Source organism: Micromonospora sp. M71_S20 (genome assembly GCF_003664255.1).
In the GTDB taxonomy this organism is placed as follows: domain Bacteria; phylum Actinomycetota; class Actinomycetes; order Mycobacteriales; family Micromonosporaceae; genus Micromonospora.
Genome location: NZ_RCCV01000002.1, coordinates 851,563 through 906,676 on the forward strand (window position 1 = coordinate 851,563; position 55,114 = coordinate 906,676).

Below are 55,114 nucleotides of genomic sequence, written 5' to 3' on the forward strand. Positions count from 1 at the left end.
GAAGGCGAAAAGCGGCGCGGCGTAGGCCATGCCGGCAAGCTTATGCCGGTGACCCCGGATACGTCCGACAGGACGCATCCGGGGTCACCGGCGAAACGGACTACTCGGCGGCCGGGCGGGTCCGCTTGGTGGCCCGGGGCAGCTTCGCCGACGGGGTGGCCGCCGGCTTGGCGGCGGCCTTGGTGGCCCGGGTCGTCGCCTTCTTCGCGGCGGCCGGCTTGGCCTCCAGCACCTCGGCCACGTCGGCCGGGGTCGGCACCTCTTCGGTGACGGCCTGGGTCGGCACGTCGGCGGTGACGGACCGCGCGGTGGCCGGCTCGGTCTCGGCCTCGGTCGCCTCGATGTCGGCGTTCACGGTCTCGGCGGCCTCCAGCACGCCGGCCCCGACGACCCGCTCACCCCGGGCGACCAGCGCGACGTACGCGGCCTGCGCCCGCTCCTGCGCGGCCTGGGCGCCGGCGACCACCACGGCGGCGTTGCGGATCGCCACCGCACGCAGCTTGTCCAGGTCCGCGACCTCGCGCAGCCGCTCCAGGTCGGCGGCCTCGCGCAGTTTGTTCAGGTCGGCGGCCTCGCGGAGGCGCTTCAGGTCCAGCTCGGTCGGGACTGCCTTCTCGCGCAGGCTGCCGGCGGTCAGGTTCGCCGTGCGCAGCGTGTCGTTGGCCTTCTGGCGCAGCTCGACGCCGGTGACGACGGCCTTGCCGCCCAGGTCGGCGACGACCTTGGTGCCGAGGTCGGTCACCACGGCGGGGAGCTTGCGCAGCTGCTGGAGGGCGAGCTCGCCCGCGCCCGCGGCGGCGTAGATCGGGGCCGGGATGCGGCTGGTCTTCGGCTGGGTCATCACTTCTCCTCTTCGGCCGCGTCGCGGGCGGCCTTCTTCTCGGGGGTGTCGGTCGGAGCGGGGGCGGGGCCGGCCTCGGTGACGGCGACCGACTCCAGAACGGCCTCGGTCGGGGTGCCCTCCGGTGTGGTGGGGCCCGTTGCGGCGAGGTTGGCCAGGTCGGGTGCCGCCTCGACGGGATCCGGCGTGCCCGCGCCGGGGGTGGCGTCGGACCCGGCGGTGGGCGTCGCGCCGGTGGCCGCCGCGGTCGCCTCGGCGAGCCGCGCGTTCTCCCGGCGGAACGTCTCGTAGATCTGGGTGAGCGACTGCTTCTGCGCCATCGTCAGGTCGGGATCGACGGAGATGGCCGCCAGCACGCCCTGGCCCTCCTTGTCGTCGAGCAGCCCGGCCCGCAGGTACATCGCCGGGGTGGAGACGCGCAGCGCGCTGGCGAGCTGCTGGAGCACCTCGGCGCTCGGCTTGCGCAGGCCGCGCTCGATCTGACTGAGGTACGGGTTGCTGACCCCCGCCTGCTCGGCGAGCTGTCGGAGCGAGATCTTCGCGTTGCGGCGCAGGTCGCGAATGAACCCGCCGACGTCGGGAAGGTCCTTACCAGTGGCCATGGCCCGACGCTAACGCGCCCTGCTAGCTCCTGCAAGCAAAGTGCTAACCAGAGTTAGCGAAGTCTCATCCGCACCCGCCTCCAGGGGTCAGGAGTCCCGTTCGTCCGGGCCCGCCACCGTGGCGTGCGTGCCCTCGTCGCCGGTGGTCGCGCCGCCCCCGCTCCGGGCCCCCGCAGCGGGATCGGGCGCGACCTCGCGTTCGAGCTCCTCGGCGTCGGCCTTGCTCAGGCCGGTCGCGCGGAGGGTGTTCACGGCAATGATCTTGATTTGGGCGGCGACGTTCGTACCGTTCAGACGCAGTCCGCTGGTCAGGGCGCCGTGGGCGAGCCGGATGGCGCTGAGCGCGGCGCGCCGGGAACCGGTGGGCTGGCGGCGGCTGGGAGCGAAACTGTGCTGCACATGGCCGACGGCTGTGGACAGGTCGCGGAGCGCACGCTGGAGGGTGTCGGGTAGTGGCTCGTCGTGGCGGATCGCCGTCTCCAGGGCCACCATGAGCGGACGACTCTGCACGAGCGACCGCATCATCAGGCCGGCACCACGCTGCCAGCCCTGCAACGCGGAGCGGTTGTGCCACCGTATCGGCGAGATCCGCACGACCTCGTCGGCCGCGCCGAGGATCATCTCGACGTCGGTCAGATCCGCGTCGCGCAGCCGGTCGAGCGACACCTTCGCCAGCCGGGCGTCCCTGGCGGCCAGCGCGTCGGCGGCGTTGGCGATCTCCCGTGCGAGCAGCGCCAACAGTGGCTCCGCGGCCTTCTTCAGCCGATGGATCGGGTGCAACGGCAAGACGATCAGCGACACGAGGACCGACCCCGCCTCCGACGATCCCGTCGATGAAGCGCGGCAGGGCCAGGTCGGTGGAGGCGGGAGCCAGCACGGCGACGACCATCGCGCTACCGCCGGCCTGAGCGATGAAGCCGCCCTCGCCGCCGCTGAGGACCACGGCCAGCAGGATGGAGACGGCGACGATCACCCCGATCTGCACGTGGCCACTGCCGACGGCGGCGACGAGCAGGTCGCCCACGGTGATCCCCACCGCCACCCCGGCCACCAGGAACAGCGTGCGACGGAGGCGGTGGCCGACGGCACTGGCCACCGTGCCCACCGCGACGGCCGGCGCGAAGACCGGCTGGGGATTGTCGAGCAGATCGTTGGCGATCCACCAGGCGAGCGCGGCGGCGGCACCGGTCTGGACGGCGAGCAGGAGACTCAGCCGCAGCTTCACCAGCCGATCGCCGCAAGCCTTCTTCTCCGCGTGGTTGCGTCCCGGGTCGCCCGGTGCGTACCTTTCCGCAGTGACCAAGATCGAGGTGAACGGCGCCCTGCTCGCGTACGACGACACCGGCAGCGGCACACCCGTCGTCCTGCTGCACGCCGGCATCGCCGACCGCCGGATGTGGCGGGAGCAGATCGGCCCGCTGGCCGCGCGGCACCGCGTGATCGCCCTCGACCTGCGCGGCTACGGGGACTCCGAGCTGCCGCCGACCCCGTTCGCCCACCACGACGACGTGGCCGGGCTGCTCGACGCGCTCGGCATCCCCCGGGCCGCCCTGGTCGGCTGCTCGTTCGGCGGCGCCGTGGCGATCGACACCGCGCTGGCCCACCCGGAGCGGGTAACCGCGCTCGCCCTCCTCGGCACCGCCGCCTCGGGCCACGAATGGTCGGAGGAGGCGAATGACCTCTGGGACAGCCTGGTCGGGGAGGTCGACCCGGAGGACTTCGCCGCCAGCGCCGCCGGCGAGGTGCGCTTCTGGGTGGTCGGCCCGGGCCGCGAGCCCGCCGACGTCGACCCGGAACTGCTGGCCTTCGCCCGCGAGATGGACCAGCGGGCGCTCGCCGCCGAGCTGGCACTCAGCGCGGTCGACGTCGCCGAACTCGACCCGCCCGCGATCGGCCGCCTCCACGAGCTGCGGATGCCCGTCCTGGTCGGTGCCGGCGGCGCGGACCTGCCCGACATCAGCCGGCTCGCCGACCGGATCGCCGCCGAGGCGCCCGACGCGACCCGCCTGCCCGACGTGCCCGACGCCGGCCACCTGCTGCCGCTGGAACGCCCCGCCCCGGTCAACGCCGCCCTGCTCGATTTCCTCCCCTGACCCGGGCCGCCCGGCGCCCCGGCCGAACGGGCACTCACCGGTGCCGCCGGGCGCCGGGCGAGGGTGGCTACCAGAGGGGCCGGACAGCGCCGACCGGCAGGCCGCCGCCGAAGAGCGGCAGCTCGGCGTACTCGGTCAGCACCGGCGCGTCCAGCCCCAGGCGGCGCAGGGCGGAGACCAGCACCGGCATCCGGGCGCGGCCCGCGCCGTCGTCGATCTTGAGGGCGACCGCGCCGACTTCGGGCACTGCCACGGCGATGACCCCCTCGGCACCCACCTTGGCGAGCAGCCCGGGCACCCCGCGCATGAGCCGGCTGTCTTCGGCCCGCGTGCCGCCGACCAGGTCCGGGTGGGCGCGCATGGCGTCGGCCACCGTCCGCGGCACGGAACCGGGCTCCGCCGAGACGAGCCGGAGGTACGCCCCGGCGAGCCCGGTCAGCGACACGGCGAGCACCGGGGCACCGCAGCCGTCCACCCCGACGGCCGCAGCCGACTCGCCGGTGAACTCCTCCACCGCGTCCCGCAGCCGCTGCTGCAACGGGTGCTCCGGACGCCAGTACCCGTCGAGCGGCCAGCCGGCGGCCAGGCAGGTCAGCAGCATCCCGCTGTGCTTGCCGGAGCAGTTCATCTGCGTACGGGTGGGTCCGCCGCCGGCCCGCAGCACGGCCGCCCGGGCCTCGTCGCCCACGGGCAGGTCCGGCGGGCAGTGCAGGGCCGACTCGTCCAGCCCGGCGCGGGCCAGCAGCGCCCCGATCCGGGCCAGGTGGAAGTCCTCACCGGCGTGGCTGGCCGAGACCAGCGCCACGTCGGCGGGGTCGGCCAGCGCCAGCCCGGCGCGGAGCATCCCGACCGCCTGCATCGGCTTGTTCGACGAGCGCGGGAAGACCGGGGAGGTCACGTCCCCGGCGCCGGCCACCGTCGCACCGGCGGCGTCGAGCACCACCACCGAACCCCGGTGCACGCCCTCGACGAACCCTGACCGGACCACCTCGGCGAGCGGCGCGCCGCCCTCGTACGTCTTTCCCACAGGGTGGACGGTACCGGCACCGCCGACCGGGCCCGGCGGGCGGGTGAGCAGGCCGTCGACGACCCGGTGTACAGCAGCGCGGCCCGGGCCGCCGCTTACCGGCCGGCGGCGGGCACGCCGAGCAGACCGCGCGCCTCGGCGGTGGTCAGCGGCGGCCGCTGGGCGAGCTGGGCGAAGCCGACCGCCCGGGCGACGAGCTGCATGTTGGACTCCACCGGGCGGCCCTTGGCGTAGGTCACCGTGTCCTCCATGCCGACCCGCAGGTGCCCGCCGGCCGAGAGCGAGGCCAGCATGACCGGGATGGTGCTGCGGCCGATGCCGGTGGCCGAGAAGGTGGTGCCCTCGGGCAGGTCGCGCAGCGCCTGGTGGGCGGCGACCAGCGTGGCCGTGGTGCCCGGCATGCCGCCCGGCACGCCCATCACGAAGTCGACGTGCACGTGCCCGCCGGCCGGCAGGCCGTACTTGCCGAGCAGCCGTTGCAGCGCCGTCAGGTGGCCGAGGTCGAAGATCTCGTACTCGGGCACGATGCCGCGCTCCTGCATCCGGGTGTGCAGGTCGACGATGAACTCCCAGCGGTTGAGGAAGACGTCGTCGCCGAAGTTGAGCGTGCCCATCGTGCAGGAGGCCATGTCCGGCCCGGCGTCGAGCACGGCGAGCCGGTCGGACTCCGGGTCGGTCACCGCGCCGCCCGAGGAGAGCTGCACGATCAGGTCCGTGCCCTCCCGCAGCGCCGCCACGGTCTCCCGCAGCCGCCCCTGGTCCAGGGTGGGCTTCGCCTCGTCGTCGCGGATGTGGACGTGGATCACGGCGGCGCCGAGCGCCTCGCACTCCTTGGCGGTCAGCAGCAGCTCGTCGAGCGTCACCGGCAGGGCCGGCACCTCGGCCTTGGCCGACTCCGCGCCGGTGGGGGCAACCGTGATCAACGTCCCTGTCGTCATGCCCGGATCCTAGACCGAGGCCGGCGAGCCAGTCGACCGGAACTTTTCCGGCCTCAGCGCCACGGAGCAGAGATTCTTTCGCCCACGGGCTGTCAGGCCGGATCGATCGCGGCGGCGGTCTCGCCGATGAGGAGGCGGGCGTCGTCGGCGACGTTGCGCTTGACCACGGCCAGGGCGACCTGGCCCAGCTCGTGGTGGTGCACGGCCGTGCCGACGAAGCCGACCGCCCGGCCGTCGAGGGTCACCGGCGTGCCGGCGACCGGCGGCTGGTCGGTGGTCACCCCGTCCAGGTGCAGCAGTACGAGCCGACGCGGCGGCCGGCCCATGTTGTGCACCCGGGCCACGGTCTCCTGGCCCCGGTAGCAGCCCTTGTCCAGATGCACGGCCGGGGCGACCAGGCCCACCTCGGCCGGGATCGTCCGGTGGTCGGTGTCCACCCCGACCCGGGCCCGCCGGGCGGCCACCCGCACCGCCTCGTACGCCCACAGCCCGGCGACCGGCACCCCGTTGCCCCGCAGCTCGGTGACCACCTGCTCCATCGCGGCCCGGGGCACCAGCAGGTCGACGCCGAGCGGGCCCCGGCGGGCCCAGCCGCCCACGGGCAGCGGGCGCACGTCGTACAGCGCGGTCGGCCGTGGCGGCAGCTCGCCGGAGCGGAACTTCGGGCCCGGCACCGCGACCACGTCGGGCACGGCCAGCCCGGTCACGCCGAGCGTCTCCACCGCGGCGGGCGCCTCCGGCCCGACCAGGGAGAGCAGCGCGTGCTCGGGCGTCACGTCGCGCGGCTCGACCTTGCTGAAGAACCGCATCCGCTCCAGGTACGCCAGCAGGCCCGCGGTGGCGCCCGGCTCGGTGTCGAGCCAGGTGGTGACGCCGTCCTCGGCGACCATGGCGTGCTGCTCGACGTGCCCGTGCGGGGAGAGCACCAGCAGCTCGGTGCCCTGGCCGGCGCCGAGCTGCGCCAGGTGCTGGCTGGTGAGGGTGTGCAGCCACCCGATCCGCTCCTCGCCCGGCACCGCGACGACGCCCCGGTGCGACCGGTCGACCAGGCCGACCGCCGTGTCGAGGGTGCGCTGCTCGCGCATCGGGTCGCCGTAGTGCGCCGCCACGCCCCGCACGCCGGCCGCCGCGTGCGCCGGCTCGGGCTGGTCCCGGCTGGCCTCGTCGATGCTCTCGACGCTCACCGCACCCGCTATGTCGATCATTTCCGGTCCCCGTTCTCGCAGCGGACGCAGACGCCGAAGAACGAGACGTGGCCGATGTCCACCCGGAACCCGCGCTGGCTCGCCAACTGCTCGGCCAGCGGGCGCAGCAGCTCCGGATCGATCTCGTCGATCGCGCCGCAGTCCCGGCAGACAAGGTGGACGTGCTGGTCCTCGCCGGCCGCGTGGTAGGTCGGCGAGCCGTGCGAGAGATGGGTGTGGGTGACCAGGCCGAGCCGTTCCAGCAGCTCCAGCGTGCGGTAGATGGTGGTGATGTTGACCCCCGCGGCCACCTCCCGGACGGCTGTGTGCACCTGCTCCGGGGTGGCGTGCCCCAACTCCAGCACGGCCTGGAGGATCAACTGCCGTTGCGCCGTCAGCCGGAGCCCACGGGCGCGGAGCATTTCCGCGAGGGAGGATTCGGACACCGTCCGATCATAGTTCGCCCGCCACGCGCGCCGCCGCTGTCGACCGGTCCGCCGCTAGGCTCGGCTGCCATGGTGGCGTCGAGGATCGCCGTGCCGGGGCGCGGGCTGGTGCCGCCCGGGGAGCCGGTGCTGCGCGGCGACGACCGGGGCGTGCTGCACGGCGACGGGCTCTTCGAGACGATGCACCTGCGCGACGGGCGGCCGTGGCTGCGCGACGCGCACCTGGCCCGGCTCGCCCGGGCGGCGGCGGCCGTCGAGCTGGCGCTGCCCGCCGCCGACGTGCTGGACGAGCTGCTGGACGCCGTGCGCGCCGGCTGGCCCGCCGAGGTGGAGGGGGCACTGCGGCTGGTCTGCACCCGGGGCCCGGAGGGCGGCGGCCCACCCACCGGCTACGCCACGCTGGGCGAGGTGCCGGCGGCGGCCCGGGCGGCGCGCCGGGACGGGATCACCGTGGCGACCCTGCCGCTCGGCGTCGCGGCGCGGGCCCGCGCCGAACTCGACTGGCTGCCCGTCGGCGTCAAGTCCACCTCGTACGCGGTGAGCACCGCCGCCCGCCGCTGGATCGCCCGTGCCGGCGTGGACGACGCGCTCTGGGTCTCCTCCGACGGGTACGCGCTGGAGGGGCCCACGGCCAGCCTGGTCTGGCTGACCGGCGACACCCTCTGCACCGTGCCCGCCGCCGAGACCGGCATCCTGCCGGGCGTGACCGCCGGCTGGCTCCTCGCGCACGCCCACGAGCTGGGCCTGCGCGCCGAGGAGCGCCTGGTCACCCCGGCCGAGCTGCGTACCGCCGACGGCGTCTGGCTCAGCTCGTCCGTCCGTGGCCTCGCGGAGATCCGCACCCTGGACGCCGTCCCGCTGCGCCGCTGCGCGCGTACCCCCGCCCTCCAGGCGCTCCTGGGCTTTCCCCGCCCGTGACCCCGGGGAGGGTCAGCCGGCCACCCGGGTGAGGCGGGCGGAGAGGTGGGGGGAGAGGGGATGGCCCACGGCCGCCATCTCCTGGGCGTAGAGCAGGGCGCCCTCGACGATGCCGAAGAGGCGGTGACCGGCGGTGACCTCCTTGGCGGTCGCCGTGCGAACCACCGCGTCGGTGACGAACTCGATCTGCGTGCCCTTGCGCTTGCCGATGTGCAGCTCCATCACCCCGGTGGGCACCGTCATCAGCGCTTCCAGCTCGTCGGTGGCCCGGTCGCCGTCCATCACCGGCCGCCACCAGCCGACCTCGCGACCCGCCGGGCGGACCGGGCGGCTTTGCTCGTCGAGGATCCAGGCGCGGGACTCGTAGAACAGGAACGGCCGGCCGTCGTGGCTGATCCGGATCTCCTGCGCGAAGTCGAAGTCCTCGATGGTGGGGAAGCCGCCCCGCCCCCGGCCACGCCACACCCCGACGTACGGCAGCAGGCCGTCCAGCGTGGGGTGCAGCTTCGGACCGACACGCAGGTCGTGGCTCTCCTCGTAGGGGTACGGGTCGACCGGCGGCGCGTTCAGCCACGGCGGTGGCTGCAGGGGGTTCTCGTCGCTCACCGGTTCACTCCGCCTCTCCGTCGGTGGCCACGACGGCTCGCCGGGCCACCTTCGTTCGCGACTGCGGGGCTCGCAGACCCGGCTCACTCCTCGCGCTCACCAGCGTCCTCTCGATATGCGTACGGCCAGGTAGACCAGGCCACCGGCGAGCGCGCCCAGGCCGGCGACCAGCAGGCTGACGAACCCGATCTCGGTAACCATCGTGACCATCCTATGCTGGGCCCCATGGCCCGCACTCTCGTCGTCAAGGCCACCGCCGGCGCGGACGCCCCGGAGCGGTGCGCCCAGGCATTCACCGTCGCCGCCACCGCAGCCGCCGCCGGCCTGCACGTGTCGCTCTGGCTGACCGGTGAGTCGACCTGGTTCGCGCTGCCCGGCCGCGCGCAGGAGTTCGAGCTGCCGCACTCGGCCCCGCTCGCCGAGCTGCTGCACGTGATCCTGACCACCGGCACGGTGACCGCCTGCACGCAGTGCGCCGCCCGGCGGGACATCGGGCCGGACGACGTGCTGCCGGGCGTCCGCATCGCCGGCGCCGCGGTCTTCGTCGAGGAGGCGACGGCCGAGGGGGCCCAGGCCCTGGTCTACTGACCGCCGCCCACCGATACCGGCCCGACAGGTCGGGCAAATGCCTACGATTCGGGTGTGACCGAGGCGACGGAGCGGTTCTTCGAATCACTGCCGGCGCGCGCCCCCGAGGTGCTGGTGAGCCCGGTCAGCGGGACGATGCAGATCGACCTCGCGGAGGACGGCCAGACGGTGCACTGGCTGGTCCACCTCCGTCCGGGCGAGGTCGAGGTGAGCCGCAACCGGGGCCCCGCCGACGCGATCTGGTACACCAGCGCGGACCTGTTCGACCGGCTCGTCACCGGCCGGGCCCAGGCGATCTCGTCGGTGCTGCGCAACGAGAGCAGCTTCAGCGGCGACGTCGTGCTCTTCCTGCTGTTCCACCGGTTCTTCCCCGACCCGCCCGGCACCCGGGACCCCCGCACCGTCGCCCGTGAACAGGCCGGGCGACTGCGGTGAAGCAGCTGGTCAGCATCCTGGACGGCAACACCTTCCTGGTCAGCGACAACCGCGGCGACATCGAGCCGTCCCTCGACTTCCCGACCGGGCTCTTCTCGTTCGACACCCGGCACCTCTCGACGTGGCTGCTGACCCTCGACGGCGAACGGCTGCACGCCCTCTCCGTCGACACCGCGGAGTCCTTCCGCACCCGGTTCTTCCTCGTCCCCGGCGAGCCGACGCACTACCTGGACGCGAAGGTCTCGATGATCCGGAGCCGGGCCATCGGCGGCAGCTTCGAGGAGGAACTGACGCTGCTGAACCACTCCGGGGAGGAGATGGAGTTCGTCGTCCACCTCGACATGGCCGCCGACTTCGCGGACCTGTTCGAGATCAAGCACGTCCGGCACAAGCAGGGCCACACCACCGCCACCGTCGGCGACAACGAGCTGCGCCTGGCCTACCGCCGGGAGCGGTTCCACCGCGAGACGGTCATCAGCACCAGCGCGCCCGCGCACATCGAGGTCTCCGGCATGACCTACCGGGTCCGGGTCGGCCCGCGCGGCGAGTGGACGACCCGGCTGCACGTGTCGACCGTCGTCTACGGCGCGCGGGGCGAGGACATCCGGGCCAACCTGCCGCAGTACGGAGGCAGTCGCGGCCCGGACGCGATCCGGGCCGAGCAGGACGAACTCGTCGCCCGGGCGCCGAAGCTCGGCTGCGACTGCCAGCCGCTGGCCGGGGCGTACCGGCAGAGCCTCAACGACCTGGCGGCGCTGCGCTACGAGTCGATCACCCTCGGCGTACGTCTGGTGGCCGCCGGCCTGCCGTGGTTCATGACCCTGTTCGGCCGGGACAGCATCATCACCTCGCTCCAGTTGGTGCCCTTCCTGCCGGAGCTGATCCCGCCGACCCTCATGATGCTGGCCGGCCTCCAGGGGCACCGGATCGACGACTTCCGGGACGAGGAGCCGGGCAAGATCCTGCACGAGCTGCGCTACGGCGAGACGGCGGGCTTCGAGGAACAGCCCCACTCGCCGTACTACGGCTCGGCCGACTCGACGCCGCTGTTCGTCATCCTGCTCGACGAGTACGAGCGGTGGACCGGCAACGACAAGCTGGTACGGGGCCTGGAGGCCCAGGCCCGGGCCGCCCTCGCCTGGATCGACACGTACGGGGACCTGCTCGGCACCGGCCACCTCTGGTACCAGACCCGCAACCCGGACAGCGGGTTGGCGAACCAGTGCTGGAAGGACTCCTGGGACGCGATCTCGTACCGCGACGGCCGGTTCCCCGGCTTCCCCCGCGCCACCTGCGAACTCCAGGGCTACGCGTACGACGCGAAGATCCGCGGGGCCCGACTGGCCCGCGAGTTCTGGGGCGACCCCGCGTACGCCGACCGGCTGGAGCGGGAGGCGGCCGAGCTGAAGATGCGGTTCAACCGGGACTTCTGGATCCCGGAGCGGGAGTACTACGCGCTCGCCCTGGACGCCGACGGCCGGCAGGTGGACGCCCTCACCTCCAACATCGGGCACCTGCTGTGGAGCGGCATCGTCGACGAGTCGCGGGCCGGTCGGATCGCCGAGCACCTGCTGGGGCCGCGGCTCTACTCCGGTTGGGGCGTCCGGACCCTCGCCGACGACCAGGGGCGGTACAACCCCGTCGGCTACCACGTCGGGACGGTCTGGCCGTTCGACAACTCGATCATCGCCTGGGGGCTGTGGCGGTACGGTTTCCGCAAGGAGGCCGGGCAGATCTGCGACGCGATGCTGGCCGCGTCCCGGTACTTCGACGGGCGGCTGCCGGAGGCCTTCGCCGGCTACGACCGGGCCGTCACCGACTACCCGGTGGAGTACCCCACCGCGTGCAGCCCACAGGCATGGTCGGCCGGCACGCCGCTGCTGCTGCTCCGGGTGATGCTGGGGCTGGAACCGCAGGGCGACCACCTGATCATCGACCCCGCCGTGCCCGAGGGGATGGGGCGGATCGAGCTGCTCGACATCCCCGGCCGCTGGGGCCGGGTCGACGCCCTGGGCCGCAGCCGCACCCCGCACGACCACCCGCGCAGCCGCTGACGCACTCCTCAGGCGGGGCAGCCGGTGTTGACCGAGACGACGACATGGTCGCCCGAGAGGTCGGCGACGACGGTGACCGGGCCACGGCGGTAGGCGTACGCCTGCGGGTCGTCCAGCACCGGGAGGCGGGTGACGGGGGCCAGTGCGGCGGTCGGGGATGCGGGGGCCGGCACGCCGACGGAGCGCACGGAGCGGGCGGTGCCACCGCCGGGGCAGGGCGCGGTGACCACCCGTTCGGTAGCTTGACCGGCCGGAGCCCCGAGGGCCCGGAGCGCCTCCCCGAGGGCGTCCGCCTCCGCACCGGCGGCATCGGCCGCGGGTACGTCGTAGCCGCCGCCCACCGGCCGACAGCCGGTGTCGACGGTCAGCCGGACCCGGCCGTCACCCGCGACCCCGCCGGAGACGGTGACGAACTCGCCCGCGTCGCCGCGCAACCGGGGGCCGTCCGAGGTGACCCGGACCCCGGCCCGCCAGTCCGCCGGCAGCCGGTCGGCGACCCGCTCCAGCAGCGTCGCCTCCCCGCCGGCCGCGACGAAGACGTCCATCCCACGCGACAGCTCCGCGCCGTCGGCGAACGGGGTGACGCGGCAGCCCCGGTCGACCTCGGGCGGAGTCAGCACGGCGGTGTCGCCGGCCGCCGCGACCAGCGCGCCGATCGCGCGGTCGACGACGGAACCGGCCTCGGTCAGGGTGCGCTGCTCCCGGACCGTCGGCGGGTCGTTGCGCACCGAGGTCCAGGTCAGCGCCGCCAGCAGCACCGCCCACGCCACCGTGGCGGCGAGCAGCCAGCGCCACCGCCGCCCGGGGGACGCCGGTCGACCGGGACCGGTAGGCGGGGCCTGCCCCGCCGCTTCCACGCCGTTCACGGGGGCCATCGTGTCACGCCGGTCGGCCGCGCCCGGAGACGGTCGTGGCCCGCCACCTGTGAAGGGGACGGGCCACGGGCCGATCAGAGCGTGGGGGGGTCAGGAGGCGACCGTGACGGTGACCTCGTTGATGCCGCGCGCGGCGGTCACGGCGGTGTCGCCGTTGCCGTGCCGGGAGAGCGCCCGCAGGGTCCAGGCACCCGGCGCGGCGAAGAACCGGAACTGGCCGGCCGGCGAGGTCACCACCTCGGCGGTGAACTCCCCGGTCGAGTCGAGCAGCCGGACGTACGCGCCCGGGACGGCCTCGCCCGCGTCGGACCGGACGACGCCGGTGATCACGGTTTCCTTCTCCAGGTCCAGGCTCGCGGGCAGCGGGGCGGCCTGGTCGGGGGCTGCGCAGCCGGCAGCGGTGGGTGCGGTCATGACTCAGGCCTCCCCGGGCTCGTCACCGAGCGCGACCGGCACGCCGACCAGCGAGCCGTACTCGGTCCAGGATCCGTCGTAGTTCTTCACGTTGCGGTGGCCGAGCAGCTCCTGGAGCACGAACCACGAGTGCGAGGAACGCTCGCCGATCCGGCAGTACGCGATGGTCTCGCGGCCGTCGTCCAGCCCGGCGTCGGCGTAGATCTTGCGCAGCTCGTCGTCGGACTTGAAGGTGCCGTCCTCGTTGGCCGCCTTGGACCACGGCACGCTGATCGCCGTGGGGATGTGCCCGGCCCGCTGCGCCTGCTCCTGCGGCAGGTGGGCGGGGGCGAGCAGCCGGCCGGCGAACTCGTCGGGGCTGCGCACGTCGACCAGGTTCTTGGTGCCGATGGCGGCCACGACCTCGTCGCGGAAGGCCCGGATCGAGGTGTCCGGCTCCTGCGCCACGTACTGCGTCGCCGGGCGGCTCACCGCGTCGGTGACCAGCGGACGGGCGTCGAGCTCCCACTTCTTGCGACCGCCGTCGAGCAGCTTCACGTCGCGGTGGCCGTAGAGCTTGAAGTACCAGTACGCGTACGCGGCGAACCAGTTGTTGTTGCCGCCGTAGAGGATGACGGTGTCGTCGTTGCTGATGCCCCGCTCGGAGAGCAGCGCCTCGAACTGGCTCTTGTTGACGAAGTCCCGGCGCACCTGGTCCTGGAGGTCGGTCTTCCAGTCCAGCTTGATCGCGCCGGCGATGTGGCCGGTGTCGTAGGCCGAGGTGTCCTCGTCGACCTCGACGAAGACGACGCCCGGGGCGTCGAGGTTCTTCTCGGCCCATTCGGCCGAGACGAGTGCGGTGTCGCGACTCATCAGATCACTCCCTGGTGAGGATGAATGGTGAACCAGCACGAGGGGCATCGAAAGTCATGACGATCGCACCACGCGCGGGATCCACCGTATGGACGGATCACGGGTTCGTGCGACGGCGCCGCTGCCGGGCGTGGAAAGAGAGCACGGAGACGAAAAAAAGCCCCTGCGTGCCGATGGCCGCTTAGGCGGCCGAGGACAGCCCCGCCGTCAGATGACGGGGCGACACAGGCAGGTGGCCACGCGGCACAGGTCGACCGCGCGCCGTTTGGTGAGGAGCGTCCCCATGAGCAGGGAGCCTACCAGCCGGGGGCGGGGGCACCAGCGGGCCGACCAGCATCCGGGACGCCGGGGCGGGCACCCGCCCCGCGCCCGTCGGATCAGCCGGCGGCCGAGTTGATCGGCACGTTCCTGGCGTCCGCGGTGACGGCCAGCCCCTCGGGCAGCGGCCGGACCTCCCGGACGGCGAGCTGGAACGGCAACTCGGGCAGGGGCACGTCGATGGAGATGCTGCGGGCGTAGTTGTTCAGCAGCGTCCGGGCCAGCGGCAGGTTCGGCAGGCCGTCGGCGTTCAGGTCGTTGAAGCGCAGCGCCACCTGCCCCTCCTTGCCGACCGTGATCTCGGCGGTGCCGGTCACGGTGAGCCGCTGGCCGAGGATGTCGACCGGGGCGGTGACGGCCAGCCGGCCGTTCTGCTCGCCGAGGGTCAGCCCCGGCCGGTCGAGCAGCTTGGCGAGGCTGTCGTAGCTGATGGTGCCCGTCCCGTCGACCGTCTCGGCGACCACGTCACCCTGCCCCGAACGAATGGTGTCGAGCGAGGCGCGCACGTTGCGGGCGTCCACGTCGAGCTTCGGCAGCGCGACCGCGTCGCCCCGCACCGAGCCCTGCACGTCGCGCAGCGCGATGGAGATGCGCTCGTAGCGGCCGTCGAGCACCTGGGTGAGGAACGGGACCCCGCCGACCTCCACCTCCGGCGGCGAGGACTGTGCGCCCTGCTTGGCGATCTCCTGCCGGACCTGGTCGGCGATGGCCCGCTCGGCCACCCCGACGGCGATCCGGTCGGCCACCACGATCAGGCCGCCCAGGACCAGCAGCAGCACGACGAGGGTGATGAGCACCTTGCGTCCGCGTCGCCGGGGCCGCTCCTCGTACGTGTCGTCGTGCGCCACGCCGCCTCCTGTCGTCAGTGCCGAGGGTGCCGCGGAGCGGCCCACCGGTGGTACCCGATCGGGGAAAAGCTCAATCGCCGCGTCAGAGAACGAGCTTGCACATGGCGTACGCGGCCGGCGCGGCCAGGGCGAAGCCACCGAGGGGCCCCTGCATGTGCCGGGCCACCCACATGGTCGGCGGCTCCCCCGCCATCTGCCGGCCCGCCTCGGCGTACCCGACGGCGAGGTCGGCCAGCACGGCGGTGACCGCCGCGACCAGCCCGATGATCGCGGCGCGGGTCGGGGTGAAGGGCGTCACCAGGTAGCTGCCGAGGAGGGCGCTGACCAGCGTGCCGACCATCGCGCCGGCGACCACGCCGGCCGCGCCCCGGGGCACCTGGGGGGCCAGCCGCGGCCACGGCGCGAACGCGTCGGTCAGCCGGGCGACGGTGAGCGCGACCGCGCTGGCGGTGAGGCACACCGTGATGGCCTGGGTGCCCGCCGGGATCCGGCTGAGCACGATCAGGGTGGCGAAGGCGACGACGCCGACCACGATCAGCAGGGTGCTGCCGAGGGAGTCGGTCACCCGCACCCGGTCGACCCGCCGGACGAGCTGGCCGAGCACCCCCAGGGCGAAGCCACCCGCCGCGACGTAGCCCAGCGGCGCCAGGCCGGCGACGTCCGTCTGCACGGCCGCGGTGTCGGCCGCCACCGCCGCGCCGACGCTGACCGCGGCCACCAGCAGCAGCGCGGGCGGCCGCATGGCCATCGTCCAGGCCAGCACGAAGAGCAACTGCACGCCGAAGATGACGAACGCGAAGGGCAGCCGGTGCCCCGGGCCGGAGGTCTGCGCCCCGAGCACCAGACCCACCCCGAGCAGCGCGGCGAACCCGGCGACGGTCAGCGCGAGCGGGCGGCGCACCTCGACCGGCTCGACCGGTTCCTCGTCCGGCTCGTCGTCCGGCTCGTCGTCGGGCCGGCGGGCGGGCTCACCGGCCCGCCGGGCGCGACGCGGGCCGCTGCGCTCCCGGCGCTCGCCGTCGTCGGGGGCCGGCCCGGTGCGCGGCGCCGGCGGCTGGCCACGGGACGGGCCGGACGGCCCGGGGCGGGGCCCGTCGGGCCACTGGTCGCGGCCGGTCTCGGGCGAGCTGGAGGGAAACACGCCCCGATCGTGCCAGACCCGCCGGCCGGCGCGGGGGTCACGGTTTCGGCAACGTTAAAACCTGGGGCACGATCAGGGGCAAGCCGGGCAAACGGGAAAGGACGCGGAGGCGCGACCGGGGCGATCGGTTACGCTCAAGCCGTTACCCGCCCCGTCAGCGACGCCGGGACCACGCAAGTTCATCAGCGTCACACCCCGCCACGGAGTGCGCTGGTCGCGCGCGGCCGACGGCCGCCGGGACGGAGGTGATCGTGGAGATCCTGCTGCTGGTGACCGCGCGCGCAGGCGAACCATCCGCAGTGCTGCCGGCGCTCGACCTGCTGCCGCACTCGGTCCGCACCGCGCCACGCGACGTCCGCACCCTGGTCGCCGGCCCCAGTCCGGACGCGGTGCTGGTCGACGCCCGCTCCGAGCTGAGCGAGGCACGGGCGACCTGCCGGATGCTGCACGCCACCGGGCTCGGGGTGCCGCTGGTCGCGGTGGTCACCGAGGCCGGCCTGATCGCGCTCAACGCCGACTGGGGCGTCGACGACGTCATCCTCGCCGCAGCCGGGCCGGCCGAGGTGGAGGCCCGGCTGCGGCTCGCCGTCGGGCGGCTGAGCAACGCCACCTCCGGGGCCGGCGGCTCGATCCGCGCCGGCGAGCTGACGATCGACCCCGACACCTACGCCGCGAAGCTCAAGGGCCGGCCGCTCGACCTCACCTACAAGGAGTTCGAGCTGCTGAAGTTCCTGGCCCAGCACCCGGGCCGGGTGTTCACCCGGGACCAGCTCCTGCGCGAGGTGTGGGGCTACGACTACTTCGGCGGCACCCGCACCGTCGACGTGCACGTCCGGCGGCTGCGCGCCAAGCTCGGCTCCGAGTACGAGTCGATGATCGGCACGGTGCGGCAGGTGGGTTACAAGTTCGTCGTACCACCCTCACGGTCCCTGCCGGAGAGCGAGCACGTGCCCCTGCCGGTCTGACTTTCCCGTTCCTTCGCGGGCGGTTTCGCATATGCCCCTTTTGTGCAGCTCGTCGGTTCTATTCTGACTGCCGGGTTTGCGACAAAAAGGGGGCGGCAGAGTGCGCATCGACCACGGGGGCGGCGGCGGATCGACACGAACGGGCCCACTGATCCGGGATCCCTCGGCCGCGCGCACCATCGGTCTCGTCACGCTGGTGGTCGCCGCGCTGCTCGGTTCCGCGTACGCCCTCGGGCGCAGCCTGGTCCCCGACCCGCCGACGTCCCGGTCCAGCGTGACCACCAGCGCCACCGGCCCGCACTACGCCGACCAGCCCCCCACGGAGGAGGCTCCGCGCCACACCCCGCAGGGTGAGCCGAGCACCAGCCCCGCGGAGGCCGGGCAGGACGGCGGCCCCAGCCCCGACGGCACGCCGTCGCCGGGACCGGCCGACGGGCCGTTCGGCACGCAGACCACCAGCGGCACCTCGCTGGTCGCGCTGACCTTCGACGACGGGCCGGACCCGCTGTACACGCCGCAGGTGCTCGCCCTGCTCCGCGCGCACCAGGTGCGGGCCACCTTCTGCGTGGTCGGCGAGAACGCGCAGCGCCACCCGGACCTGATCCGGGCCATCGTGGCCGACGGGCACACCCTGTGCAACCACAGCTGGAACCACGACGTCAACCTCGGCCGGCGGTCGCCGGCCGCCATCCGGGCGGACCTGCTGCGCACCAGCGAGGCGATCCGGGCGGCGGTGCCCGACGTGCCGATCGCGTACTACCGGCAGCCCGGCGGCGCGTGGACTGGCCAGGTGGTGTCGGTGTCCCACGAGCTCGGCATGACGCCGCTGCACTGGACCGTGGACCCGGAGGACTGGGAGGTGCCGGGAGCCGGGCGGATCGCGGCGACGGTCGTGGCGGGCGTCGTACCCGGCTCGGTCGTGCTGCTGCACGACGCCGGCGGCGACCGGCAGGGCACCGTGGACGCCCTGCACCGCATCCTGCCCGAGCTGACCAGCCGGTTCGAGGTGGAGGCGCTGCCCGACGGGGCGACGTGAGCCGGCCGGCGGACGGCCCGACCACGGGCGGCCCGGCGCGGGCGACCCCCGCACCGCCCCGGCGGCCGACGAGCGCGGCGGTGCCGGGGATCGACCGGACTACGGTGACGTCATGAGCAACCCCGAAGCGAGCAGCGCCCGGGTGACCCGGGCCGACCGCCTCAGCCCCACGGAGATCGCCGACGTGACGACCCTCGCACGGGTCGCCGGCGACGCGGACGGGGCCGACCCGTTCGACGAGCACGTCCTGCTCCGGCTGCGCGACCCGGACGCGCCCGCGGTGCACCTGACCACCCGGGCGGACGACGGCACACTGACCGGGTACGCGCACCTGGACACCACCGACCCCGGCGCGGGGATCGGGGTGGAACTGGTGGTGCACCCGGCGTACCGGCGGCGCGGGACGGGCCGGGCGCTGGCCCGGGGCGTCCTGGCGGCGGCCGACGGCCCGCTGCGGGTCTGGGCGCACGGCGACCACCCCTCGGCCGCCGCGCTCGGCGTCGACCTGGGCCTGCGCCGGGCCCGGGTGCTCTGGCAGCTGCGCCGGCCGCTGACCGCCCCGATCCCCGACCATCCGTTGCCGGACGGGGTGACGCTGCGCGCGTTCCGGCCCGGCGCCGACGACGAGGAGTGGCTGGCGCTCAACGCGCGGGCCTTCGCCGAGCACCCGGAACAGGGTCGCTGGTCTCCCGCCGACCTGCGGGTACGCCTCGCCGAGCCGTGGTTCGACCCGGAGGGCTTCCTGCTCGCCGTCGACGACTCCACCGGTCGGCTGCTCGGCTTCCACTGGACGAAGGTCCACGAGCGACCCGGCTCGGCCCGGATCGGCGAGGTCTACGTCCTCGGCGTGGACCCGTCGGCCCACCGCGGCGGGCTGGGCCGGGCGTTGACCGCGGCCGGCCTGGCGTACCTGCGGGACCGGCGGGACCTGGATCGGGTCATGCTCTACGTCGACGAGTCGAACGCCGCCGCGGTGGCGCTCTACGAGCGGCTCGGCTTCGCCCGCTGGTCGGCGCACGTCAACTACCAGTCGGCCTGACGTCGGCGCGGGCCCGGGTCGCGACGACGACCCGGGCCCGCGCTGCCCGACCGCTGCCTGACCCGGGAAAATCCCCATACTTCCGACAGCGGCACCCGGGTTCACTTAACGGACAACTCACCCTCAGCGAGCGGTCACCTGCCCTGCCGCACCTGTTCACTCCACGTTCACTTCCGACCGGCGAACCGGCTACCTGGCGCTCCTAACTTTTGGGTCAGCCGGTGAGCGCCGGTACCCCGGGCCCAAATCCGGGGGCGAAGTCAGACGTGAAGGGAAACCTCTCAGGTGAAGCTCCAGCGGCACGGCACCCTCGCCTGCCTCGCTCTTACCGCGACGCTCGCTCTCAGCGCATGCGGCTCGGACAACAACGAGCCCGCGAGCAGCGCCTCCGCCTCCGGGTCGGCCGCCGCCGACTGCGCCACCGGCACGCTGAACGCCCAGGGCTCGTCGGCGCAGAAGAACGCGATGGACGAGTGGATCAAGGCGTACCAGCAGAAGTGCTCCGGAGCTAAGATCAACTACGAGCCCTCCGGCTCGGGCGCCGGCATCCAGGCCTTCATCGCCGGCACCGCCGACTTCGCCGGCTCGGACTCCGCCCTCAAGGAGGAGGAGCAGCCGCAGGCCAACGCCAAGTGCGTCGGCGGCGCCGCGATCAACCTGCCGATGGTGATCGGCCCGGTCGCCATCGCCTACAACGTCAGCGGCGTGGACAACCTCCAGCTCAAGCCGGCCACCCTGGCGAAGATCTTCGCCGGCAAGGTGACCAAGTGGGACGACCCGGCGATCAAGGCCGACAACCCGGACGCCAAGCTGCCGTCGACCACCATCAACGCGGTGCACCGCTCGGACTCCTCCGGCACCACCGACAACTTCACGGACTTCCTCACCAAGACCGCCGCGGCCGACTGGACCTTCGGCAAGGCCAAGGAGTGGAAGGCCCCGGGCGGCACCGGCGCGGCGAAGTCCGACGGCGTGGCCAGCGCGATCAAGGGCCAGGACGGCACCATCGGCTACGTCGAGTGGTCGTACGCCGAGAACGGCGGCCTGAAGACCGCGAAGGTCGGCAACGGCGCGGGCGAGTTCGCCGAGCTGACCGCCGAGTCGGCCGGTAAGACCATCGCCGGCGCCGAGGTGGTCGGCCAGGGCGACGACCTCAAGATGAAGATCGACTACAACACCAAGGAGGCCGGGGCCTACCCGATCGTCCTGGTGACCTACGAGATCGTCTGCACCAAGGGCCTCGCCGCCGACAAGCTCCCGCTGGTCAAGGGCTTCCTCGGCCACGCCGCGAGCACCGCGGGCCAGGCCGACCTGACCGAGCTGGGCTACGCCCCGCTGCCCGAGACGGTCCGCGCCAAGGTCGAGGCCGCGGTCAAGAACCTCGCCTGAGCCGCCGCACCGACACCCACACCACCACCTCAACCCGAAGCGAGCGAGCAGATGGGTGAAACCCCTCACCGCTCGGCCCACGCCGGCACCGGCGGGACGCGCGTGACCGAAGGTCACGACCGGCCCGCCGGTGCCTCGGCGCGTCCGGCCGAGGCACCAGTCAGCACCCGTACGCCGGGCGGAGCCGGCCTGGGCGGCGGCGGCGCGCTGCCCCGGGCCCGGGCGTTCGGCGCCGAACGGGCCTTCCGCGCCCTCACCCTCGCCGCCGGCACCGCCGTCCTGGTCGTCATCGCGGCGATCGCGGTCTTCCTCGTCGCCAAGGCGGTGCCGGCGCTACGGGCCAACACCGAGAGCTTCTGGAGCTTCGAGGGCTGGTTCCCGAACGACGCGGAGCCGAAGTTCGGCATCGGGGCGCTCGCCTTCGGCACCGTGCTCAGCTCCGCGCTGGCCCTGCTCATCGCGGTGCCGGTGGCCCTGGGCATCGCGCTCTACCTGTCCCACTACGCGCCGCGCCGGCTCGGCACCACGCTGGGCTTCCTGATCGACCTGCTGGCCGCGGTGCCCAGCGTGGTCTTCGGCCTCTGGGGCCGCGACGTCTTCATCAACCCGGTGCGGGACTTCTCCGCCTGGCTGAACACGTACTTCGGTTGGATCCCGATCTTCGGCGGCGACGGCCCGTTCGGGAAGTCCATCATGCTGGGCGCGCTGGTCCTGGCGATCATGGTGCTGCCGATCATCACCTCGCTCTCCCGCGAGGTGTTCACGCAGACCCCGACCGCCAACGAGGAGGCGGCCCTCGCCCTCGGCGCCACCCGCTGGGAGATGATCCGCACCGCGGTGCTGCCGTACGGCCGCCCCGGCATCGTCGCCGCGGTGATGCTCGGCCTGGGCCGGGCGCTCGGCGAGACCATCGCCCTGGCGATGACCCTCGGCATCACCTTCAACATCTCGTTCAACCTCATCGAGAGCGGCGGCAACACCATCGCCGCCAACATCGCCAACACGTTCGGCGAGGCGAACGACACGGGACGGGGCGCGCTGATCGCCTCGGGCCTCGTGCTCTTCGCCATCACGCTGATCGTCAACATCACGGCGCGGGCGATCATCCACCGCCGCCGGGAGTTCACGGAGTCGGCCGCATGAGCGAGCGTCAGCGAGCGAATCATCGTCACAGTGCGTCGCATGGCGCCACGAAGCGGAGCGGAGTGGCGGCATGACAACCACCGTCACGTCGCACCGCACCCGTCCGCCGGCCCAGCCGCCCACGCTGCGGGCCCGGCGCCTGCCGAGGTACGCCGCGCCGGCCATCGGGGCAGCCGCCCTGCTGGTCGCCGCCGCGTTCGTGTACGGCACCGGCACCGGCGGCCCGGTGCTGGTCGTGGTGGTCGCCGCGCTGCTCTACCTGGCCGGCCTGTTCGCCGCCGCCAACAGGGTGGAGGGGCGGCGGTCGGCCCGCAACCGCACCTGGAGCGCGCTGATCCACTCCGCGTTCGTGCTGGCCGTCCTGCCGCTGGCCTCGGTGGTCTGGACGCTGGTCAGCAAGGGCGCCGAGCGGCTGGACGCCGACTTCTTCCTCACCTCGATGAACAACATCGGCGCGCGGGACCCGAACGGCGGCGCGTACCACGCGATCGTCGGCACGCTCCAGCAGGTCGGCATCGCCGCCCTGATCACCGTCCCGCTCGGCATCCTCTGCGCGATCTACATCGTCGAGTACGGCCGGGGCCGGTTCGCCGCCGCGATCCGCTTCTTCGTCGACGTGATGACGGGCATCCCGTCGATCGTCGCCGGCCTGTTCGTGCTGGCGTTCTGGGTGCTGATCGTCTCGCCGTGGTTCAACGACGGGCGGCCCAGCTTCTCCGGCTTCGCCGCCGCGCTCGCGCTGAGCGTGCTGATGCTGCCCACCGTGGTCCGCTCCACCGAGGAGATGCTGCGTCTCGTCCCGGCGCCGCTGCGCGAGGGGGCGTACGCCCTCGGCGTGCCGAAGTGGAAGACCATCCTGCGGGTCGTACTGCCGACCGCCCTGCCGGGCATCGTCACCGGCGTCATGCTCGCCATCGCCCGCGCGGCCGGCGAGACCGCCCCGGTGCTGCTCGTCGCCGGCGGCGGCGCGGCGATCAACTTCAACCCGTTCGAGAACAACCAGTCGTCGCTGGCCCTCTTCGTCTACCAGCAGGCCGGCGACGCGTCCCGGTACGCGCCGGCGCGGGCGTGGACGGCGGCACTCACCCTGGTCGCCCTCGTGCTGATCCTGACCGTCGCGGCGAAGCTGCTGGCCCGTCGCAACCGGCTCGGCCGATGAACCCCGGAGGTACCACCACCATGGCCAAGCGCATCGAAGCCTCGAACGTCACCGCCTACTACGGCGCCTTCAAGGCGATCGAGAACATCAACCTGACGGTCGAGCCGAAGACGGTGACCGCCCTGATCGGCCCGTCCGGCTGCGGCAAGTCCACCTTCCTGCGGTCGATCAACCGGATGCACGAGGTGCTCCCCGGCGCCCGGGTCGAGGGCAGCCTCACCATCGACGACCAGGACATCTACGACCGGGACGTGGACGTCACCGCCGTTCGGCGCATGATCGGCATGGTCTTCCAGCGGCCGAACCCGTTCCCCACCATGAGCATCTTCGAGAACGTGGTGGCCGGGCTGCGGCTCAACGGCGTACGCAGGAAGTCGATCCTGGAGGAGGCGGCCGAGCGGGCGCTCCGCTCGGCCAACCTCTGGGACGAGGTGAAGGACCGGCTGGGCAAGCCCGGCGCCGGTCTCTCCGGCGGTCAGCAGCAGCGGCTCTGCATCGCCCGGACCATCGCCGTCGAGCCGCAGGTGGTGCTGATGGACGAGCCCTGCTCGGCGCTCGACCCGATCTCCACGCTGGCCATCGAGGACCTGATGTTCCAGCTCAAGGACAAGTTCACCATCATCATCGTCACGCACAACATGCAGCAGGCCGCCCGCGTCTCGGACCGGACCGCATTCTTCTCGATCGAGAAGACCGGCGACCCGGGCCGCCTCATCGAGTACGACAACACGCAGAAGATCTTCAGCAACCCCGGCGTGAAGAAGACCGAGGACTACATCACCGGCCGCTTCGGCTGAGCCGCGAGGCGGTGGCCCCTTCTCCCGCTCTCCCTGCGGGGAAGGGGCCTTCCCTTCCCCGCCCCCGGGCCGTGGCAACCCGGCAGCGCCCCAGGATCTGCTCTAGAGTCGGGAAACGCCTACGGTCGATGCGGAGGACGGGCATGTCCGAATACCCCCGGTTGCTGCACACCGTGCTCGACAGCACGAACCCGCGAGAGCTTGCCGAGTTCTACCGGCAGCTGCTCGGGCTGCGGTACCGGCCCGGTGACGAACCACCGACGGACGGGACTGCCGACGACCGGGACTGGCTCGTGCTCACGGACTCCGACGGAGCGGCCAAGCTCGCCTTCCAACTTGTCGACCGCCTGCCCCGGACCACCTGGCCCCGGCACGACGTGCCGATGCAGTTGCACCTCGACTTCACGGTCTCGAACGCGTCCGAGCTGGAGAGGCAGCGTGCGCGGGCGGAGGCCCTGGGCGCGGAGCTTCTGTTCGACCGGACCGACGACCCCGACGAGCCGTTGTACGTGTTCGCGGACCGGTCCGGTCACCCGTTCTGCATCTTCGTGGCCTGAGCCGGGCCGGCCTCCGCGCACGAGGCGACCACAGTCAGCCCAGCACGAACCGGGGCTCGCCGGTCTCGGGCACGTCGAGGCGGGGCGTGACCGGGGTTGCCGCGTCCCGGGTCGCCGCCGCGCGCGCGACGCCGGGCAGGTCGCCGCCGGCCGCCACCTGGGCCAGGCTCACCAGGGTGGGCGGGAGCATGGTCAGCTCGCCGGCCTCCGCCCGGGCCAGGGCGTCCGCCGGGCGGACCCACAGGGTGTGGTCGGCCTCCCCGGAGACGTCACGGGTCCGCTGCCCCTCCGGCAGCAGGGCCACGAAGAAGTACGTGTCGAAGCGGCGCGGTTCGAACTCCGGCGTGATCCACCGGCTCCACGGCAGCAGCAGGTCCGACCGGAGGGTGAGCCCGCGCCGGGCGAGCAGGTCCGCGAAGCCGCCCCGGCGCTGCTCCAGCGCCACCCGGTCGGCCTCCCAGTCGTCACCGCTCACGTCGCCGACCACGGTCTGTGCGTCGGGGCCGGCGAGCAGGACCCCGGCCTCCTCGAAGACCTCCCGGGCGGCGGCGCAGACGACCGCCTGCGCGGCCTCGGGGGTCAGCCCCAGCCGCTCACCCCACCCGGCCGGCGTCGGGCCGGCCCAGTCCAGGTGCGCCTGCGAGTCCGAGGGGTCGACCCCGCCGCCGGGGAAGGCGTACATCCCGCCGAAGGCCATCGCGGCGACCCGCCGGATCAGGTACACCTCGAAGTCGTCGCCGGCGGGGCGGAGCAGCAGCACGGTGGCCGCGACCCGGGGCGCCGCCGGGGTGCCGCCCTCGGCGCGGAAGCGGCGGGCGTGCGCCACGAGCGCCGGGGGTGCGGGGAAGCCGTCGGCGTCGATCGTCATGCGCCGAGCCTAGTTCCCGACGGGTGGATCGCCCCCGCCGCCGTCGGGTGATCTTCGCTAGCGTGGCCGGCATGACTCGATGGGGCATCCTGGCCACCGGCAACATCGCCGCCCGTTTCGCCGAGGACCTGCGCCTGGTCCCGGGCGCCGAACTCGCGGCGGTCGGCTCGCGGACCGCCGAGAGCGCGGAGCGGTTCGCGGCCCGGCACGGCGTGCCGCGGGCGTACGCCTCCTGGGCGGAACTCGCCGCGGACGACGAGCTGGACGTCGTCTACGTCGCCACCCCGCACGCCGCGCACTACGAGGCGGCCACGACCTGCCTCGCGGCCGGCCGGGCGGTGCTGCTGGAGAAGCCGTTCACCCTCGACCTGGCGACCAGCGTCGAGCTGGTGGACACCGCCCGTGCGGCCGGGGTCTTCCTGATGGAGGCCATGTGGATGCGGACGAACCCGCTCGTCCGCCGGCTCTGCGGGCTGGTCGCGGACGGCGAGATCGGCACGGTGACCGGCGTCCGGGCCGACTTCGGGGTGGCCGGGCCGTTCCCGCCGGAGCACCGGATGCGGGCCCGTACGCTCGGCGGCGGCGCCCTGCTCGACCTCGGCGTCTACCCGGTCAGCCTGGCCCACCTGCTGCTCGGCGTGCCCGACCACGTCCGGTCCTGGGCGAAGCTGAGCCCGGAGGGGGTGGACGAGAACACCGGCATCGTCCTCGGGTACGACTCGGGCGCGGTCGCCACCCTCAGCTGCGGCATGGTCGGCGCGCCCCCGCTGGTCGCCTCGGTCACCGGCACCACCGGCCGGATCGACCTGCCCGAGCCGTTCTTCCGCCCCGGCTCGCTGACCCTGCACCGGGCCGGCGCCGAGCCGGAGACGATCGCCGGCGAGCTGGTCGGCGGCGGCTACCAGTACGAGGCGGCCGAGGTCCAGCGCTGCCTCGCCGAGGGCCTCCTGGAGAGCCCCCTGGTCCCCCACGCCGCCACGCTGGAGGTGATGGCGCTCCTCGACTCCGTCCGCGCCCAGATCGGCGTCTCCTACTCCTGACGGAGGAACGGAAGGGGCCCCTCGTCGCCGAGGGGCCCCTTCGCGTACGTCAGCTGAACAGGGGGCGGAACAGGAAGTACATCAGGGCGCCGATGGAACCGGCGGCCGGGAAGGTGAGGATCCACGCCCCGACGATGTTGCCGGCCACGCCCCATCGGACGGCGGAGAGCCGCTTGGTGGCGCCGACGCCCATGATCGCCGAGGTGATCGTATGGGTCGTCGAGATCGGCGCGCCGAGGACCAGCGCGTTGAAGTAGAGCACGCCGCTGGCCACGGTCTCGGCGGCGAAGCCCTCCGGCGGCCGGAGGTCGATGATCTTACGACCCAGGGTCCGGATGATCCGCCAGCCACCGGCGTACGTGCCGGCGGCGAGCACGGCGGCCGACGTCCAGAACGCCCACTCCGGGATGAAGCTGGGGTCGTCCTGGTAGCCGCCGACGTAGAGGGCGAGCACCACGATGCCGATGGTCTTGGCGGCGTCCTGCATGCCGTGGCCGACCGACATGGCGGCGGCGGACGCGGTCTGCGCCCAGCGGAAGCCCCGGTTGAGCCGGCCCGGGTGCCCCTTCCGGAAGATCCACTGCACGGCGATCATGACGACGTAGCCGAGCACGAAGCCGACCATCGGCGAGAGGATCATCGGGATGATCACGCTCTCCCCGATGCCGGTCCAGAGCACCGTGCCGGACGCGGCGACGGTCGAGCCGACCAGGCCGCCGATCAGCGCGTGCGACGAGGACGACGGCAGGCCGTAGTACCAGGTGACCAGGTTCCACACGATCGCGCCGATCACGCCGGCGAAGACGATGCCGAGGCTCGACGTCCCGGTGGGCAGTTTCACGAGGCCGCTACCGACGGTCTTGGCCACCTCGGCGCCGAAGTGGGCGCCGATGAAGTTGCCGACCGCCGCCATGGCCAGGGCCACCCGGGGTGTGAGCGCCCGCGTGGAGATGCTGGTCGCGATCGCGTTGGCGGCGTCGTGGAAGCCGTTGGTGTAGTCGAACGCCAACGCCACCGCGATCACCGCCAGCACGGCGATGAGTTCGGGACTCACAGGATCAGGACTCCTTGACCGCGATGGTCTCGACGGTGTTGGCCACGTGCTCGAAGGCGTCGCAGGCGGCCTCCAGCTCGTCAGCGACCTCCTTCATCTTCAGCACCGTCAGCGCGTCGTACTCGCCGGAGAAGAGGCGGACCAGCAGCATCCGGTACACCTGGTCGCCGTCGTTCTCCAGCCGGTTGCACTCGATCCAGTAGTCCTCGAGGTCCTTCATCGACTTCAGGCGCGGCATGGCGTCGGCGGTCAGCTTCGCCTGCGCGTCCAGGACGTTGACCATCTCGTGCATCTCGCGGGGCAGCGAGGGGAGCTTGGTCAGGCCGTAGAGGTAGAGCAGGTTGCCGACCGCCTCGAGGTGGTCCATCACGTCGTCGAGCAGCGACCCGAGCCGGTAGATGTCCTCCCGGTCGAACGGCGTGATGAAGGTCGAGTTGATCTTCTTGTACAGCTCGTGGGTGATCTGATCGCTGTCGTGCTCCACCTCGGTGAGCCGCTCGCTGACCGACTGCACCTCCACCCCGGGGAGGGCCAGCTCGTTGAGCAGCTCGGTGCCCTTCACCAGGTTCTGCGCGGCCCTGGTGAAGAGCTCGTAGAAGGCGCCCTCGTTCGGGCGGAAGGAAAACTTCACAGCACGGACCTCGTCGTGTCGGTGGAAGGGTCGCGGTCGCCCGGAGGGTGCCCGCCTGGGAATGCTAGAAAACGACGGAACCGGGAATTGCGCGGCCTCCCCCTGGTCAGGCCACATTCACCGGTCGTTCACCTGCCGTTCATCTACGCCGTTCTCCCGGGTCCCAGCAGCCGCTCCCGTTCGCGCCGGACGTCGAAACCGGCAGGCGGATACCCGAGATCGAGAGTGTCGAACGTCTCGCGGAGCAGGTGCGCGACGGCCCAGTCCCGGTACCACTTGCGGTCCGCCGGCACCACGTACCAGGGCGCGGCGTCCGTGCCGCACCGGCCCAGGGCCTCGGCGTACGCGGCCTGGTAGTCGTCCCAGCGGGCGCGGGCTTCAATGTCCGAGGGGTCGTACTTCCAGTGCTTGCGCGGCTCGTCGAGCCGCTCCAGCAGCCGCCGGCCCTGCTCGGCGTACGAGATGTGCAGCATCACCTTCACCAGGGCCACCCCCGCGTCGACCTGCTCCCGCTCGAAGGCGTTGATCTCGTCGTACCGGGCCTGCCAGATCGACTCGGGCACCAGCGATTCGACGCGCGCCACGAGCACGTCCTCGTAGTGCGAGCGGTTGAAGACCCCCACCTGACCGGGCGGCGGGAGCGCCCGCCGGATCCGCCACAGGAAGTCGTGCCGCAGCTCCTCGGGGGTGGGCGGGCCGAACGAGCGGACGTGCAGGCCCAGCGGGTTCATCGCGCCGGCCACGCGCTTGATGGTGCCGTCCTTGCCGCCACAGTCCATCGCCTGGAGCACCAGCAGCACCCGTCGCCCGGCGGCCGCGCCCGGCCCGGCCGCGCCACCGCCCCGGGCCGCCTCCCGGGCCTTCGCGTCGGCGAAGAGCATCTCCTGCTGCCGACCCAGTCCCGCGCCGACCAAGCCGACCTGGCGGCGGGCCCACTCCTTGCGCCGCAGGCCGGTCACCTCGGGCCCGGGCAGACCCGGCGTCGACCGGGGATCGACCGCCCCGAGGTCGACCGGCGCGCCCGGCGTCACCCGGAGCAACTCCCGCATGCTCCCCCCGACCGGCCCCACGACCCCGTCGACCCGCTCCGCACCCGCCCCCACGTCCTGCTCATCACTCGTTCGCACCCTCGGATCATCACCCACCCCCGCCCCTCCCGCCCGCCGACCGTCGCCCCTCGGCCTCGCGATCATGGACTTGTGGTGGGCGGAATCTGTGCCTTCTCCCCTTCTGCGGGCCACCAGAACTGCATGATCGACCCGCTCTTGGGGCGCGGGTGCGGGGGGCGGGAGAATGGGGCGGGAGTGGGTGGGCGGCGCGGGGCGGGAGCGGGTCAGGGCGGGGCGGAGTGGGAGGGGTGGCGTGGGGGATCTGGTGGCGGAGTTCGAGGTGGAGCGGGGGCGGCTGCTGGCGGTGGCCCACCGGATGCTCGGCAGCCGCAGCGAGGCGGAGGACGCCGTCCAGGAGACCTGGCTGCGGTACGCCGCCGCGCTCGCCGACCCGGCGGCCCGCGCCGAGATCCGGCACCTCGGCGCCTGGCTCACCACCACCTGCGCCCGAATCTGCCTCGACGTGCTCCGCTCGGCGCGGGTGCGGCGGGAGGCGTACCCGGGCCAGTGGCTGCCGGAGCCCGTGGTGACGCCACTCGACCAGGGCCCGCGTACCGACGGCTTCGCGCCCGACCCCGCCGAGCGGGCGGTCCGCGCCGACCAGGTCGGCACCGCCCTGATGGTGGTGCTGGAGCGGCTCGCCCCGGAGCAGCGGGTCGCGTTCGTGCTGCACGACGTCTTCGCCGTGCCGTTCTCCCGGATCGCCGAGGTGCTCGGTACGACCGACGCCGCCGCCCGCCAGCTCGCCTCCCGGGCCCGCCGGGCGGTGCACGCGTCCGACGCGCCCCGGCACACCGCCGACGCCGTCGAGCAGCGCCGGGTGCTCGCCGCCTTCGTGGCCGCCGTCGAGTCGGGCGAGCTGGACGCGCTGGTGCGGGTGCTCGCCCCGGACGTCGTCGCCATCGGCGACAGCGGCGGCCACTTCCCGGCGGCCCGACGCCCGGTGGTCGGGGCCGACTCGGTGGCCCGCTTCGTCCTGGGCCTGTTCGGCCGCGCCGGCCGGTACGGCGGCACGCTGCGCGCCCGTCGGGTGCTTGTCGACGGCGTGGAGGGCCTGCACATGGAGAGCCCGCACCCGGACGGCCGGACGCTGCGGGTAATCGCCGCCCTCGCGGTTGACGACGGCCGGGTGACCGGGTTGTTCCACCAGCTCAACCCGGAGAAGCTGGGCGACCTGCCGCCGCTGACGGCCGAGGACGGCTGGCCGCCGCGCTGGTGAGGACCCGTGCCGCTGCCGGTGGTCAGACCACCAGGGCCAACCACTTCCGGTACGACGTGGCGAACGGTTCGACGCCGTCGCCCAGCGCCCCGAGGAGCCACCGGGCCGCCGCCTCGGCCTGCGTCACCACGTCGTCCGGGTAGCCGAAGCGGGCGCGGTGCTCGGCGAACTCGTCCTCGTCGCGCAGCTCCACCAGGCCGGTCGCCCGCCGACGCACCACGTCGAGGTCGAGGTCGATGAGGTGGACGGTGTCGTCGTTCTCCCAGCGGGCCGGGCTGGCGATGTCGCAGTAGACCTCGCTGGTCCGGGGCGGCGGGTTGAACATGCCGGTCCACCAGGCGTGGTGCGGCACCAGGAGGACGAACGGGATCTGCTCCACCGACGGCCGGCCGTGGTAGACGGACTTCGTGCCCTCGGTCACGCCGAGCCAGACGCCGAGCTCGTCCTCGGCCAGACGGCGGGCCGGGTAGTCACGATGGGCGCTGCCGTCGTACTTGCGGTAGATCACGCGGACCACGTCGCTCGGCATGAGTCGCACCCTAACCGATACCGCCCATCGGTCGCCGCACGGAAGTAACCGGACGCGGTCGACGGGAGACCGTACCGTGACGACGCCACACCCGGATCGGCGCGGCCGGTGTCGGGGACGGCGGGTACCGTCGCACGGTGACTCCGCGCCTCGCCACCGGTTCCGCCGCCCCCTCGCCCCGCACCGGAGGCCGGCGGCGGGGCGCCCGGCCGAGCGGGGTGGAGCTGCTCGCCGCCGCGGTCGGCGCGGTGCCGGGCGGGGCGGCCCGTCCCGGTCAGCAGCAGATGGCGACCGCCATCGAGGAGTGCGTGCAGGCGCGGGAGCACCTGCTGGTGCAGGCCGGCACGGGCACCGGCAAGTCGCTGGCCTACCTGACGCCCGCGCTGACGGTGGACGGTCCGGTGGTGGTCTCCACGGCCACCCTGGCGTTGCAGTCCCAACTGGTCGACCACGACCTGCCCCGGCTCGCCGACGCCGTGGAGCCGGTGCTCGGCCGGCGGCCCACCTTCGCGGTCCTGAAGGGACGGCACCACTACCTCTGCCTGGCCCGGCTGGACAACTCCACCGAGGACGAGCCGGAGGACACCCTCTTCGACGCCCCGGCCGCACGCCCCGGCGGCGGCACCAAGTGGCTCGGCGAGGCCGGCCGGCTCGGCAAGCAGGTCCAGCGGCTGCGCGACTGGGCGGAGAAGACCGACACCGGCGACCGGGACGAGCTGGACCCGGGCGTCGACGACCAGGCCTGGCGGCTGGTCTCCATGCCGGCCCGGGAGTGCGTCGGCGCGTCCCGCTGCCCGTTCGGCGCGGAGTGCTTCGCCGAGGCGTCCCGGGCCCGCGCCCGGGAGGCCGACATCGTGGTCACCAACCACAGCCTGCTCGCGGTGGACATGCTCGCCGGCCGGCACATCGTGCCGCCGCACAAGCTGCTCATCGTCGACGAGGCGCACGAGCTGGCCGACCGGGTCTCCTCCGCCGCGCAGGCCGAGCTGGTGCCGGAGCTGATCGACCGCTCCGCGAAGCGGGCCCGCCCGCTGCTGCGGCCGGACGTCGCCGAGTCGCTCACCGCGGCCGGCGACGCCCTGGCGGTCGGGCTGGCCGAGGCGCCGGCCGGGCGGATCACCTCGGGGCTGCCGTCCGCGCTGCGCGAGGCGTGCACCCTGCTCGACGCGGCCACCCGGGCGGCGCTCGACGCGATCGGCGAGGTCAAGTCCGACGACCCGGACCCGGTGCGCAAGCAGCAGGCCAAGGCCGTGCTCGACGAACTCTCCGCCACCGCGCAGCGGCTGCTGGAGGAGGCCGACCACGACGTCGCCTGGGTGGAGAAGAACGACAACACCGGTCGCCGTGCGCTGGTGGTCGCGCCGCTCTCGGTCGCCGGCACGCTCGCCACCCACCTGTACGAGGAGCGTACGGTCGTCGCCACCTCGGCGACGCTGACGCTGGGCGGCCGGTTCGACACGGTGGCCCGGGCGCTGGGCCTGGAGGCGCCCCCGGCCGACCCGCCGTCGCCGGCCGCCGCCGCCCTGGCCGCCCGTTCCGCCGGGCGCACCGGCGGCACCGGGTCGGCGGAGGGCAGCGCCGCGACCGGCCCGGCGGGGGCGCCGGCCACCTCGGGGCCCGGGTGGCGCTCCCTCGACGTCGGCTCGCCGTTCGACTACCCCCGGCAGGGCATCCTGTACGTCGCCGCACACCTGCCCCGGCCCAGCGTCTCCGGGCTGCCCGACGCGGCCGGCGAGGAGCTGCTCGCGCTGGTCACCGCGCTCGGCGGGCGTACGCTCGGCCTCTTCTCCTCCCGGCGGGCCGCCCAGCAGGCGGCGGAGCTGCTGCGCGCGCGGACCGACCTGCCGGTCCTGCTCCAGGGCGAGGAGGCGCTGCCGCTGCTGGTACGCCGGTTCCGGGAGGAGAAGTCCAGCTGCCTGTTCGGGGTGATGTCGCTCTGGCAGGGGGTCGACGTGCCGGGCGACTCCTGCCAGCTGGTGGTCATCGACCGGCTGCCCTTCCCCCGGCCGGACGAGCCGCTGGCGGCGGCGCGGGCGGCGGCGGTGGACGCCGGCGGCGGGTCGGGTTTCGCGGCGGTCAGCGTGCCGATCGCCGCGATCAGGCTGGCCCAGGGGGTGGGCCGGCTGATCCGGTCGACGGGCGACAAGGGCGTGGTGGCGGTGCTCGACTCGCGCCTGGAGACCGCCCGGGGCTACGGGCCGTTCCTGCGCCGGTCGCTGCCGCCGTTCTGGTACACCACCCGGCCGGAGGTCGCCCGCGGCGCCCTCGAACGCCTCGCCAAGTCCTGACCCGTCAGGGTGCCTGGGAGGCGACGACGACGGCGTCGGGCGGGGTGTCCGGGACGGTGCGGGCGGCGAGCCGGCGCACGGCCGTGTTGAGCACGGCGATCAGCGGCACCGAGACCAGCGCGCCGGTGATCCCGGCGAGGACCACGCCGGCCGCGATGCCGATGATGACCGCGAGCGGATGGATGGCCACCGCCCGACCCATGATCAGCGGCTGGAGGAGATGCCCCTCCACCTGCTGCACCCCGATCACCGCGCCGAGGATGATCAGCGCGGTCACCGGGCCGCTGTCGACCAGCGCCACCAGGACCGCGACGACGCCCGACAGGGTCGCCCCGACGATCGGGATGAACGCCCCGAGGAAGACCAGCGCGGCGAGCGGGAAGGCGAACGGGATGTCGAAGATGACCAGGAAGACGCCGATGCCGACCGCGTCGATGAAGGCGACCAGCACGGTCGCCCGGACGTAGGCGACCAGGGTCGCCCAGGACGCCCGCCCGGCGTCGTCGACCTTCCAGCGGGCGGCCACCGGCAGCAGCCGGACCAGGAAGCGCCAGATCTTGTTGCCGTCCCGCAGGAAGAAGAAGGTGGCGAAGAGCACCAGCAGCGTGCCGGTCAGCACCTCAGCCAGCGTGGCGGCCGTGGAGAGGGCGCCGCTGGTGAACTTCTCGGTGTTGTTGTTGATCCACTTCTGGCCCTCCTCGATGTAGTTGTCGAGTTGGCCGTCGGAGAGGTGCAGCGGGCCGGTCTTCAGCCAGTCCTGGATCTGCCGGACGCCCTCCGAGGACTTCTTGCTCAGCTCCGGCACGCCCTGGATGAACTCGTTCACCACCAGGGTCAGCGTGCCGATCACCCCGGCCAGGCCGCCCACCAGGACCACCGCCGTCGCCATGGACCGGGGGAACCGGGCCCGCAGCAGCCAGCCGACCGCTGGCGCGAGCAGCGCCGAGAGCAGCAGCGCGACGGCCAGCGGGATGACCACGATCCGGACCGTGCCGACGATCTTCAGCAGCGCCCAGGCCACCACGCCGATCACGATCAGCCGCCAGGACCACGCGGCGGCTATCCGCAACGCGTGCGGCACGTCCGCGTCGTCCCGGCTGGAGGTGGAGTTGTGCATCGCCCCGGGCGGCGGGGCGCCGACCACGGTCGCGGACGGCGCCGCCGCCGGTCCGGGGGACGTCGGCGAGGCCACGCCGGCCGGTTCGGGGCCGTCGACCGGGTCCGTACGGCGCGCGCGCACCGACTCCCGGCCCGACTCGTACGCGCGACGGAGCCGTCCGCGTATCTGCTCGAAGCGGCTCAAGCGCACCTCCTGGCAAGAGACCGGCCCGCCCACGCCGGTGGGCGGACAGGATACGTCCGACGACGCCACCGTAGGGCAGGTCCGCCACACATTGCCCCCGGCCCCCGGCGCGTAACCGCCCACGGCCGGCCGACCGGGACACGGTAGCGTCTCCGGCGTGACCGCCGACCAGAATCTCGACTCCAAGCTGCCGATCCGCCTGCTGCACGACCGTGTGCTGGTGCGGATGGAGGGGAGCGAGGGTGAGCGACGCTCGACCGCCGGCATCGTGATTCCGGCGACCGCCGCCGTGGGCAAGCGCCTGGCCTGGGCCACCGCCGTGGGCGTGGGGCCGAACGTACGCGCCATCGTCTCGGGCGACCGGGTCCTCTTCGACCCCGACGACCGCTCCGAGGTCGAGCTGCACGGCCGCGGGTACGTGCTGCTGCGCGAGCGCGACGTGCACGCCGTGGCCGCCGAGCGGGTGGAGAACGACTCCACCGGCCTCTACCTCTGAGCCCACCCCCGCCCCACCCGCCCGGATGAGGGCGCGGGTGCCGTTTGCGTCGCTCCCCGCCGGGAAGCCAGCCGCATCACCGGCCCTGGGGAGGGACGCGATGCCGGTACTCGTGAAGAAGATTCTGCTCTGGGGGAGCGTCGCGTTCCTGATCTACTTCATGGCCTTCCGGCCGGAGGGCGCGGCGGAGATGTTCAAGGCGATCGGGGCGGGACTGATGGCCATGGCGCAGGGCCTCGGTGACTTCCTCACCAGCCTGATGACCTGACGACCGGGGCCGGCCTCGCGGGGCGGCCCCGGTCCCGGGATCAGGAGATGGCCCGCGGATGCGTCAGGGGCGACCGGGGGGCCACGGCGCCAGCGGCTGCTGGCCGTACCAGCCGGGCGGGCCGAAGCCGGCCGGGTGCACCGGGGGCGGCGGCGGGACGAGCACCACCGGGATCGGCACGACGGGCTCGTCCGGCGCCTCGACCGTCCGCTGCGTGCCGTCCGGGAACCGCAGGTGGTAGCGGTGCCCGTCCCAGATCCCCGCCGGCACCTGCGGGTCGCGGCCCACGAAGTACGACCGGTACGCGCCGATCGCCTCCAGCAGCTCGCGTTCCTCCCGCGCGGTCCGCTCCCGGTCCACCGGGCGGCGGTCCAGGCCGCGCAGCGCGCCGTCGCGCAGCAGCGCCAGCCGGGTCGCCGCGAACTGGTAGCCGCGCATCGCCTTCAGCCCGCCGTCGCCGGCCACCCGCTTGGCCCACACCCGGGCCGCGTGCCGCCGTCCCAGGCTGCTCAGCGCCGCCACCTCCGGCGGGGTCAGCCAACCCGCCCGGACGTAGTCGGGCAGGGTCCGCTCGGTGAGCCGCCCCTCCCAGGCCCGTAGCCACACGGCGAGCCCGACCATGCCGAAGAACAACGGCACCATCACGCCGATGAACCCGTACAGCATGATCAGCGTCTCGCCGGTGGCCTGGGTGAGCGTCGGCAGCAGGTTCCAGAGCCCGTGCAGCATCATCGCCAGCAGCAGGCCGGCGAGCGGCGCGAGCACCCGCACCCACCGGCTGGCGGCGCGCGCGGCGATGCCCAGCCCCACCCCGGTCATGGAGGTGAACAGCGGGTGGGCGAAGCCGAAGAGCAGGATCCGGACGATGAAGATGGCGATGACCTGCTGGGTGCCGGTCGCCGGCCCGTACCGCTCCACGCCGGTGGCGTAGCCGTAGCCGCCCAGGTAAAGGATGTTCTCCACCATGGCGAAGCCGACCGCGGAGAGCCCGCAGTAGACCAGGGCGTCGGTGATGCCGGAGAACTCCCGCCGACGGAAGATCAGCAGCAGGATCGGCCCGATGGCCTTGGTCAGCTCCTCGATGAACGGCGCGACCAGCACCGCGGTCAGCGCGGTCGGCAGCCCCCAGTCCTCGAACAGCCCCGCGAAGAAGCCGTTGACCTCAAGTGATGCGGCGGTGGAGACGAAAGCGCCCCAGACGAAGCAGAAGATCAGGTATTTCAGGGGCTCCGGTTCATAGCGGTCCAGCCAGAGGAAACAGCCCACCAGCACCGGAACCGGGAGGATCGCGGCGACCAGGCCGATCAGCAGCGCCTCGACGCCGAGATTCTCACCGAGTCTGAAGACCATGAACAGCGCGCAGGCCGCGATGAACAGGACGGTGCCGGCCAGCACCAGGGCCCGACCCCACCCCAGCCGACGCAGCGGCATCCGGGGCCCGGCCCCGCCGGGCGGCGGAACGGCGGGCGCGGTCGGCGACGGCGGCAGGGGTGCGCCGGGCGGGGTGTCGGCCATGCGGTCAGCGTAGCCATCCCCGGCCGCCTGGTCCGGCCGCATTGACCCGGCTATGCTGCCGGCAGGTCACGAGCGCCAGCGTCAAGCCCCGGCTTGCTGGCCGGCAACCCTCGTCGAGTTCGCGGTGGGGTGCCCCGGGTGATGACCGGGCCCGGCGCGATCCGCGTGCCGGGCAAGCGCGGACCCCGCCCGTGTGCGCCCACCCGGGGTCCCTGGACCCCCGGAGGTCGGCCATGACCGTCACCCTCGTACCCCCGCCCGCGCCGCAGCCGCCCGCCGTCGCCGCCCCGCTCGACGTGCTCGGCGTACCCGGCCAGGTGAACCTCGACTACGCGGCCACCGCGCCCTGCGCGCGGGCCGCGGCCGACGCGGTGGCCGAGCTGCTGCCCTGGTACGCCAGCGTGCACCGCGGCGCCGGGGCGCTGTCGCGGCGCTGCACCCTCGCCTACGAGCGCGCCCGGCAGACGGTCGGCGACTTCCTCGGCGCCCGCGCCGACGACCACGTGGTCTTCACCCGCAACACCACCGACGCGTTGAACCTGCTGGCCCGGGCGTTGCCCGCCGGCACGACGGTGGTCACCTTCGGCGGGGAGCACCACGCCAACCTGCTGCCCTGGCCGCGGGGCTCGGTCCGGCTGCCGGTGCCGGGGGAGCCCGCCGGGGCGGTCCGCGCGCTGGACGCCGCGCTCGGCGAGCTGCGCAGGCCGGACGCAAGGGGCGGTTCGGGGCCCGCCCGCCCCGGCGCCGGGCAAGGCCCGCCCGTGCTGGTCGCGGTGACCGCCGCGAGCAACGTGACCGGCGAACGCTGGCCGGTGGCCGAGCTGGCCCGGGTGGCCCGGCGGCACGGGGCCCGGATCGCGGTGGACGCCGCGCAGCTCGTCCCGCACGCGCCGGTGGACGTCGCCGCCCTCGACGTCGACTACCTCGCGCTCTCCGGCCACAAGCTGTACGCGCCGTTCGGCGCGGGGGTGCTCGTCGGGCGGGCGGACTGGCTGGACGCCGCGCCGCCGTACCTGGCCGGCGGGGGCGCCACCAGCCACGTCGGTGCGGCCACCCACGACGTGCGGTGGGCGACCGGCCCGGCCCGGCACGAGGCCGGCACGCCGAACCTGCTCGGCGCGGTCGCCCTGGCGGCGGTCTGCGCCGCGCTGGCCGACGCCGACCGGGCCGTCCTGCACGACGCCGAGCAGGCTCTGCTGACCCGGCTGCGCGCGGGCTTCGCGGCCCTGCCGCACGTGCTGGAGCTGCGCATGTTCGGGCCGGCGGCGCCCCGGGTGGGGATCGTGTCGTTCGTGGTCGCCGGCCGGGACTCGGCGGAGGTGGCGGCGGAACTGGCGGGGACGTACGGCATCGGGGTGCGCGACGGCCTCTTCTGCGCCCACCCGCTGGCCCGGCGGCTGCTCGACGAGGCGGCCGCCCGCAGCGGCCGGCGGGACCTGCCGCCGACCGCCCTGCGCGCCAGCATCGGCCTGGGCAGCACGACCGGGCACGTGGACCGGCTGCTCGCCGCCCTCGCCACGCTGACCTGACCGGCCCACGCCCCGTCTTCTCGTACCGGAGCCGGCGGGCGGCCGGCTCCGGTACGAGTCCGTACGCAGCGGCGGGTACCCCGTCAGGCCTCCCCCACCGCCGGTGCCGGCGCGCGACCGCGGGTGCGCTGGATCAGCACCACACACGCCAGCACGGCCACCGCCGCCGCGATCGAGGCGGGGGTGACGGCCTCGCCGAGCAGCAGCGCCGACCAGAGCAGGGTGAGCACCGGCTGGGCGAGCTGGATCTGGCCGACCTGCGCGATGCCGCCCCGGGCCAGGCCCGCGTACCAGGCGAAGAAGCCCAGGAACATGGAGACCACGGTGAGGTAGCCGAACGCCGACCACGCGACGGGGTCGGCGCGCGGCGGAGCGGCCACGGCGGCGACGACCATGACGGGCACGGTGACGGGCAGCGAGAGCAGCAACGCCCAGCAGATCGTCCGGGCGCCGCCCAGCTCGCGGGCGAGCGCACCGCCCTCGGCGTAACCCAGGCCGCAGAGCACGACCGCGGCGAGCAGGAACAGGTCGGGCGGGGCGAGGGCCCCCCGTACCGCGCCGCTGGCGCCGAGGAAGGTGAGCACCGCCAGCAGCCCGCCGGCGCTGGCGACCCAGAACAGCGGCGGCGGTCGCTCGCCGGCCCGCAGCACCGCGAACACGGCGGTCATGGCGGGCAGCACGGTGATGACGACCGCGCCGTGCGCGGAGGTCTGGGTGATGAGCGCCAGCGAGGTGAACAGCGGGAAACCGACGACGACGCCGAGGGCGACGACCGTCAGCCGCCGCCACTGACGGCGCGTGGGTCGCGGGGCGCCGGTGGAGCGTAGGTACGCCCATGCCAGCAGCGCCGCGCCGACGGCCCGGCCGAAGGCGACGAACCACGGGTCGAGCTGCTGCACGGCGACGCGGGTCGCGGGCAGCGACATGCTGAAGGCGAGCACGCCCAGCGCGCCGAGGGCGAGACCGACCGTCCGGTCCACCGTTACCGCCGTCCCGACAGTAGCGCTACTATTTCCGTTCATGAATGACGGTAACGCAGCCGACCGCGTCGTCCAAGACCTGCGCGCGCTCGCGGCCGTCGCGGAGCCCGGCACGCGGCTGCCCTCGGTGCGCGAGCTGACCGCCCGGCACCAGGCATCCCCGGTCACCGTCGCCGAGGCCATTCGTCAGCTCGTGGCCCAGGGGCTGGTCGAGACGCGAGCCGGCAGAGGCACCTTCGTGGCCGCCCCGCCGCGCGAGTGGCGCGCCCCCGACCTGTCGTGGCAGACCGTGGCGCTCGGCCCCCGCCGACCGGGCGAGGACGAGATGCAGGCGCTACTGGCGTTACCGCCAGCAGGAGCGATTCCGCTGTCCGGGGGTTATCTGGGCGCGGAGCTGCAACCCGCCGCCGCGCTCGGGGCCGCGCTCACCCGCGCCGCCCGGCAGCCCGCGTCCTGGCAGCGCGGGCCGGCCGAGGGGCGCGAGGACCTGCGCGCCTGGTTCGCCCGCGAGGCCGGGGCCGGGCTGCACGCCGGGGACATGGTGATCTGCCCGGGCGGACAGGCCGCGCTGTCGTCCGCGCTGCGGGCGCTCGCCGCGCCCGGCGACACCCTGCTCGTCGAGTCGCCGACCTACCTGGGCGCACTGGCCGCCGCCCGGGCAGCCGGCCTACGGGTGGTGCCCGTGCCCGCCGACGCCGACGGGGTACGGCCCGACCAACTCGCCGCCGCGTTCGCCCGCACCGGCGCCCGGCTGTTCTACTGCCAGCCGCTGTACGCCAACCCGAACGGCGCGACACTCGCGGATCACCGCCGGGCCCGGGTCGCCGAGGCCGTACGCGACGCCGGGGCGTTCCTGATCGAGGACGACTACGCCCGCGACCTCACCATCGACGGCCAGGCCCCACCGCCGCTGGCCGCCGACGACCCCGACGGGCACGTCGTCTACCTGCGCTCGCTGACCAAGTCGACCGCCCCCGGGTTGCGGGTCGCGGCGATCGGCGCCCGGGGCCCGGCCGGCGCCCGGCTGCGGGCGGCCCGGCTGCTCGACGACTTCTTCGTCGCCGGCCCGCTGCAACAGGCCACGCTCGACTTCGTCACCGCCCCGGCCTGGACCCGTCACCGCCGCGCCCTGCGTACCGCGCTGCGGACCCGCCGGGAGGCGCTGCTGACCGCGCTCCGCCGGCACCTGCCGGAACTGGCCCGGCAGCCGGTCCCGCGCGGCGGCATGCACCTCTGGGTACGTCTGCCGGAGGGCACCGACGACGTCGCGCTGGCTGCCGCCGCGGCCGCCGAGGGCGTCGTCGTCTTCCCCGGCCGCCCCTGGTACGCCGCCGAACCCCCGGCCCCCCACCTTCGCCTCACCTACGCCGCCGCCCCACCCGACCTCATGGACGAGGCCGTCCACCGTCTCGCCCGCGCCCTGCGCGCCTGACCGGGGGACACTCGCCTGCGGCCTGACCGGCGACAGGGTGCGGGTCAGCCGAGCGGCGGGGCGGCGGGCGGCTTCGGGGCGTCGTCCCGCTCCCCCTCGCCGCGCGGTCGGTCCTGGTCGCCGAAGGACTGCCGGACCCCGCGGTTCGCCTCCTCCTGGGTTATGCCGGAGGCCACCATCAGGTCGCTGGCGGTGGTCCGCACCTGCGCGATCACCACGCTGCCGGAGAAGCCGACCCCCTCGGCGTACGCCCGGCCGGCCTCGCTGACCGCGCGCAGCGCCCGCTCCCGTGCCTGCTCCGGCTCCTCGCCGACGGCGAACTCGTGCTTGAGCAGGCGTACCGACTCGGCGAGATGGGCCACCGCGTCGGGCATCGTCTCCGGGATGGGCTCCTCGTCCTCGATCAGGGTCACCGCGCGCCGCGTCAGCGTGCCGGCGTTGCGCATCGCCCGGTCGATCGGCTCGGCGGCCCCGGCGTAGTGGGTGAGCTCGTCCCGCCGGTGCCACCGGGCCGGCGAGAGCAGGGCGGTCTCCTTCGCCCCCTCGATGGCCTCGGTGAAGGCCGACAGCTCCTGCTGGTTGTTGCGCAGCCGGTCCAGGGCCCGCTGGCCCTTCTCCCGGTCCCGTTCCCGCAGGGCGTCCGCGGTGGCGTCGAGCTGGTCGGCGAGCAGGTCCAGGGCCGGCCGGGCGGCCCGGTTAAGGACCCGCAGCGGATTGAGCGGCAGCAGGACCGCGGTGACCAGCAGTGCGATCCCACCGCCGACGAACGCGTCGATGAACCGGGGGATCTCCAGGTTCTCGGTCGACGGGCTGAGCGTGACGATCAGCACCGCCGTGGCCGCCGCCTGGATGACGATGGCCACGCTGGCGCCGGCGAAGATCGTCAGCACGATGGCCAGGGTGACCACGAGGCCGAGCTGCCACGGGCCGGTGCCGAGCAGGTAGATGAGGAAGTCGCCGACGGCCACCCCGATCGCCACCCCGACGATCAGCTCCACGGTGCGGCGGAACCGCTGGCCGACCGACACGGCCAGGGTGCCCACGGCGGAGATCGGCGCGAAGACCGGCTGCGGGTTGCCCAGCAGTTCGTGGGCCGCCAGCCAGGACAGCCCGGCGGCGAGACCGGCCTGCACAGCGAGCCCCAGCCCCAGCCGCAGCCGGTGCAGGCGGTCGTGCAGGGTGATCCTGCTGCGGTGCCGCAGGGTCTTCAGGGCCTGGGCGACCCGGGGCCCGTCGACGTCCGCCGCCCGGTCTCGCAGGATGGCGCCTCGCACCATTGAGGGTCGACGGTCCCGCGCCACGGCCATGGCGGGGACTACCCGCGCCGCACCGGGTGAATCCTCGGCGCTGCGGCGGTACGGCAGACTCGGTCGGGTGGTCGACCTTCTCGACCGGTGGCGGGCCGCGGCCCGGGGCGCCGGAATGACCGACGCGGTGGAGCTGACCCGGGTCGGCGAGGATCTGCTGACCCGCTGGCGGGAGCCGCACCGGCACTACCACGACGCCGACCACCTCGCGGCCGTCCTCGACGTGGTCGACGCGCACGCGCCGGCCGCCGGGCAGCCGGACCTGGTGCGCCTCGCGGCCTGGTGCCACGACGCCGTCTACGACCCGCGCGCCGGGGGCGACGCCAACGAGCGCGACAGCGCGGCGCTCGCCGGCACGCTGCTCACCCGGGCGGGTCTGCCGGCCGACGCCGTGGCCGAGGTGCGCCGGCTGGTGCTGCTCACCGCCGGGCACGCGGTGGAGCCGGGCGACGCCGACGGTGCGCTGCTCTGCGACGCCGACCTCGCCGTCCTGGCGGCGCCACCCGAGGCGTACGACCGCTACGCCGCGGCGATCCGCCGGGAGTACGCGCACGTGCCCGAGCCCGCCTTCCGGGCCGGCCGTGCCCGGGTGCTCGCCGGGCTGCTCGCCCTGCCGGCGCTGTTCCGCCTGCCGCCCCTGACACGCCACTGGGAGTCCCAGGCCCGGGCCAACCTGACCCGCGAACTATCCACCCTCCACTAACCCCCGCCCTGCCCTGCTCCCTCCCGCCCTCGCGCGTCGATCATGGAGTTGTGGTGGGCGAGAAGCGCCCCCTCGCGGCTTTCGCGGGGCACCACAACTGCATGATCGACGCAGGGTGGGGTGGGCGGGGCAGGGGTGGGGGGTGGGTCGGGGCGGGGGCGGCTCAGGTGCTTGGGGCGGCGCAGGCCGGCCTCGCGGAGCAGGCGTACCAGCTCCCGGCTCGGCACCACCCGGGCGCCCAGCCAGACCGCCATCGCGAACCGGTCGGCCGGGATGTCGTAGTGGTCCCGGTCGAACCCCCGGCGGGGCACGCCCAACGTCTCGGCGAAGGCGTGCAGCTCGGCGGGGGAGACGTCGCTGATCAGGTGGGACCAGAGCCGTCCCCGCCACGGCCAGGCGGGCCGGTCCAGGTAGAGCATGCCGGCCAAACTACCCCCAGCGGGGACCGGTTGGTGATCGCGCGGGACCGACCGTAGCCTCGGCGACATGGCCGGTTCCCCCCTCCTCGACGACCTGCGGGCGGCGCTCGGCGACGACGCCGTCCTGACCGACCCGGACCTGCTGCGGATGCACGAGCGGGACGAGGCCGACCTCTGCGCCGCCGGCACGCCCCTGGTCGTGGTCCGTCCCCGCACCACCGCACAGGTGGCCGCCGCGCTGCGGGCGGCCGCGCGGCACGGCGTACCGGTGGTGCCGCAGGGTGCGCGCACGGGGCTGGCCGGCGCGGCCAACGCCGTCGACGGCGCGATGGTGCTGAGCACCGTCGCGATGGACGCGGTGCTGGAGATCGACCCGGTGAGCCGGATCGCCGTGGTGCAGCCCGGCGTGGTCAACGCGACGCTCGCCGCCGCCGTGGCGAAGCAGGGGCTGTGGTACCCGCCCGACCCGGGCTCGTGGGAGTCGTCCACGATCGGCGGGAACGTCGCCACCAACGCCGGCGGCATGTGCTGCGTCAAGTACGGCGTCACCACCGAGTACGTGCTGGGGCTGGAGGTGGTGCTCGCCTCCGGCGAGGTGCTGCGCACCGGCCGGCGTACCGCCAAGGGCGTGGCCGGGTACGACCTCACCCGGCTCTTCGTCGGCTCCGAGGGCACCCTCGGCGTGATCACCGAGGTGACCGTGGCGCTGCGCCCCGCCCCGGCGCAGTCGCTGACCATGGTGGCGGTCTTCCCGTCCACCGCCGCGGCCGGCGCGGCCGTCGCCGAGATCGCCGCCCGGGGGCTCTCCCCCAGCCTGCTGGAGCTGCTCGACCGGACGCACCTGCGGGCGATCGAGGCGTACCGGCCGATGGGGCTGCGCACGGACGCCCAAGCGCTGCTGCTGGCCGCCGCCGACACCGGCTCCCGCGCGGCCGACGACCTGGCCGGCCTGGCCGCGGTCTGCGAGGCGGCCGGCGCCGACGAGGTCTACGCGGCCACCGACGCCGTGGAGGCGGCGGCCCTGCTACAGGCCCGCCGGCTCGCGCACCCCGCGATGGAGAAGTTCGCGGCGGAGACGTACCCGGGCGGCAACGGCGGCCTGGTCATCGACGACGTGGCGGTGCCCCGGGGCGCCCTGGCCGCGCTGCTCGACGGGGTGGCCCGGATCGCCGTGGAGTGCGACGTGCCGATCGGCGTGGTCGGCCACGCCGGCGACGGCAACATGCACCCCAACATCGTGGTGGACCGGGCCGACCCGGCGAGCCTCGAACGCGGCCGCCGCGCGTTCGACGAGATCATGCGGCTCGGCCTGGAGCTGGGCGGCACCTGCACCGGCGAGCACGGGGTGGGCCTGCTCAAGCGCGACTGGCTGGCCCGCGAGATCGGCCCGGTGGGCGTCCGGGTGCACCAGGCGATCAAGGCCGCACTGGACCCGGCCGGCCTGCTCAACCCCGGCAAGGTCCTCTGACCGGCGCGGACCGGGCCGGGCGCCGTCAGGCGGTCATCTCGGCCGGGGTGGCCTGGGTGAGCAGCAGCAGGATCTCGTTGGCGATGGGCGGGTGCTCCTCGCCCGGGCAGTCCTGCGACGTGACCAGGCCGGTCGAGGTGAGCAGGCTGGAGGTCAGCGCGTCGATGCAGGTGACCTGGTAGCGCCGGGCCTGGTCGGTCTCCTTCGCCAGCCCCGGGTCGGCGAGCAGCGCCTGGAGCCGGGTGACGTGTTCCGGGCCGAGCACCCCGGTCGACGTCACGCCGTCGCCGGCGCAGTCGGCGCACTCCCACCTGCCGTCCGGTTCCACGTTGAGCGTCCGCAGCGGGCCGTCCGTGCCGACCCGCTGGAGGAGGCTGACCTCGCCCTTCCCGGCGGTCGCCGCACCGCCGGGACCCGGCTGCGACAGCCCGGTGCCGGCCGGCCCCGGCGCGGGGCCGTCGTCGGCGCTTCCGGGCAGCGAGCACCCGGCGAGGGCGGCGGCCAACAGGGCGGCGACGGACACGCGGACCGGACGCGACCAGGAAGCGGGGGGCACGCGCCGGAACCTACCCCACCGTAGGTAAGGGCCGTAACCGCTGACCGGGGTCGGGCGGGCGAATGTAGGGGGTGACCGGGGCCGGGCCGGTCAGCGGGACGAGGACGGCAGTTCGGCCTGGTCGTCGTCCGCGCCGCGGTCCGCCGCGAAGCCCCGTACGTCGGGCGCGCCGAGCCGGGCGGCGTCGGCGGTGGCGTCGTCGGGCATCAGCTGGGACTCGCGTTCCGCCTCCACCCGGGCCCGGTAGTGCTCCACCTCGCGGGCCCGGGTGGCCTCGTCCCAGCCGAGCACCGCGCCCATCAGCTCGGCCGCGTGGCCCGCCGACTCCAGGCCCCGGTGCGCCGTCTCGAAGGAGATCCGGGTCCGCCGGGTGAGCACGTCCTCCAGGTGCAGCGCCCCCTCGGCCCGGGCCGCGTACGTCACCTCGGCCGCCAGGTACTCCGGGGCGCCGGCCAGCGGGGAGGCCAGCAGCGGGTCCGCGTCGATCAGCGCGAGCAGGTCGCGGGTGAGGGTGCCGTAGCGCTCCAGCAGGTGCTCGATCACCCCGACCGGCATCCCGTGCCGCCGGGCCAGGTCCGCCCGGTCCCGCCACATCGCCGGGTAGCCGTCGGCGCCGAGCAGCGGCAGGTCGGCGGTGCGGGAGGGGCGTACGGCACCGAGCCGGTGGGCGGCCCGGTCGACCACGTCGGAGGCCATCACCCGGTACGTCGTGTACTTGCCGCCGGCGACCAGCAGCAGACCGAGCATCGGCTCGAAGACGGCGTGCTCGCGGGACAGCTTGGAGGTGGAGTCGGCCTCGCCGGCCAGCAACGGCCGCAGCCCGGCGTAGACGCCCTCGATGTCCGCCGTCGTGAGCGGCCGGTCGAGCACCGTGTTGACCTGCTCCAGCAGGTATTCGATGTCCCGCGCGGAGGCCGCCGGGTGGGACCGGTCCAGCCGCCAGTCGGTGTCGGTGGTGCCGATGATCCAGTGCCCGCCCCACGGGATGACGAAGAGCACACTGGTGGCCGTACGCAGGATCAGCCCGGCCTCGCCGGTGATCGCCGAGCGGGGCACCACCAGGTGCACGCCCTTGGAGGCCCGGACGCGGATCCCGGGGCGCAGCCCGACGTCGTTCAGCATCCGCGACATGTCGTCGCTCCACACCCCGGTGGCGGCGATGACGGTGCGGGCGCGTACCTCGAACTCGGCGTCCGGGGAGCCGGGGGGCGCCTCCAGGTCGCGGATCCGCACGCCGGTGACCTCGCGGGCCTGCCGGATGAGCCCGACCGCCCGGGTGCTGGTCACCACGGTCGCGCCCAGGCTGGCCGCCGTGCGGGCCAGGGTCACCACCAGCCGCGCGTCGTCGACCTGCCCGTCGTAGTAGCGGATCGCGCCGGCCACCGCGTCGGCGCGCAGGCTGGGGAAGACCCGGCGGGCGCCCTCGCGGGTCAGGTGCCGGTGCAGCGGCATGCCGCGCCCGCCGCCGAAGACCCCGGCGAAGGCGTCGTAGGCCGCCACGCCGGCGCCGTAGTAGGAGCGGCGGAACAGCCGGGCGGGCAGGCCGCGTACGCCCCGCCCGTCGGGCAGCGGAACCAGGATGGGCACCGGCCGGACCAGGTGCGGGGCCAGCCGGGTGGCGAGCAGCCCGCGCTCGGTGAGCGCCTCGTGCACCAGGTGGAACTCCAGCTGCTCCAGGTAGCGCAGGCCACCGTGGATGAGCTTGCTGGAGCGGCTGGAGGTGCCGGCGGCGTAGTCGCGCGCCTCCACCAGAGCCACCTTCAACCCCCGCGAGGCCGCGTCCAGGGCGGCCCCCGCCCCGGTGACACCACCGCCGATGACCAGCACGTCGAAGCGTTCGGCGCGCAGGCGGCGCAGGTCGGCGGCCCGGCGCTCGGGGGAGAGCTGGCCGGCCGTCGTTCGGGACACGTTGGGGTCACGCACCCGTCCACGGTAACCGCCGCCGCCATCCGGCGGGACACGCCGTCCGCGCCGTACTGTCTGGGGATGGAGGTCGGCCCCCCGTTCCCCGCTGGTCAACCCGTCCCACGCCCGGCGGCCACGCCGGGCCGGCCGAGCCCCTGGGCGGTGGTGGCGGCGGCGGTGACCGGCTGCTGGACGGTCGGGCTCGTCGTCGTCGGCCAGCTCGGCGCCTGGCTGGCCGACCAGGTCCTGCTGGCCTCCGGGCTGGACCGCGTGGTCTGGCTCTGGCCGGCGACGGTGCTGTTCACCGTGCTGCTGGTGGGTGCGCCCGCGCTGGCGCTCGCCCTGCTGCCCCGCTCGGCGGCGGTCCGCACCGCCGGCCGTACCTGGCTGGCGGCGGCGCTCGCGCTCGGCGCGCTGGGGCTGCTCCGGGCGCTGCCACCGGTGCACCACGAGGCGTACCTCGCCGCGTTGGCCGCCACGGCCGCCCTGGCCGCCCTCGTCCTGCGGGCGCTGGCCCGCCGCGCGGCGGTCACGACGCCCCGGGTGCCCGCGGCTGTCGCGGCGCGCCAGGTGCCCGCGTCGGCCGCCACGCTGCTCGGGGTGGCCGGCGGGCTGGCGCTGCTGCTGCCCTGGGCCTGGCTGGGGGCGCTCGGCGGGCTGTCGGAGACGGTGCTCGCCGGGCTCGCCGCCGCCGCGCTGGGCGTGCTGGCCGGGGCGCTGCTGGACAACGCCTTCTGGTCCCGCTTCACCGTCGGCGAGCCGCCCCGGCCGACCCGGTTGGTGCTGGTCGGCGGGCTGGTCGCCGGGGTCGCGCTGCTGCTGCTCGCCGCCGGGGTGGGGCAGTCCGGGGCCCAGCTCCCCCTGCTGCTGACCCTGCCGCCGGCCGGCTTCGCGCTGGCGGCCCTGCACGCGGCGGCCCGCCGCCCGACCCCGGCCGGCCCGCCGGGTGCCGCCCCCGTCGGCTCCCCGGGGGCCGCTCCGGCCGACCCGTCGGGCCCGCTCCCGGCCGATCCCGCCGGCGCCGTCCCCACCGACCCCGCCGACGCCGACGGCCGGGAGCCGACCGGGCGGGCGGGGACGGGCGCCCTCCGGCCCGCGGCCCGTTGGCTGGTCGGGCTCGGCGGGCTCGGCCCGCTGGCCTTCGCCGACCCCGAGGAGATCACCCTTCTCCTGGCCGGCACCCGCGACGTGCCGTTCTGGGTGGCCGCCGCCGCCGGCGCCGGGCTCGCCGTCGCGGCCGTCCTCGCCGTGGCGTACGGGGTGCTGCTCACCCGGGGCCGGCGGCCGAGCCGGCGGGTCGCCGGGGTGACCGCCGGCGCCCTGCTGGTCGCGGTCGGCGTGGTGGCCCTCGGCGCGGGCCAGCCCGGCCTGCACGGCGAGCGGCTGTTCGTGGTGCTCCGCGAGCAGGCCGACCTCGCCGGCGTCCCGGCGACGACCGGCCGGGCCGGCCGGGACGCCCGGGTCGCCGAGGTCCACCGTCGGCTGGTCGCGACCGCCGAGCGGACCCAGGCCGACCTGCGCCGGGACCTGCGCCGGCTGCGGCTGGACCACACCCCCTACTACCTCGTGAACGCGGTCGAGGTGGACGGCGGGCCGGCGGTACGGGCCTGGCTGTCGCGCCGCCCCGAGGTCGCCCGGGTGCTGGTCAGCCAGCGGGTACGACCGCTGCCCGCGCCGGCCGGCCGCAGTCGCGGCACCGCGCCCGCGCCTACCGGCCCCGAGTGGAACGTCCGGATGCTCGGTGCGGACCGGGTCTGGTCCCAGCTCGGGGTGGACGGCTCCGGCATCGTGGTGGGCAGTTCGGACTCGGGCGTGGACGGCGGGCACCCCGCGCTGGCGGGCGGCTTCCGGGGCGGCGACGACTCCTGGCACGACCCGTGGGTCGGCACCCGGGCGCCGACCGACCAGGGCGGGCACGGCACCCACACGGCGGGCAGCGCGGTGGGCCGGGGCGGCATCGGGGTGGCGCCGGGCGCCCGCTGGGTCGGCTGCGTCAACCTGGACCGCAACCTCGGCAACCCCGCCTACTACCTGGACTGCCTCCAGTTCATGCTGGCGCCCTTTCCCCCGGGCGGGGACCCGTTCACCGACGGGCGCCCGGCGCGCGCCCCGGACATCCTCACCAACTCGTGGGGCTGCCCGGCGATCGAGGGCTGCGACCCGGGCGTGCTCCGGCCGGCCACCGCCGCCCTGGACGCCGCCGGCATCATGGTGGTGGCCGCGGCCGGCAACACGGGGCCGTACTGCGGCTCGATCGACGACCCGCCCGCCCCGTACGCGGACGTGCTGACCGTGGGCGCGGTGGACCGGCAGCGCCGGGTGACGCTGTTCTCGTCCCGGGGCCCGGTGCCGGGGGCGGCCAAGCCGGACCTGGTCGCGCCGGGCGACGAGGTGCTCTCGGCGATGCCGGGCGGCGGGTACGCCACCCTGAGCGGCACCTCGATGGCGACGCCGCAGGTGGCCGGCGTGGTGGCGCTGATGTGGTCGGCCGACCCGACGCTGGTCGGCGACCTGCCCCGTACCCGGCAGATCCTGCGGGACACCGCGACCCCGGCCGTGGCGACGTACGCCTCCCGGACGCAGACCTGCGGCGGCGACGCGAACATCACCGGCGCCGGCCTGGTCGACGCGTACGCCGCCGTCCGGAGGGCGCGGGGGTGAGAGCCGGGGCGGACCGCCGGGTCAGCGCAACCGGTCGAGCAGCTCCCGCGACCGCCGCACCACCAGGGTCGTCGCGTCCGCGTCGTACGACGGCAGCGTGCTGTCGGTGAACAGGTGCTGATCACCCGGATAGACGAACAGCTCGGCGAGGTCGGAGCCGACGATGCCGACCAGCTCGCGGGCGGCGTCGATGTCGCCCTCCAGGGCGAAGAACGGGTCGGCGTCCATGCCATGGATCTGCACCGGGACCCCGGCGGGCCAGGGGCCGACGGCCCATTCGCCGGTGACGGGCAGGCAGGATTCGTAGAGCAGCGCACCCCGGGCCCCGGGCCGGGTCTGGGCGAGCCGCTGGGCGGTGGCGGCGCCCCAGGAGAACCCGCCGTAGACCAGGCCCCCGGGCAGGTCGGCCACGGCGCGGTCGGCGCGCTCGCGGAGCATCTCGCCCCCGATGCGCTTCGTCAGCGCGAAGCCCTCGTCGAGGGTCGCCGGTCGCTCGCCGTCGAACAGGTCCGGCGTGTGCACGGTGTGCCCGCCGGCCCGCAACTGTTCGGCGAACTCGTGCACCCCGTCGGTGACCCCACGCAGGTGGTGGAACAGGACGACGTCGGCCATCTCTACACTCCTGTCAACAGACGACAACGATCGAATGATCCATGATTCTAGAACGGTCGAGAAATGTCGAGCAATGAGCGGATCCCGGACTACGACCTCGACGAGATGCTCGTGGTCACCGCGCCCGCGCAGCTCCGCGCGCTGGCCGATCCCCTGCGCGCGACCCTCCTGGAGCTGCTCCTGGAGCGGGCCGCCACGGTGACCGAGCTGGCCCGGGCGGTCGATCGACCCAAGAGCAGCGTCGCCTACCACGTGAACGCGCTCGTCGACGCCGGCCTGCTCCGGGTGGTGCGGACCCGGCGGGTGCGGGCGATCGACGAGCGGTACTACGGCCGGGTCGCCCGCACGCTCTACATCGGCGCGCTCACCCGCCCCGAGGACAAGCGAGTCGCGACCGCCGTCAACGGGCTCGCGGAGGCGGTCGCCGAGTCCGCCGCGGCCCACGCCGCCGACGACCTGCGCTGCACCCTCGTCCACGCCCGCATCCCGGTCGAGGAGGTACGCGCATTTTGGGCCGAGGTGCAGGCGCTGGCCCGCCGCTTCGCCCAGATCCCCCGCTCCGGCGATCAGGTCTACGGGTTCGTCGCCGGCCTCTACCCCACCGACGCGCCGACCCTCCCCCAGCCTGACCTGGAGCCGGAGGCGAAGGCGGAACCGGAGGCAAAGGCAGAGGCGGAACCGGGGGCGGAGGCGGAACCGGAGGCGGCCGGCTGACGCGACCGGGGCGGTCGCGGGGGGCGGCGGCCCTCCGGCCGGGCGGCGCCGACAAGGCCCCCTCCCGACAGAACGCTCCGGTGATCTAGGGTCGGCGTCCATGGACCTGGAGATCGTCGAGCTGAGGCCCGACCAGCGGCCCGCCGTGGTGGAGCTCTGCGGGCGGGCACTCGACCTGCCGGAGGACGCGGCCGAGGCGCCGGCCATCGTGGACGCACTCTGGGCGCGGGCCGCCACCCACCGTCCGGTGGTCACGTGGGGCGCGTACCGGGAGGGGCGCCTCGTGGGCGTGCTCGTCGGCTCCCTCGCCGCCAGCGACGGCGACGCCCGTGGTCACGTCGACCTGGTCGCGGTGGACCCCGCCCACCGGCGGCGGGGCGTGGGGCGGGCGCTGCTGTCGACAGCCGAGCGGACCCTCGCCGGCCTCGGCGCGGCCGAGGTGCTGCTCGCCGGGAATCCGCCCTACTACGCCTGGCCGGGCATCGACGTTCGCTACACCCCGGCGGTCTGCGCCGCGCTGGCGCTCGGCTACCGGCAGGACCGGACGGCGTGGAACATGACCGCCGACCTGTCGTACGACGGCTCGCCCGCGCTGCGCCCGACGGAGGCCGCGGAGGCGCGGCTGGCCGGGCGCGGGGTGACGGTCCGCCGCGCCGAGGCGGGCGACCTGCCGGCGCTGGCGGAGTTCGCCCGCGCCACCTTCGGCGGGGCCTGGGACGCCGAGCTGGCCGGCTCGGTGGGCCGGGAGGGGGCGGGTTGTCACCTGGCCGAACGCGACGGCGAGGTGCTCGGCTTCGCCGCGTACGGGTCGTCGCGGCCGAGCTGGTTCGGGCCGATGGGCACCGCTCCGGCGGCCGAGGGCTCGGGGATCGGCGGGGTGCTGCTGCGCCGGTGCCTGCGCGACCAGCGGGCGGCGGGCGTGACGGCGGCGCAGATCGGCTGGGTGGGGCCGGTCCCCTTCTACTCGGGCAGCGCGGGTGCCCGGATCGAGCGCGTCTTCTTCCTCTACCGGAAGGCACTCGGGGACTGACAACGGGGCGAACAGGATATAGACCCTCATAACGCCATTCGCCCGCATTGGTGATCGTCGCGCCCTACCGTTTCCGGTAGAGGAGGCAGCCATGACCACGGACGACGAACGCCCCGGCCCGTTGCCGTTCGACCGGCTCGACTACGGCGACGCCGAGCAGCAGGCGGAGATGGCCGGCGTCGACGAACCGGCCGACGAGCCGGTGACGCTGGTCGACGAGCCGGTGCAGATCCCGCAGCCGTACGACCGGGCGCAGAAGAGACGCAACCAACGGCCACTGCCGACGTGACAGCGAAAGGGGCGGACCGCTGACGCGGCCCGCCCCTTTCGGCGTTGGAGCTGGACTCAGAAGTCCATGTCCCCGCCACCCGGACCAGCCGGGGCGGCCGGGGTCTTCTCCGGCTTGTCCGCCACGACGGCCTCGGTGGTGAGGAAGAGCGCCGCGATCGACGAGGCGTTCTGCAGCGCCGAGCGGGTCACCTTGGCCGGGTCGATGATGCCCGCGGCCAGCAGGTCGACGTACTCGCCGTTGGCGGCGTTGAGGCCGTGACCCGGGTTGAGGTTGCGGACGTGCTCGACGACCACGCCACCCTCGAGACCGGCGTTGACGGCGATCTGCCGCAGCGGGGCGTCCAGCGCGATCTTGACGATCTGCGCGCCGGTCGCCTCGTCGCCGACCAGGTCCAGCTTGTCGAAGGCGGTCTTGCCGGCCTGCACCAGCGCGACGCCACCACCCGGGACGATGCCCTCCTCGACGGCGGCCTTCGCGTTGCGGACGGCGTCCTCGATGCGGTGCTTGCGCTCCTTCAGCTCGACCTCGGTGGCCGCGCCGACCTTGATCACCGCGACGCCGCCGGCCAGCTTGGCCAGCCGCTCCTGCAGCTTCTCGCGGTCGTAGTCGGAGTCGCTCTTCTCGATCTCGGCCCGGATCTGGTTGACCCGGCCCTGGATCTGCTCGGCGTCGCCGGCACCGTCGACGATGGTGGTCTCGTCCTTGGTCACCACGACCTTGCGGGCGCGGCCCAGCATGTCGAGGCCGACGGCGTCCAGCTTGAGGCCGACCTCCTCGCTGATGACCTGGCCACCGGTGAGGATGGCGATGTCGGCCAGCATGGCCTTGCGGCGGTCACCGAAGCCCGGCGCCTTGACGGCGACGGACTTGAAGGTGCCCCGGACCTTGTTGACGACCAGGGTCGCCAGGGCCTCGCCCTCGATGTCCTCGGCGATGATCAGCAGCGGCTTGCCCGACTGCATGACCTTCTCCAGGATCGGGAGCAGGTCCTTCACGGACGAGATCTTGCTGTTGACGATCAGGAGGTAGGGGTCGTCGAAGACGGCCTCCATACGCTCCGGGTCGGTCATGAAGTAGGCCGAGATGTAGCCCTTGTCGAAGCGCATACCCTCGGTGAGCTCCAGCTCCAGCCCGAAGGTGTTGCTCTCCTCGACGGTGATGACGCCTTCCTTGCCCACCTTGTCCATCGCCTCGGCGATGATCTCGCCGACGCTGGTGTCACCGGCGGAGATGGAGGCGGTGGAGGCGATCTGCTCCTTGGTCTCGACGTCCTTGGCGAGCTTGAGCAGCTCCTCCGAGACGCTGGCCACGGCGGCCTCGATGCCCCGCTTCAGGGCCATCGGGTTGGCACCGGCGGCCACGTTGCGCAGGCCCTCGCGGACCAGGGCCTGGGCCAGGACGGTCGCCGTCGTCGTGCCGTCACCGGCGACGTCGTCGGTCTTCTTCGCGACCTCCTTGACCAGCTCGGCGCCGATCTTCTCGTAGGGGTCCTCGAGCTCGATCTCCTTGGCGATGCTCACACCATCGTTGGTGATGGTGGGGGCACCCCACTTCTTCTCGAGCACGACGTTGCGGCCCTTGGGGCCGAGCGTCACCTTCACGGCGTCGGCGAGCTGGTTCATGCCCCGCTCGAGGCCGCGGCGCGCCTCTTCGTCGAACGCGATCATCTTGGCCATACGGCGTTGTCCTCCTGGACACTCACGGGCCACCCGGAGTGTGTGTCCCGGATGGGCCGCCTGGTGTACGCACCTTGGGACGTCGCCACCTGGCGACGACGACGTCTCCTCGGCCGGGCCGGATAGCCCGCGACGACCGGCCATGTGCCGCAGCCGCGTCTGGACGCCGCTACGACCGTGGCCCTACCGCCCCGACCATTGGCACTCACGGTATGCGAGTGCCAATGACTTGTTTAGCACTCTCCCCTGCCGAGTGCAAGCACGATCGCCCCGGTCAGCCAAGTTCGCCGGTCAGCCGCGCGCTGTCCACCGGCCCCTCGTGGGCCCGCTGCTCGGCGTACGTGACGACCAGGCCGACCAGCTGGGCGAGGTGGGTGGGCAGGGCCAGCACCGCGCCCACCAGCGTCACCGCGAGCACGCCGAGGGCCGTGCCCGGCGACTCCAGCGGGGTGGTGCCGAACGGCAGCGTGCCGATGCCCTCCACCATGCCGGCGGCCCCGCTGCCGACGATGACCGCCGCCGCCACCAGCGCCACCCGGCCGAGCAGCAGACCGAGTCGGTCGTGGAACATCCGGAAGGAACGGCCGATCGGGTGCTGCCGCTCGAACAGGTAGACCGGGCCGGCCATGCTCAGCGCGAAGGCGAAGTAGATGCCGGGGATCACGCAGAAACAGACCCCGAGCCCGATGATCACGCTCATCAGCAGGGTCCAGCCCCAGAGGCCCAGCGCCCGGTGCGCCCCGTAGGAAAGGGCCGCGCCCACGCTCACCGGTTGACCGGCCGCCTGCCGGGTGACCACCCAGGTGCCGGCCGCCCAGCCCAGGCTCTGCACGAAACCGAAGACGAGGGCGCTGCCGAGCACCACGAACAGCAGGACGCCCGTGTCGGCCAGGAAGGTGTCGGGCAGCGCGGCGGGGTCGTCGGCCATCGACTCCTCCCACTTCGCGGACGGGTCGACGACGAGTGAGAGCACCGACACCACCAGGGCCGGCAGCACCTGGGTGAGCAGCAGGATCGGCAGCAGCAGCCGCCAGCCCCGGCGCACCGCGCCGACGCACCGGCTGAACCAGCCGTTGACGCCGGCGCCGGGCGGGGTGACGAGCAGGTCGGCCGGATCGAGGCCGTGCCCTGGCGGGTACCACCCGTGGACCGGCTGCCCGGGATAGGCGACCGGGGCGCCCGGGTACCACGGCTGCCCGCCGTACGGGCCGGAGCCGACCGGGTACCCGCCGGTGGGCGGGAAGA

At 74.2% G+C, this 55,114-nt stretch carries 56 protein-coding genes, 3 pseudogenes and 1 riboswitch (2 of these 60 running past the window's edge); of the genes and pseudogenes, 27 read left to right on the plus strand and 32 right to left on the minus strand.

Features of this window, described 5'->3' with window-relative positions:
- The 5 genes and pseudogenes from DER29_RS24860 to DER29_RS36350 form a co-directional block, all read right to left on the minus strand.
- On the minus strand, positions 1-30 hold the 5' portion of the coding sequence (locus DER29_RS24860; RefSeq protein WP_121400023.1) for a DUF2516 family protein. It extends 285 nt beyond the left edge of the window; 30 of the gene's 315 nt are visible here — the first part of the coding sequence; the start codon lies at positions 28-30; its stop codon lies off the left edge, out of view.
- Between the two features lie 70 nt (positions 31-100).
- A complete protein-coding gene (locus tag DER29_RS24865) occupies positions 101-844 on the minus strand; it encodes a hypothetical protein (RefSeq protein ID WP_121400024.1) in 744 nt (247 codons plus the stop codon).
- Positions 841-1,443, minus strand: a complete 603-nt coding sequence (locus DER29_RS24870; protein WP_121400025.1) for a helix-turn-helix domain-containing protein — start codon at positions 1,441-1,443, stop codon at positions 841-843. Before DER29_RS24870 ends, DER29_RS24865 begins: the two co-directional genes overlap by 4 nt.
- A gap of 87 nt (positions 1,444-1,530) precedes the next feature.
- Positions 1,531-2,244, minus strand: a complete 714-nt coding sequence (locus DER29_RS35560) for a hypothetical protein (protein ID WP_121400026.1) — start codon at positions 2,242-2,244, stop codon at positions 1,531-1,533.
- A 16-nt stretch (positions 2,245-2,260) separates the two neighbouring features.
- Positions 2,261-2,824 (minus strand): annotated as a pseudogene (locus DER29_RS36350) (aromatic acid exporter family protein); the annotation flags it as partial.
- Here DER29_RS36350 and DER29_RS24885 point away from each other — a divergent pair.
- The gene (locus tag DER29_RS24885) at positions 2,739-3,536 is read left to right on the plus strand and encodes an alpha/beta fold hydrolase (RefSeq protein ID WP_199729522.1); all 798 of its coding nucleotides are present in this window, start codon (positions 2,739-2,741) and stop codon (positions 3,534-3,536) included. The pseudogene DER29_RS36350 and the gene DER29_RS24885 overlap by 86 nt on opposite strands.
- A 67-nt stretch (positions 3,537-3,603) precedes the next feature.
- On the opposite strand, the gene DER29_RS24890 is transcribed toward DER29_RS24885, so the two are convergent.
- From DER29_RS24890 to DER29_RS24905, 4 genes are all read right to left on the minus strand, one after another.
- The gene (locus DER29_RS24890; protein WP_121400027.1) at positions 3,604-4,563 is read right to left on the minus strand and encodes an asparaginase; all 960 of its coding nucleotides are present in this window, start codon (positions 4,561-4,563) and stop codon (positions 3,604-3,606) included.
- Positions 4,564-4,658: 95 nt separating this feature from the next.
- Positions 4,659-5,501, minus strand: coding sequence for a 3-keto-5-aminohexanoate cleavage protein (locus DER29_RS24895; protein WP_121400028.1), 843 nt, complete (start codon positions 5,499-5,501; stop codon positions 4,659-4,661).
- 92 nt (positions 5,502-5,593) lie between these two features.
- Positions 5,594-6,706 carry a folate-binding protein YgfZ gene (locus DER29_RS24900; RefSeq protein ID WP_121400029.1) on the minus strand — a complete coding sequence of 371 codons (1,113 nt, stop codon included), beginning with the start codon at positions 6,704-6,706 and terminating at the stop codon, positions 5,594-5,596.
- Positions 6,703-7,131: a Fur family transcriptional regulator gene (locus DER29_RS24905; protein WP_121400030.1), complete on the minus strand. Its 429-nt coding sequence runs from the start codon at positions 7,129-7,131 to the stop codon at positions 6,703-6,705. Before DER29_RS24905 ends, DER29_RS24900 begins: the two co-directional genes overlap by 4 nt.
- A gap of 69 nt (positions 7,132-7,200) precedes the next feature.
- Between DER29_RS24905 and DER29_RS24910 the strand changes: the two genes are divergently transcribed.
- Positions 7,201-8,049 carry an aminotransferase class IV gene (locus tag DER29_RS24910; protein ID WP_121400031.1) on the plus strand — a complete coding sequence of 283 codons (849 nt, stop codon included), beginning with the start codon at positions 7,201-7,203 and terminating at the stop codon, positions 8,047-8,049.
- 12 nt (positions 8,050-8,061) lie between these two features.
- On the opposite strand, the gene DER29_RS24915 is transcribed toward DER29_RS24910, so the two are convergent.
- Positions 8,062-8,655 (minus strand): FABP family protein, encoded by a 594-nt coding sequence (locus DER29_RS24915; protein ID WP_121400032.1) that lies wholly within the window; start codon positions 8,653-8,655, stop codon positions 8,062-8,064.
- Between the two features lie 96 nt (positions 8,656-8,751).
- Positions 8,752-8,856, minus strand: a complete 105-nt coding sequence (gene mtfM / locus DER29_RS36120) for a small membrane protein MtfM (RefSeq protein ID WP_267897534.1) — start codon at positions 8,854-8,856, stop codon at positions 8,752-8,754.
- A 12-nt stretch (positions 8,857-8,868) separates the two neighbouring features.
- Between mtfM and DER29_RS24920 the strand changes: the two genes are divergently transcribed.
- Genes DER29_RS24920 through DER29_RS24930 form a run of 3 tightly spaced genes read left to right on the plus strand, consistent with a single transcriptional unit; the run spans position 8,869 to position 11,732 of the window.
- The gene (locus DER29_RS24920; RefSeq protein WP_121400033.1) at positions 8,869-9,243 is read left to right on the plus strand and encodes a DsrE family protein; all 375 of its coding nucleotides are present in this window, start codon (positions 8,869-8,871) and stop codon (positions 9,241-9,243) included.
- Positions 9,244-9,297: 54 nt separating this feature from the next.
- Positions 9,298-9,678: an SCP2 sterol-binding domain-containing protein gene (locus tag DER29_RS24925; protein WP_121400034.1), complete on the plus strand. Its 381-nt coding sequence runs from the start codon at positions 9,298-9,300 to the stop codon at positions 9,676-9,678.
- Complete coding sequence (locus DER29_RS24930) at positions 9,675-11,732, plus strand: glycogen debranching N-terminal domain-containing protein (protein WP_121400035.1); 2,058 nt, start codon at positions 9,675-9,677, stop codon at positions 11,730-11,732. The genes DER29_RS24925 and DER29_RS24930 overlap by 4 nt, the downstream gene beginning before the upstream one ends.
- Positions 11,733-11,740: 8 nt before the next feature.
- Here DER29_RS24930 and DER29_RS24935 read toward each other — a convergent pair whose 3' ends face one another.
- The 6 genes from DER29_RS24935 to DER29_RS24955 form a co-directional block, all read right to left on the minus strand.
- Positions 11,741-12,598 carry a hypothetical protein gene (locus DER29_RS24935; RefSeq protein WP_370040529.1) on the minus strand — a complete coding sequence of 286 codons (858 nt, stop codon included), beginning with the start codon at positions 12,596-12,598 and terminating at the stop codon, positions 11,741-11,743.
- Between the two features lie 99 nt (positions 12,599-12,697).
- A complete protein-coding gene (locus DER29_RS24940) occupies positions 12,698-13,021 on the minus strand; it encodes a DUF1416 domain-containing protein (RefSeq protein ID WP_121400037.1) in 324 nt (107 codons plus the stop codon).
- Between the two features lie 3 nt (positions 13,022-13,024).
- Positions 13,025-13,873 carry a sulfurtransferase gene (locus DER29_RS24945; RefSeq protein WP_121400038.1) on the minus strand — a complete coding sequence of 283 codons (849 nt, stop codon included), beginning with the start codon at positions 13,871-13,873 and terminating at the stop codon, positions 13,025-13,027.
- A 207-nt stretch (positions 13,874-14,080) separates the two neighbouring features.
- On the minus strand, positions 14,081-14,158 hold the full coding sequence (locus DER29_RS36355; RefSeq protein WP_311202345.1) for an Ms5788A family Cys-rich leader peptide: 78 nt from the start codon (positions 14,156-14,158) through the stop codon (positions 14,081-14,083).
- Positions 14,159-14,250: 92 nt separating this feature from the next.
- Complete coding sequence (locus DER29_RS24950; protein ID WP_121400039.1) at positions 14,251-15,039, minus strand: DUF2993 domain-containing protein; 789 nt, start codon at positions 15,037-15,039, stop codon at positions 14,251-14,253.
- An 82-nt stretch (positions 15,040-15,121) separates the two neighbouring features.
- Complete coding sequence (locus DER29_RS24955) at positions 15,122-16,180, minus strand: hypothetical protein (RefSeq protein WP_121400040.1); 1,059 nt, start codon at positions 16,178-16,180, stop codon at positions 15,122-15,124.
- 245 nt (positions 16,181-16,425) lie between these two features.
- On the opposite strand from DER29_RS24955, the gene DER29_RS24960 reads away from it, so the two are divergent.
- The 8 genes from DER29_RS24960 (at position 16,426) to DER29_RS24995 (ending at position 24,265) form a co-directional block, all read left to right on the plus strand.
- Complete coding sequence (locus DER29_RS24960; RefSeq protein ID WP_199729523.1) at positions 16,426-17,145, plus strand: response regulator transcription factor; 720 nt, start codon at positions 16,426-16,428, stop codon at positions 17,143-17,145.
- 106 nt (positions 17,146-17,251) lie between these two features.
- The gene (locus DER29_RS24965) at positions 17,252-18,181 is read left to right on the plus strand and encodes a polysaccharide deacetylase family protein (RefSeq protein WP_370040568.1); all 930 of its coding nucleotides are present in this window, start codon (positions 17,252-17,254) and stop codon (positions 18,179-18,181) included.
- 112 nt (positions 18,182-18,293) lie between these two features.
- Positions 18,294-19,220, plus strand: a complete 927-nt coding sequence (gene mshD / locus DER29_RS24970) for a mycothiol synthase (RefSeq protein ID WP_121400041.1) — start codon at positions 18,294-18,296, stop codon at positions 19,218-19,220.
- A gap of 285 nt (positions 19,221-19,505) precedes the next feature.
- Positions 19,506-20,609, plus strand: coding sequence for a phosphate ABC transporter substrate-binding protein PstS (gene pstS, locus DER29_RS24975; protein ID WP_121400042.1), 1,104 nt, complete (start codon positions 19,506-19,508; stop codon positions 20,607-20,609).
- Between the two features lie 51 nt (positions 20,610-20,660).
- The gene (gene pstC / locus DER29_RS24980; protein ID WP_121400043.1) at positions 20,661-21,752 is read left to right on the plus strand and encodes a phosphate ABC transporter permease subunit PstC; all 1,092 of its coding nucleotides are present in this window, start codon (positions 20,661-20,663) and stop codon (positions 21,750-21,752) included.
- 70 nt (positions 21,753-21,822) lie between these two features.
- Positions 21,823-22,911 (plus strand): phosphate ABC transporter permease PstA, encoded by a 1,089-nt coding sequence (pstA, locus tag DER29_RS24985; RefSeq protein ID WP_121400044.1) that lies wholly within the window; start codon positions 21,823-21,825, stop codon positions 22,909-22,911.
- A 20-nt stretch (positions 22,912-22,931) separates the two neighbouring features.
- Positions 22,932-23,708, plus strand: coding sequence for a phosphate ABC transporter ATP-binding protein PstB (gene pstB / locus DER29_RS24990; protein WP_121400045.1), 777 nt, complete (start codon positions 22,932-22,934; stop codon positions 23,706-23,708).
- 143 nt (positions 23,709-23,851) lie between these two features.
- Entirely contained in the window at positions 23,852-24,265 is a 414-nt protein-coding gene (locus DER29_RS24995) for a VOC family protein (RefSeq protein ID WP_121400046.1), read from the plus strand.
- Positions 24,266-24,299: 34 nt separating this feature from the next.
- On the opposite strand, the gene DER29_RS25000 is transcribed toward DER29_RS24995, so the two are convergent.
- The gene (locus DER29_RS25000) at positions 24,300-25,133 is read right to left on the minus strand and encodes an NUDIX domain-containing protein (protein WP_121400047.1); all 834 of its coding nucleotides are present in this window, start codon (positions 25,131-25,133) and stop codon (positions 24,300-24,302) included.
- A 71-nt stretch (positions 25,134-25,204) separates the two neighbouring features.
- Here DER29_RS25000 and DER29_RS25005 point away from each other — a divergent pair, with 71 nt between their 5' ends.
- Entirely contained in the window at positions 25,205-26,173 is a 969-nt protein-coding gene (locus DER29_RS25005; RefSeq protein ID WP_121400177.1) for a Gfo/Idh/MocA family protein, read from the plus strand.
- 49 nt (positions 26,174-26,222) lie between these two features.
- On the opposite strand, the gene DER29_RS25010 is transcribed toward DER29_RS25005, so the two are convergent.
- The 3 genes from DER29_RS25010 to DER29_RS25020 all read right to left on the minus strand — a co-directional run bounded on the left by DER29_RS25010 (position 26,223) and on the right by DER29_RS25020 (position 28,907).
- Complete coding sequence (locus DER29_RS25010; RefSeq protein WP_121400048.1) at positions 26,223-27,227, minus strand: inorganic phosphate transporter; 1,005 nt, start codon at positions 27,225-27,227, stop codon at positions 26,223-26,225.
- 4 nt (positions 27,228-27,231) lie between these two features.
- A complete protein-coding gene (locus DER29_RS25015; protein ID WP_088998168.1) occupies positions 27,232-27,858 on the minus strand; it encodes a DUF47 domain-containing protein in 627 nt (208 codons plus the stop codon).
- Between the two features lie 143 nt (positions 27,859-28,001).
- Positions 28,002-28,907, minus strand: a complete 906-nt coding sequence (locus tag DER29_RS25020; protein ID WP_121400178.1) for a PPK2 family polyphosphate kinase — start codon at positions 28,905-28,907, stop codon at positions 28,002-28,004.
- 313 nt (positions 28,908-29,220) lie between these two features.
- On the opposite strand from DER29_RS25020, the gene sigJ reads away from it, so the two are divergent.
- The gene (sigJ, locus tag DER29_RS25025) at positions 29,221-30,186 is read left to right on the plus strand and encodes an RNA polymerase sigma factor SigJ (protein WP_121400049.1); all 966 of its coding nucleotides are present in this window, start codon (positions 29,221-29,223) and stop codon (positions 30,184-30,186) included.
- Positions 30,187-30,208: 22 nt separating this feature from the next.
- Here the strand turns inward: sigJ and DER29_RS25030 are convergent, their stop codons facing one another.
- Positions 30,209-30,715 carry a DUF402 domain-containing protein gene (locus DER29_RS25030; RefSeq protein ID WP_121400050.1) on the minus strand — a complete coding sequence of 169 codons (507 nt, stop codon included), beginning with the start codon at positions 30,713-30,715 and terminating at the stop codon, positions 30,209-30,211.
- A gap of 69 nt (positions 30,716-30,784) precedes the next feature.
- On the opposite strand from DER29_RS25030, the pseudogene DER29_RS36360 reads away from it, so the two are divergent.
- Positions 30,785-32,202: pseudogene (locus DER29_RS36360) on the plus strand (ATP-dependent DNA helicase); the annotation flags it as partial.
- 102 nt (positions 32,203-32,304) lie between these two features.
- Positions 32,305-33,003 (plus strand): annotated as a pseudogene (locus DER29_RS36365) (ATP-dependent DNA helicase); the annotation flags it as partial.
- Positions 33,004-33,007: 4 nt separating this feature from the next.
- On the opposite strand, the gene DER29_RS25040 reads toward DER29_RS36365, so the two are convergent.
- Complete coding sequence (locus DER29_RS25040; RefSeq protein ID WP_121400052.1) at positions 33,008-34,375, minus strand: AI-2E family transporter; 1,368 nt, start codon at positions 34,373-34,375, stop codon at positions 33,008-33,010.
- 88 nt (positions 34,376-34,463) lie between these two features.
- Between DER29_RS25040 and DER29_RS25045 the strand changes: the two genes are divergently transcribed.
- Positions 34,464-34,802 carry a co-chaperone GroES gene (locus DER29_RS25045; protein WP_121400053.1) on the plus strand — a complete coding sequence of 113 codons (339 nt, stop codon included), beginning with the start codon at positions 34,464-34,466 and terminating at the stop codon, positions 34,800-34,802.
- Between the two features lie 100 nt (positions 34,803-34,902).
- On the plus strand, positions 34,903-35,070 hold the full coding sequence (locus DER29_RS34710) for a hypothetical protein (protein WP_165947924.1): 168 nt from the start codon (positions 34,903-34,905) through the stop codon (positions 35,068-35,070).
- A 63-nt stretch (positions 35,071-35,133) separates the two neighbouring features.
- Here DER29_RS34710 and DER29_RS25055 read toward each other — a convergent pair whose 3' ends face one another.
- The gene (locus DER29_RS25055; protein ID WP_121400055.1) at positions 35,134-36,627 is read right to left on the minus strand and encodes a PrsW family intramembrane metalloprotease; all 1,494 of its coding nucleotides are present in this window, start codon (positions 36,625-36,627) and stop codon (positions 35,134-35,136) included.
- A gap of 22 nt (positions 36,628-36,649) precedes the next feature.
- Positions 36,650-36,770: riboswitch (SAM riboswitch) on the plus strand.
- A 48-nt stretch (positions 36,771-36,818) separates the two neighbouring features.
- On the opposite strand from DER29_RS25055, the gene DER29_RS25060 reads away from it, so the two are divergent.
- Positions 36,819-38,114 carry an aminotransferase class V-fold PLP-dependent enzyme gene (locus DER29_RS25060; protein WP_121400056.1) on the plus strand — a complete coding sequence of 432 codons (1,296 nt, stop codon included), beginning with the start codon at positions 36,819-36,821 and terminating at the stop codon, positions 38,112-38,114.
- A gap of 83 nt (positions 38,115-38,197) precedes the next feature.
- Here the strand turns inward: DER29_RS25060 and DER29_RS25065 are convergent, their stop codons facing one another.
- Positions 38,198-39,094, minus strand: coding sequence for a DMT family transporter (locus DER29_RS25065; protein ID WP_233600128.1), 897 nt, complete (start codon positions 39,092-39,094; stop codon positions 38,198-38,200).
- Positions 39,095-39,134: 40 nt separating this feature from the next.
- On the opposite strand from DER29_RS25065, the gene DER29_RS25070 reads away from it, so the two are divergent.
- Positions 39,135-40,526: a PLP-dependent aminotransferase family protein gene (locus DER29_RS25070; protein ID WP_121400058.1), complete on the plus strand. Its 1,392-nt coding sequence runs from the start codon at positions 39,135-39,137 to the stop codon at positions 40,524-40,526.
- A gap of 44 nt (positions 40,527-40,570) precedes the next feature.
- Here DER29_RS25070 and DER29_RS25075 read toward each other — a convergent pair whose 3' ends face one another.
- A complete protein-coding gene (locus tag DER29_RS25075) occupies positions 40,571-41,803 on the minus strand; it encodes an aromatic acid exporter family protein (protein ID WP_199729524.1) in 1,233 nt (410 codons plus the stop codon).
- 97 nt (positions 41,804-41,900) lie between these two features.
- On the opposite strand from DER29_RS25075, the gene DER29_RS25080 reads away from it, so the two are divergent.
- Positions 41,901-42,536: a metal-dependent phosphohydrolase gene (locus DER29_RS25080; protein ID WP_121400060.1), complete on the plus strand. Its 636-nt coding sequence runs from the start codon at positions 41,901-41,903 to the stop codon at positions 42,534-42,536.
- On the opposite strand, the gene DER29_RS36370 is transcribed toward DER29_RS25080, so the two are convergent.
- Positions 42,533-42,955 (minus strand): DUF4031 domain-containing protein, encoded by a 423-nt coding sequence (locus DER29_RS36370; RefSeq protein WP_370040537.1) that lies wholly within the window; start codon positions 42,953-42,955, stop codon positions 42,533-42,535. The genes DER29_RS25080 and DER29_RS36370 overlap by 4 nt on opposite strands.
- 67 nt (positions 42,956-43,022) lie before the next feature.
- Here DER29_RS36370 and DER29_RS25090 point away from each other — a divergent pair, with 67 nt between their 5' ends.
- Positions 43,023-44,423 carry an FAD-binding oxidoreductase gene (locus DER29_RS25090; RefSeq protein WP_121400061.1) on the plus strand — a complete coding sequence of 467 codons (1,401 nt, stop codon included), beginning with the start codon at positions 43,023-43,025 and terminating at the stop codon, positions 44,421-44,423.
- A gap of 25 nt (positions 44,424-44,448) precedes the next feature.
- On the opposite strand, the gene DER29_RS25095 is transcribed toward DER29_RS25090, so the two are convergent.
- Together DER29_RS25095 and DER29_RS25100 are read right to left on the minus strand one after the other, a co-directional pair.
- Positions 44,449-44,979: a hypothetical protein gene (locus DER29_RS25095; protein WP_121400062.1), complete on the minus strand. Its 531-nt coding sequence runs from the start codon at positions 44,977-44,979 to the stop codon at positions 44,449-44,451.
- Between the two features lie 90 nt (positions 44,980-45,069).
- Positions 45,070-46,887 carry a glycerol-3-phosphate dehydrogenase/oxidase gene (locus DER29_RS25100; RefSeq protein WP_121400179.1) on the minus strand — a complete coding sequence of 606 codons (1,818 nt, stop codon included), beginning with the start codon at positions 46,885-46,887 and terminating at the stop codon, positions 45,070-45,072.
- A 78-nt stretch (positions 46,888-46,965) separates the two neighbouring features.
- Here DER29_RS25100 and DER29_RS25105 point away from each other — a divergent pair, with 78 nt between their 5' ends.
- Entirely contained in the window at positions 46,966-49,545 is a 2,580-nt protein-coding gene (locus DER29_RS25105; protein WP_121400063.1) for a S8 family serine peptidase, read from the plus strand.
- A 21-nt stretch (positions 49,546-49,566) separates the two neighbouring features.
- On the opposite strand, the gene DER29_RS25110 is transcribed toward DER29_RS25105, so the two are convergent.
- Positions 49,567-50,157: a dienelactone hydrolase family protein gene (locus DER29_RS25110; RefSeq protein WP_121400064.1), complete on the minus strand. Its 591-nt coding sequence runs from the start codon at positions 50,155-50,157 to the stop codon at positions 49,567-49,569.
- 63 nt (positions 50,158-50,220) lie between these two features.
- Between DER29_RS25110 and DER29_RS25115 the strand changes: the two genes are divergently transcribed.
- The 3 genes from DER29_RS25115 (at position 50,221) to DER29_RS25125 (ending at position 52,190) form a co-directional block, all read left to right on the plus strand.
- A complete protein-coding gene (locus tag DER29_RS25115; RefSeq protein ID WP_121400065.1) occupies positions 50,221-50,871 on the plus strand; it encodes a helix-turn-helix domain-containing protein in 651 nt (216 codons plus the stop codon).
- A 100-nt stretch (positions 50,872-50,971) separates the two neighbouring features.
- A complete protein-coding gene (locus DER29_RS25120; RefSeq protein ID WP_121400066.1) occupies positions 50,972-51,901 on the plus strand; it encodes a GNAT family N-acetyltransferase in 930 nt (309 codons plus the stop codon).
- A gap of 91 nt (positions 51,902-51,992) precedes the next feature.
- Positions 51,993-52,190: a hypothetical protein gene (locus DER29_RS25125; RefSeq protein WP_088998151.1), complete on the plus strand. Its 198-nt coding sequence runs from the start codon at positions 51,993-51,995 to the stop codon at positions 52,188-52,190.
- Between the two features lie 56 nt (positions 52,191-52,246).
- Here DER29_RS25125 and groL read toward each other — a convergent pair whose 3' ends face one another.
- Together groL and DER29_RS25135 are read right to left on the minus strand one after the other, a co-directional pair.
- On the minus strand, positions 52,247-53,869 hold the full coding sequence (gene groL / locus DER29_RS25130; RefSeq protein WP_121400067.1) for a chaperonin GroEL: 1,623 nt from the start codon (positions 53,867-53,869) through the stop codon (positions 52,247-52,249).
- Positions 53,870-54,143: 274 nt separating this feature from the next.
- Positions 54,144-55,114, minus strand: the 3' portion of a protein-coding gene (locus tag DER29_RS25135) for a hypothetical protein (RefSeq protein WP_121400068.1). Its footprint extends 118 nt past the window's final position; only the last 971 of its 1,089 coding nucleotides appear in the window; its start codon lies beyond the right edge, outside the window; it ends in the stop codon at positions 54,144-54,146.

Excerpts from the sequence above, each read along its gene's own strand:
- DER29_RS24870 (WP_121400025.1), bottom strand. The coding sequence starts at position 1,443 with ATGGCCACTGGTAAGGACCTTCCCGACGTCGGCGGGTTCATTCGCGAC.
- DER29_RS24895 (WP_121400028.1), bottom strand. The coding sequence starts at position 5,501 with ATGACGACAGGGACGTTGATCACGGTTGCCCCCACCGGCGCGGAGTCG.
- DER29_RS24900 (WP_121400029.1), bottom strand. The coding sequence starts at position 6,706 with ATGATCGACATAGCGGGTGCGGTGAGCGTCGAGAGCATCGACGAGGCC.
- DER29_RS24910 (WP_121400031.1), top strand. The coding sequence starts at position 7,201 with ATGGTGGCGTCGAGGATCGCCGTGCCGGGGCGCGGGCTGGTGCCGCCC.
- mtfM (WP_267897534.1), bottom strand. The coding sequence starts at position 8,856 with ATGGTTACCGAGATCGGGTTCGTCAGCCTGCTGGTCGCCGGCCTGGGC.
- DER29_RS24920 (WP_121400033.1), top strand. The coding sequence starts at position 8,869 with ATGCTGGGCCCCATGGCCCGCACTCTCGTCGTCAAGGCCACCGCCGGC.
- DER29_RS24940 (WP_121400037.1), bottom strand. The coding sequence starts at position 13,021 with ATGACCGCACCCACCGCTGCCGGCTGCGCAGCCCCCGACCAGGCCGCC.
- DER29_RS24945 (WP_121400038.1), bottom strand. The coding sequence starts at position 13,873 with ATGAGTCGCGACACCGCACTCGTCTCGGCCGAATGGGCCGAGAAGAAC.
- DER29_RS36355 (WP_311202345.1), bottom strand. The coding sequence starts at position 14,158 with ATGGGGACGCTCCTCACCAAACGGCGCGCGGTCGACCTGTGCCGCGTG.
- mshD (WP_121400041.1), top strand. The coding sequence starts at position 18,294 with ATGAGCAACCCCGAAGCGAGCAGCGCCCGGGTGACCCGGGCCGACCGC.
- pstC (WP_121400043.1), top strand. The coding sequence starts at position 20,661 with ATGGGTGAAACCCCTCACCGCTCGGCCCACGCCGGCACCGGCGGGACG.
- pstA (WP_121400044.1), top strand. The coding sequence starts at position 21,823 with ATGACAACCACCGTCACGTCGCACCGCACCCGTCCGCCGGCCCAGCCG.
- pstB (WP_121400045.1), top strand. The coding sequence starts at position 22,932 with ATGGCCAAGCGCATCGAAGCCTCGAACGTCACCGCCTACTACGGCGCC.
- DER29_RS24995 (WP_121400046.1), top strand. The coding sequence starts at position 23,852 with ATGTCCGAATACCCCCGGTTGCTGCACACCGTGCTCGACAGCACGAAC.
- DER29_RS25000 (WP_121400047.1), bottom strand. The coding sequence starts at position 25,133 with ATGACGATCGACGCCGACGGCTTCCCCGCACCCCCGGCGCTCGTGGCG.
- DER29_RS25005 (WP_121400177.1), top strand. The coding sequence starts at position 25,205 with ATGACTCGATGGGGCATCCTGGCCACCGGCAACATCGCCGCCCGTTTC.
- DER29_RS25020 (WP_121400178.1), bottom strand. The coding sequence starts at position 28,907 with ATGCGGGAGTTGCTCCGGGTGACGCCGGGCGCGCCGGTCGACCTCGGG.
- DER29_RS25030 (WP_121400050.1), bottom strand. The coding sequence starts at position 30,715 with ATGCCGAGCGACGTGGTCCGCGTGATCTACCGCAAGTACGACGGCAGC.
- DER29_RS34710 (WP_165947924.1), top strand. The coding sequence starts at position 34,903 with ATGCCGGTACTCGTGAAGAAGATTCTGCTCTGGGGGAGCGTCGCGTTC.
- DER29_RS25055 (WP_121400055.1), bottom strand. The coding sequence starts at position 36,627 with ATGCGGCCGGACCAGGCGGCCGGGGATGGCTACGCTGACCGCATGGCC.
- DER29_RS25060 (WP_121400056.1), top strand. The coding sequence starts at position 36,819 with ATGACCGTCACCCTCGTACCCCCGCCCGCGCCGCAGCCGCCCGCCGTC.
- DER29_RS25070 (WP_121400058.1), top strand. The coding sequence starts at position 39,135 with ATGAATGACGGTAACGCAGCCGACCGCGTCGTCCAAGACCTGCGCGCG.
- DER29_RS25075 (WP_199729524.1), bottom strand. The coding sequence starts at position 41,803 with ATGGTGCGAGGCGCCATCCTGCGAGACCGGGCGGCGGACGTCGACGGG.
- DER29_RS36370 (WP_370040537.1), bottom strand. The coding sequence starts at position 42,955 with ATGCTCTACCTGGACCGGCCCGCCTGGCCGTGGCGGGGACGGCTCTGG.
- DER29_RS25090 (WP_121400061.1), top strand. The coding sequence starts at position 43,023 with ATGGCCGGTTCCCCCCTCCTCGACGACCTGCGGGCGGCGCTCGGCGAC.
- DER29_RS25105 (WP_121400063.1), top strand. The coding sequence starts at position 46,966 with ATGGAGGTCGGCCCCCCGTTCCCCGCTGGTCAACCCGTCCCACGCCCG.
- DER29_RS25110 (WP_121400064.1), bottom strand. The coding sequence starts at position 50,157 with ATGGCCGACGTCGTCCTGTTCCACCACCTGCGTGGGGTCACCGACGGG.
- DER29_RS25115 (WP_121400065.1), top strand. The coding sequence starts at position 50,221 with ATGTCGAGCAATGAGCGGATCCCGGACTACGACCTCGACGAGATGCTC.
- DER29_RS25120 (WP_121400066.1), top strand. The coding sequence starts at position 50,972 with ATGGACCTGGAGATCGTCGAGCTGAGGCCCGACCAGCGGCCCGCCGTG.
- DER29_RS25125 (WP_088998151.1), top strand. The coding sequence starts at position 51,993 with ATGACCACGGACGACGAACGCCCCGGCCCGTTGCCGTTCGACCGGCTC.
- groL (WP_121400067.1), bottom strand. The coding sequence starts at position 53,869 with ATGGCCAAGATGATCGCGTTCGACGAAGAGGCGCGCCGCGGCCTCGAG.